This is a genomic window from Thiohalocapsa halophila (assembly GCF_016583825.1).
In the GTDB taxonomy this organism is placed as follows: Bacteria; Pseudomonadota; Gammaproteobacteria; order Chromatiales; family Chromatiaceae; genus Thiohalocapsa; species Thiohalocapsa halophila.
In genome coordinates this window covers 1-56,340 of record NZ_NRRV01000032.1, presented here as the reverse complement: position 1 = coordinate 56,340, position 56,340 = coordinate 1, and the positions used below count along the sequence as shown (strand labels likewise).

General features: G+C 69.0%; 52 protein-coding genes and 1 tRNA gene (1 of these 53 only partly in view). 17 read left to right on the top strand and 36 right to left on the bottom strand.

Annotated features, from left to right (window positions below):
* The 5 genes from phbB to CKO31_RS14130 all read right to left on the bottom strand — a co-directional run.
* Positions 1–145, bottom strand: the start of a protein-coding gene (gene phbB, locus CKO31_RS14150; RefSeq protein ID WP_200238608.1) for an acetoacetyl-CoA reductase. It extends 602 nt beyond the left edge of the window; the window shows 145 of its 747 coding nt (coding positions 1–145); its start codon is at positions 143–145; its stop codon lies beyond the left edge, outside the window.
* A gap of 222 nt (positions 146–367) precedes the next feature.
* Positions 368–739 (bottom strand): phasin family protein, encoded by a 372-nt coding sequence (locus tag CKO31_RS14145; protein WP_200238606.1) that lies wholly within the window; start codon positions 737–739, stop codon positions 368–370.
* Positions 740–1,141: 402 nt separating this feature from the next.
* Entirely contained in the window at positions 1,142–1,912 is a 771-nt protein-coding gene (locus tag CKO31_RS14140; RefSeq protein ID WP_242475374.1) for a PqiC family protein, read from the bottom strand.
* On the bottom strand, positions 1,912–3,654 hold the full coding sequence (locus CKO31_RS14135) for a PqiB family protein (protein WP_200238604.1): 1,743 nt from the start codon (positions 3,652–3,654) through the stop codon (positions 1,912–1,914). The genes CKO31_RS14140 and CKO31_RS14135 overlap by 1 nt, the downstream gene beginning before the upstream one ends.
* Entirely contained in the window at positions 3,590–4,897 is a 1,308-nt protein-coding gene (locus CKO31_RS14130) for a paraquat-inducible protein A (RefSeq protein ID WP_200238602.1), read from the bottom strand. Before CKO31_RS14130 ends, CKO31_RS14135 begins: the two co-directional genes overlap by 65 nt.
* Positions 4,898–5,017: 120 nt before the next feature.
* Here CKO31_RS14130 and hspQ point away from each other — a divergent pair, with 120 nt between their 5' ends.
* Positions 5,018–5,335, top strand: a complete 318-nt coding sequence (gene hspQ / locus CKO31_RS14125; RefSeq protein WP_200238600.1) for a heat shock protein HspQ — start codon at positions 5,018–5,020, stop codon at positions 5,333–5,335.
* A gap of 42 nt (positions 5,336–5,377) precedes the next feature.
* On the opposite strand, the gene pabB is transcribed toward hspQ, so the two are convergent.
* The 9 genes from pabB to CKO31_RS14080 form a co-directional block, all read right to left on the bottom strand.
* Complete coding sequence (gene pabB / locus CKO31_RS14120) at positions 5,378–6,823, bottom strand: aminodeoxychorismate synthase component I (protein WP_200238597.1); 1,446 nt, start codon at positions 6,821–6,823, stop codon at positions 5,378–5,380.
* 186 nt (positions 6,824–7,009) lie between these two features.
* Positions 7,010–8,476, bottom strand: a complete 1,467-nt coding sequence (locus CKO31_RS14115) for a glycogen synthase (RefSeq protein ID WP_200238594.1) — start codon at positions 8,474–8,476, stop codon at positions 7,010–7,012.
* Positions 8,477–8,681: 205 nt separating this feature from the next.
* Positions 8,682–9,881: a YML083C domain-containing protein gene (locus tag CKO31_RS14110; RefSeq protein WP_200238592.1), complete on the bottom strand. Its 1,200-nt coding sequence runs from the start codon at positions 9,879–9,881 to the stop codon at positions 8,682–8,684.
* Positions 9,882–9,920: 39 nt separating this feature from the next.
* Positions 9,921–10,190, bottom strand: coding sequence for a hypothetical protein (locus tag CKO31_RS14105; RefSeq protein ID WP_200238589.1), 270 nt, complete (start codon positions 10,188–10,190; stop codon positions 9,921–9,923).
* A 177-nt stretch (positions 10,191–10,367) separates the two neighbouring features.
* Entirely contained in the window at positions 10,368–11,297 is a 930-nt protein-coding gene (locus CKO31_RS14100) for a GHMP family kinase ATP-binding protein (RefSeq protein WP_200238586.1), read from the bottom strand.
* A gap of 95 nt (positions 11,298–11,392) precedes the next feature.
* Positions 11,393–13,465: a glycogen debranching protein GlgX gene (gene glgX / locus CKO31_RS14095; RefSeq protein ID WP_200238584.1), complete on the bottom strand. Its 2,073-nt coding sequence runs from the start codon at positions 13,463–13,465 to the stop codon at positions 11,393–11,395.
* Between the two features lie 244 nt (positions 13,466–13,709).
* Positions 13,710–14,846 (bottom strand): MFS transporter, encoded by a 1,137-nt coding sequence (locus CKO31_RS14090; RefSeq protein WP_200238581.1) that lies wholly within the window; start codon positions 14,844–14,846, stop codon positions 13,710–13,712.
* Between the two features lie 208 nt (positions 14,847–15,054).
* Positions 15,055–16,170, bottom strand: coding sequence for a chorismate synthase (aroC, locus tag CKO31_RS14085; RefSeq protein ID WP_200238578.1), 1,116 nt, complete (start codon positions 16,168–16,170; stop codon positions 15,055–15,057).
* Between the two features lie 95 nt (positions 16,171–16,265).
* A complete protein-coding gene (locus tag CKO31_RS14080) occupies positions 16,266–17,615 on the bottom strand; it encodes a TolC family outer membrane protein (protein ID WP_242475377.1) in 1,350 nt (449 codons plus the stop codon).
* A 197-nt stretch (positions 17,616–17,812) separates the two neighbouring features.
* Between CKO31_RS14080 and CKO31_RS14075 the strand changes: the two genes are divergently transcribed.
* Both CKO31_RS14075 and CKO31_RS14070 read left to right on the top strand, forming a co-directional pair.
* Entirely contained in the window at positions 17,813–19,621 is a 1,809-nt protein-coding gene (locus CKO31_RS14075) for an ABC transporter ATP-binding protein (RefSeq protein WP_200238573.1), read from the top strand.
* Between the two features lie 305 nt (positions 19,622–19,926).
* A complete protein-coding gene (locus tag CKO31_RS14070) occupies positions 19,927–20,934 on the top strand; it encodes a YheT family hydrolase (protein WP_200238570.1) in 1,008 nt (335 codons plus the stop codon).
* A 371-nt stretch (positions 20,935–21,305) separates the two neighbouring features.
* Here CKO31_RS14070 and CKO31_RS14065 read toward each other — a convergent pair whose 3' ends face one another.
* Together CKO31_RS14065 and CKO31_RS14060 are read right to left on the bottom strand one after the other, a co-directional pair.
* The gene (locus tag CKO31_RS14065) at positions 21,306–22,052 is read right to left on the bottom strand and encodes a ParA family protein (protein ID WP_200238568.1); all 747 of its coding nucleotides are present in this window, start codon (positions 22,050–22,052) and stop codon (positions 21,306–21,308) included.
* Positions 22,049–23,653 carry a CYTH and CHAD domain-containing protein gene (locus tag CKO31_RS14060; RefSeq protein ID WP_200238565.1) on the bottom strand — a complete coding sequence of 535 codons (1,605 nt, stop codon included), beginning with the start codon at positions 23,651–23,653 and terminating at the stop codon, positions 22,049–22,051. Before CKO31_RS14060 ends, CKO31_RS14065 begins: the two co-directional genes overlap by 4 nt.
* 305 nt (positions 23,654–23,958) lie before the next feature.
* Between CKO31_RS14060 and tal the strand changes: the two genes are divergently transcribed.
* A complete protein-coding gene (gene tal / locus CKO31_RS14055) occupies positions 23,959–24,927 on the top strand; it encodes a transaldolase (protein WP_200238562.1) in 969 nt (322 codons plus the stop codon).
* Positions 24,928–24,983: 56 nt separating this feature from the next.
* Here tal and CKO31_RS14050 read toward each other — a convergent pair whose 3' ends face one another.
* From CKO31_RS14050 to leuS, 8 genes are all read right to left on the bottom strand, one after another.
* On the bottom strand, positions 24,984–25,535 hold the full coding sequence (locus CKO31_RS14050) for a dihydrofolate reductase (protein ID WP_200238560.1): 552 nt from the start codon (positions 25,533–25,535) through the stop codon (positions 24,984–24,986).
* A complete protein-coding gene (locus CKO31_RS14045; protein WP_200238557.1) occupies positions 25,525–26,562 on the bottom strand; it encodes a helix-turn-helix transcriptional regulator in 1,038 nt (345 codons plus the stop codon). The genes CKO31_RS14050 and CKO31_RS14045 overlap by 11 nt, the downstream gene beginning before the upstream one ends.
* Before the next feature lie 45 nt (positions 26,563–26,607).
* A complete protein-coding gene (gene rsfS / locus CKO31_RS14040; RefSeq protein WP_200238619.1) occupies positions 26,608–26,982 on the bottom strand; it encodes a ribosome silencing factor in 375 nt (124 codons plus the stop codon).
* The gene (nadD, locus tag CKO31_RS14035; protein WP_200238555.1) at positions 26,972–27,682 is read right to left on the bottom strand and encodes a nicotinate-nucleotide adenylyltransferase; all 711 of its coding nucleotides are present in this window, start codon (positions 27,680–27,682) and stop codon (positions 26,972–26,974) included. Before nadD ends, rsfS begins: the two co-directional genes overlap by 11 nt.
* Positions 27,683–28,066: 384 nt before the next feature.
* Entirely contained in the window at positions 28,067–29,341 is a 1,275-nt protein-coding gene (locus tag CKO31_RS14030; RefSeq protein ID WP_200238552.1) for a glutamate-5-semialdehyde dehydrogenase, read from the bottom strand.
* A 412-nt stretch (positions 29,342–29,753) separates the two neighbouring features.
* Complete coding sequence (holA, locus tag CKO31_RS14025) at positions 29,754–30,776, bottom strand: DNA polymerase III subunit delta (RefSeq protein ID WP_200238550.1); 1,023 nt, start codon at positions 30,774–30,776, stop codon at positions 29,754–29,756.
* Between the two features lie 42 nt (positions 30,777–30,818).
* Positions 30,819–31,313 (bottom strand): LPS-assembly lipoprotein LptE, encoded by a 495-nt coding sequence (locus tag CKO31_RS14020; protein WP_322789146.1) that lies wholly within the window; start codon positions 31,311–31,313, stop codon positions 30,819–30,821.
* Between the two features lie 125 nt (positions 31,314–31,438).
* Positions 31,439–34,012, bottom strand: coding sequence for a leucine--tRNA ligase (leuS, locus tag CKO31_RS14015; RefSeq protein WP_200238545.1), 2,574 nt, complete (start codon positions 34,010–34,012; stop codon positions 31,439–31,441).
* Between the two features lie 322 nt (positions 34,013–34,334).
* Between leuS and CKO31_RS14010 the strand changes: the two genes are divergently transcribed.
* Positions 34,335–35,741 (top strand): L,D-transpeptidase, encoded by a 1,407-nt coding sequence (locus tag CKO31_RS14010; RefSeq protein ID WP_200238542.1) that lies wholly within the window; start codon positions 34,335–34,337, stop codon positions 35,739–35,741.
* A gap of 72 nt (positions 35,742–35,813) precedes the next feature.
* Here CKO31_RS14010 and CKO31_RS14005 read toward each other — a convergent pair whose 3' ends face one another.
* Positions 35,814–36,248 (bottom strand): hypothetical protein, encoded by a 435-nt coding sequence (locus CKO31_RS14005; protein ID WP_200238540.1) that lies wholly within the window; start codon positions 36,246–36,248, stop codon positions 35,814–35,816.
* 20 nt (positions 36,249–36,268) lie between these two features.
* Complete coding sequence (locus tag CKO31_RS14000; protein ID WP_200238537.1) at positions 36,269–36,649, bottom strand: hypothetical protein; 381 nt, start codon at positions 36,647–36,649, stop codon at positions 36,269–36,271.
* A gap of 415 nt (positions 36,650–37,064) precedes the next feature.
* Here CKO31_RS14000 and CKO31_RS13995 point away from each other — a divergent pair, with 415 nt between their 5' ends.
* The 3 genes from CKO31_RS13995 (at position 37,065) to CKO31_RS13985 (ending at position 39,111) form a co-directional block, all read left to right on the top strand.
* Positions 37,065–37,811 carry a TIGR04283 family arsenosugar biosynthesis glycosyltransferase gene (locus tag CKO31_RS13995; protein WP_242475372.1) on the top strand — a complete coding sequence of 249 codons (747 nt, stop codon included), beginning with the start codon at positions 37,065–37,067 and terminating at the stop codon, positions 37,809–37,811.
* A 101-nt stretch (positions 37,812–37,912) separates the two neighbouring features.
* Positions 37,913–38,740, top strand: a complete 828-nt coding sequence (locus tag CKO31_RS13990; RefSeq protein WP_200238534.1) for a sterol desaturase family protein — start codon at positions 37,913–37,915, stop codon at positions 38,738–38,740.
* Positions 38,737–39,111, top strand: a complete 375-nt coding sequence (locus CKO31_RS13985; RefSeq protein WP_200238532.1) for a hypothetical protein — start codon at positions 38,737–38,739, stop codon at positions 39,109–39,111. The genes CKO31_RS13990 and CKO31_RS13985 overlap by 4 nt, the downstream gene beginning before the upstream one ends.
* Before the next feature lie 15 nt (positions 39,112–39,126).
* Here the strand turns inward: CKO31_RS13985 and CKO31_RS13980 are convergent.
* Positions 39,127–39,203 (bottom strand) — tRNA-Arg (locus tag CKO31_RS13980).
* Between the two features lie 34 nt (positions 39,204–39,237).
* Positions 39,238–39,453 (bottom strand): hypothetical protein, encoded by a 216-nt coding sequence (locus tag CKO31_RS13975; protein ID WP_200238529.1) that lies wholly within the window; start codon positions 39,451–39,453, stop codon positions 39,238–39,240.
* A gap of 387 nt (positions 39,454–39,840) precedes the next feature.
* Here CKO31_RS13975 and CKO31_RS13970 point away from each other — a divergent pair, with 387 nt between their 5' ends.
* From CKO31_RS13970 to CKO31_RS13955, 4 genes are all read left to right on the top strand, one after another.
* Entirely contained in the window at positions 39,841–42,741 is a 2,901-nt protein-coding gene (locus CKO31_RS13970; RefSeq protein WP_200238527.1) for a 2-oxoglutarate dehydrogenase E1 component, read from the top strand.
* A 174-nt stretch (positions 42,742–42,915) separates the two neighbouring features.
* Positions 42,916–44,247, top strand: coding sequence for a 2-oxoglutarate dehydrogenase complex dihydrolipoyllysine-residue succinyltransferase (gene odhB / locus CKO31_RS13965; RefSeq protein ID WP_200238524.1), 1,332 nt, complete (start codon positions 42,916–42,918; stop codon positions 44,245–44,247).
* 864 nt (positions 44,248–45,111) lie between these two features.
* A complete protein-coding gene (locus CKO31_RS13960; RefSeq protein WP_200238522.1) occupies positions 45,112–45,519 on the top strand; it encodes a helix-turn-helix domain-containing protein in 408 nt (135 codons plus the stop codon).
* Entirely contained in the window at positions 45,516–45,890 is a 375-nt protein-coding gene (locus CKO31_RS13955; RefSeq protein WP_207148018.1) for a helix-turn-helix domain-containing protein, read from the top strand. The genes CKO31_RS13960 and CKO31_RS13955 overlap by 4 nt, the downstream gene beginning before the upstream one ends.
* A 703-nt stretch (positions 45,891–46,593) precedes the next feature.
* Here CKO31_RS13955 and CKO31_RS13950 read toward each other — a convergent pair.
* The gene (locus CKO31_RS13950) at positions 46,594–47,673 is read right to left on the bottom strand and encodes a hypothetical protein (protein WP_200238519.1); all 1,080 of its coding nucleotides are present in this window, start codon (positions 47,671–47,673) and stop codon (positions 46,594–46,596) included.
* Positions 47,674–48,294: 621 nt separating this feature from the next.
* On the bottom strand, positions 48,295–48,504 hold the full coding sequence (locus CKO31_RS13945; protein WP_242475371.1) for a class I SAM-dependent methyltransferase: 210 nt from the start codon (positions 48,502–48,504) through the stop codon (positions 48,295–48,297).
* A gap of 208 nt (positions 48,505–48,712) precedes the next feature.
* Between CKO31_RS13945 and CKO31_RS13940 the strand changes: the two genes are divergently transcribed.
* Positions 48,713–48,973: a type II toxin-antitoxin system Phd/YefM family antitoxin gene (locus CKO31_RS13940; RefSeq protein ID WP_200238517.1), complete on the top strand. Its 261-nt coding sequence runs from the start codon at positions 48,713–48,715 to the stop codon at positions 48,971–48,973.
* 251 nt (positions 48,974–49,224) lie between these two features.
* On the opposite strand, the gene CKO31_RS13935 is transcribed toward CKO31_RS13940, so the two are convergent.
* Genes CKO31_RS13935 through CKO31_RS13925 form a run of 3 tightly spaced genes read right to left on the bottom strand, consistent with a single transcriptional unit; the run spans position 49,225 to position 50,533 of the window.
* The gene (locus CKO31_RS13935; protein WP_200238514.1) at positions 49,225–49,470 is read right to left on the bottom strand and encodes a toxin-antitoxin system HicB family antitoxin; all 246 of its coding nucleotides are present in this window, start codon (positions 49,468–49,470) and stop codon (positions 49,225–49,227) included.
* Positions 49,467–49,880 carry a PIN domain-containing protein gene (locus tag CKO31_RS13930; protein ID WP_322789145.1) on the bottom strand — a complete coding sequence of 138 codons (414 nt, stop codon included), beginning with the start codon at positions 49,878–49,880 and terminating at the stop codon, positions 49,467–49,469. The genes CKO31_RS13935 and CKO31_RS13930 overlap by 4 nt, the downstream gene beginning before the upstream one ends.
* A gap of 20 nt (positions 49,881–49,900) precedes the next feature.
* On the bottom strand, positions 49,901–50,533 hold the full coding sequence (locus CKO31_RS13925) for a type IV toxin-antitoxin system AbiEi family antitoxin domain-containing protein (RefSeq protein WP_200238511.1): 633 nt from the start codon (positions 50,531–50,533) through the stop codon (positions 49,901–49,903).
* Positions 50,534–50,591: 58 nt separating this feature from the next.
* On the opposite strand from CKO31_RS13925, the gene CKO31_RS13920 reads away from it, so the two are divergent.
* Both CKO31_RS13920 and CKO31_RS13915 read left to right on the top strand, forming a co-directional pair.
* The gene (locus CKO31_RS13920; RefSeq protein ID WP_200238509.1) at positions 50,592–51,095 is read left to right on the top strand and encodes a hypothetical protein; all 504 of its coding nucleotides are present in this window, start codon (positions 50,592–50,594) and stop codon (positions 51,093–51,095) included.
* Between the two features lie 42 nt (positions 51,096–51,137).
* Positions 51,138–53,432: a DEAD/DEAH box helicase family protein gene (locus CKO31_RS13915; RefSeq protein WP_200238506.1), complete on the top strand. Its 2,295-nt coding sequence runs from the start codon at positions 51,138–51,140 to the stop codon at positions 53,430–53,432.
* 137 nt (positions 53,433–53,569) lie between these two features.
* Here the strand turns inward: CKO31_RS13915 and CKO31_RS13910 are convergent, their stop codons facing one another.
* A complete protein-coding gene (locus CKO31_RS13910; RefSeq protein ID WP_322789144.1) occupies positions 53,570–54,175 on the bottom strand; it encodes a class I SAM-dependent methyltransferase in 606 nt (201 codons plus the stop codon).
* Between the two features lie 208 nt (positions 54,176–54,383).
* On the opposite strand from CKO31_RS13910, the gene CKO31_RS13905 reads away from it, so the two are divergent.
* Both CKO31_RS13905 and CKO31_RS13900 read left to right on the top strand, forming a co-directional pair.
* Positions 54,384–54,644 (top strand): type II toxin-antitoxin system Phd/YefM family antitoxin, encoded by a 261-nt coding sequence (locus tag CKO31_RS13905; RefSeq protein WP_200238501.1) that lies wholly within the window; start codon positions 54,384–54,386, stop codon positions 54,642–54,644.
* Positions 54,645–54,664: 20 nt separating this feature from the next.
* On the top strand, positions 54,665–55,057 hold the full coding sequence (locus tag CKO31_RS13900) for a type II toxin-antitoxin system VapC family toxin (protein WP_200238499.1): 393 nt from the start codon (positions 54,665–54,667) through the stop codon (positions 55,055–55,057).
* Positions 55,058–55,472: 415 nt separating this feature from the next.
* Here the strand turns inward: CKO31_RS13900 and CKO31_RS13895 are convergent, their stop codons facing one another.
* Positions 55,473–55,994 (bottom strand): DUF6997 domain-containing protein, encoded by a 522-nt coding sequence (locus CKO31_RS13895; RefSeq protein WP_200238498.1) that lies wholly within the window; start codon positions 55,992–55,994, stop codon positions 55,473–55,475.
* A 108-nt stretch (positions 55,995–56,102) separates the two neighbouring features.
* Positions 56,103–56,340: hypothetical protein (locus CKO31_RS13890; protein ID WP_207148017.1), on the bottom strand; the 238-nt coding region annotated here is incomplete at its 5' end.

Genomic DNA, 56,340 nt, shown 5'->3' with positions numbered 1-56,340 from the left:
CGTTCTTCCAGGCCTCGGCGGCCTCTTGCTCCGACGGGTGGTGATTGGCGACGACGCGGAACCCGTCTCGCGCCAAGCGCTGGCAAATGGCGGTGCCGATGCCGCCGATGCCGCCCGTCACCAGTGCAACGCGCGCTGCTGTCATGGCTGCTTCTCGCTGTTGTTGGTCTGTCTGCTCCTGAGGCGTGCCGGCCCCGGGCAAAGGCAAAACCCCGACATCGGAGCCGCTCGGCTCAGCCGGGGTGGGCAAGCCCGAGGCGGCCGCAGCGAGCGTCCCTGCCGCACCCGCCGCGCCGGTTGCCGGCGGTAGACCGGCGCTCCGACCTGTATCCAGGCCGGGGGCCGTGCCGGCGCGCGGGCTGCTCCTTCAGGCGGTGACGGCGTTACGAACAGCGGTGCTGCCGTCCTTGACGTCGGCCATGGCCGCATCGAGCCAGCCGCGGTAGTCGTCGCGAATCTCGCCGGCCAGGGCCATGTTGGTCTTGGACTCGCCCATGAGCTTCTCGCTCATCTCGCGGGCCATGTCGACCTGTCCCTTGTAGAGCTCGCTGTAGCCCTTGGCCTCGGTGGCCAGCTTCATCATGCGTACGCCCTGCTCCATGAACAGATTCATGACGTCCATCTGGCGGCTGGCCATCTTCTCGGCGACTTTGAGGTTCAGCTCGCCCAGGGCGTTGATGCGGTCGACGTTCTGGTCGGTAAGATCGTTGTAGGTCTTCATGACGTCTTGGCTGCTCATTCTGGTACTCCGGTAACTTGGTGGCTCAAGGGCCGAGGGTGGCTGGTCGACTGCATGTTTGCCGCCGGTACCCCCGCGGCCCGGGTTGCTGCGGTGCAGCAATTGTTGCACTGCACAATAGTCGTCGCACGCGGGGTTGTCAAGGCCGGCCAGGCGGCGGGGGTTGCGGATGAGATGCCCGTCCGGGTCGATCAGAAACAGATAGCTGCGGTCGACGCCGGCGAAGATGCCGATGGACGCTAGGGTCTCATCGATGCCCGCATCGAGCCGGTGCTCACCTCTGGGCCGTGGGCGGCGCCCCACCGGCGGGCGACAGAGGTGCGGCCAGCGTTCCCCCCAGCGTTCCCCAGGGGGCGCCGCGCCCATGCCCGGGCCGCGGCGCGCCGGCCCCGCGCGCGGGCGTCAGCGCCGCGGCTGCGCGGCTGAGCTGACGGCGGCGTCAGCGGCGGGGGGCTGGGGCTCGGGCAGGCCGCCGAGCACCTCCGCCACATCGCGGCTGAAATCGCCGAGGCATTCGCTCAGCGCCGCCACCACTGCGGCGTAGCGGATATCGGCGGTGGCTCGGTCATCGCCTCCGCCGACGCGGTAGGGGCAACGATAGACATTCTCGCGGGCGGCGAAAGTCCGGCGCTGGCGGTCGTCGGTCACCGACCAGCGCACCCGCAGCACGGCGTTGCCGTCGGCGGCCCCCTCGAAGGCCAGCACCTGCGCCAGCACCCGATAGTCCAGCGGCATGCGGGACTCCGACGGAAACAGTGCAACGCGGGAGCCGCCGAGCAGATAGGCCAGATTCTCGCCCCAGACGCGCAGGAAGTCGTCCTGCACGGTGCCGCCCCAGCGGTGGAACTCGTCCACCACCAGGCGGTTGGCGCCGTCCCGGGTGACGATCTGCGGGCGGTCCAGGAATTGCGGGAAGGTGACGGGGCCGAGCCCGACGGCGATGCTGCCCGCGCCCAGGTCGCCGGCACGCCCCGCTGCCTGCGGCAGCGGAGTCAGCGTGTAGAAGGACGACGGCGGCGTCGTCGCACAGCCGGCCAGCAAGAGCATCGCAGTGAATGCCAGGGACCAGCGCAGAAACCGGCGACGCCTGCCGCCCGCCAAGCCATGCGCCGATCCGTCCGCCTCGGACCGATCAAGCCGGCCGGTGAGACCTTTCAACCGCAGCACCAACATCAGCGTCCGCCTCCTTTGCCCTGGATGAGGGCCTCGGGATGTCGTTCCAGATAATCCGCCATCACGCGCAGCGACCGGGCCGCCGCGCTCACCTCGCGCATTGTACGCACTGCCTCCACCGACATTGGCGCATCCGGACCGATCAGCTCATTGGTGTTGTTCAGGGTGCGGCTGGCGTCTTCCAAGGTCCCTTGCAGGCTGCCGAGGACGGCGTCCAGCTTTGGCGCCAGCTCGCTGTTCAGCTGCGCCGTCACGCCCCGGGCCTCGCTCAATACAGCGCTCAGCTCGTCGACGGCGGTGCGCAGCTCGGCGGAGCCCAGCAGCTCGCGTGCATCCCCCACGGCCGCCTGCAGGTCCTCGCCGATGCCCTCGATGGGCAGGGCATTCACTTTGTCAAGGAGGGCGGTGATCTTGTTGGTGGCCGCTTCCAAGGGCGTCGGCAGTGTCGGCACCACCGAGTAGCCCTGGCGCTGGGTGAGCTTGGCCGGTGCCGCATCCGAGTGGAAGTCGAGCTCGATGTACAGCGCGCCCGTGAGCAGGTTGCCGGTTTTGAGCTGGGCGCGCAGACCGCGCTGCACCAACTGACGCAGCACGCGCGCGTCTTTTTGGTCGTCTGCCGACTGCGGCTCCGGGAAGCCAATGCGCTCCGGCTCGACCTCCACCAGCACCGGGATCCGGAAATCCAGCTGCTGCTTGTCGAAATCGAGCTCGATGTCCATCACTTGACCGATCCGGATGCCGCGCAGGGACACGGGCGCCCCCACGTTGAGCCCGCGCACCGAGCCGTTGAAGATCATCAGATACCGCTCCTTATGCAGGTACACCTGCTTGTTGGCAGCGCTGCGATTGGCATAGAGCGGGAAAAACTGATCCGCCGGCGCGACGGTGTCCGTGGCCTCCAGATCCGCCGGTGTGTCGAAAGCGACGCCGCCCACCAACACCGACACCAGCGACTGGGTGTCCAGTCTGACGCCGTTGGCGCTGAGCTCGAGATCGATGCCGCTGGCATTCCAAAAGCGCGTATTGGTGTGCACCAGCTTGTCATGCGGGCTGTTGATGAAGACATCGACGGTGACGGCCCCGCCGTCGTCGTCCAGCGTGTAGTCGATGACCTGCCCCACCTGGATGCGCCGGTAATAGACGGGGGTGCCCGGATTCAGTGAGCCCAGGGTATCCGCGCGCAGCCGAAAACGCCGCCCCGGTGCGTCGGTGGTGATCACCGGCGGCCTCGCGAGCCCCTGGAAGTGCCGGCTCTGCTTGCGGCTGCTGCCGGGATCCAAGGCGACGAAGGCCCCCGACAGCAGTGTCTCCAGCCCGCTGACCTGGCTTGCGGTGATGCGCGGGCGCGATACCCAGAAACGCGTGTCCTCGGCCAGGAACTCCTCGCTGCCTTGGCGCAGATCCGCGGTGACCGTCACATGGTCCAGATCGGTGCTCACATCGATCCGTGTGACAGTGCCGATGTCCACGTCCTTGTATTTGACCTTGGTCTTGCCGGCATTCAGCCCGGCGGCGTTCTCGAAATCGATGCTGACGCTGGGTCCCTGCTCGGCCAGGGTCTTCACCACCAGCCAGCCACCCACCGCCAGCGCGATGACCGGCAGCAGCCATACCAGGGATGGGCGCCCGCGCCGCACCACCCGCGCCTGCGGCAGTGCGCCGCCGCCGGCATGCCCCTCAGCCGCTGACGGCGTCGGAGGCGACGGGCTTGAGGGGGACTCGGGCCGCTGCGGCTCCGTCATGGTCCTGCTCCAAAGCGTCCCAGATGAGCCTGGGGTCGAACGACATGGCCGCGAGCATGGTGAGAATCACCACGGCGCAGAAGAACACGGCGCCGGCCCGCGCTTCGATACTGGCGAGATTCCCGAGCCGCACCAGCGCCACCAGGATGGTCACCACATAGACGTCCACCATGGACCAGCGGCCGATGGCCTCGGTGACGCGGTAGAGCTTGGTGCGCTCCCGCGGGCGCCAGTGCGAGCCGAGCTGCACCGACACCAGCAGGAACATCAGGCTCAACAGCTTCAGCAGCGGCACGAAGATGCTCGCGGTGAAGACAATGATCGCCAGCGGCCACATCCCATGATGCAGCAAAAAGAGCACACCGCTGAGAATGGTGTCCGCCTGGGTCTGGCCCAGGGAGGTGACGGACATCACCGGATACAGATTGGCCGGCAGGTAGAGCACGGCTGCGGCGATCACCAGCGCCCAGGTGCGCTGCAGACTCTGCGGCTTGCGCCGGTGCAGCACGTCGGTGCAGCGCGGGCAGCGCGCGCGCCCGCGGGCGTCCACGTCCGCGGCCGCCGCGGGCACTACCAGCTCGCAGACATCACAGCCGATGGCCGCCTCGCCCGGCGCCGGCGGGCGGCGCACCTGCGGCCGCAGCGGCACTCGCTCCCAGACGGCGTCCGGGTCCAGCGCCGCCTGCGCCGCTGCCAGCACGAAGATCAAGGCCACGAAGGCGAACAGCGACAGCCCCGGCAAGATGTTGGCCATGTCGGTCAGCTTCACCACCGACACCAGGATGCCGATCATGAACACATCCATCATCCCCCAGGGCACCAGGCGCTTGAACCAGCGAAACAGGGTCGGGAAGCCCGGCGGCAGCCGCCCGCCCCATTTGAGCGGCGCCAGCACCAGCAGCAGCAGCACCAGCTGCAGCCCCGGGGCCAGGATGCTGGTGAAGAACACCACCGCGGCCACCTCGCCCTTGCCCTGGGCGGCGAGGTCTCGCACACCCGTCATCAAGGTGGTCTCGGTGATTTGTCCCTGCATCTCGAAGGACAGGAACGGAAAGGCATTGGCGATGGCGAACAGCACCAGGCCCGTGATGGTGAGCGCCAGGGTGCGGTCGATGCTGTTGGGGCGGTCTCGGTGCAGGGTGTGGCCGCAGCGCGCGCAGCGGGACGAACCGCCCGGCGGCAGCGGCGGACTCTGCTGCAGCAGATCGCACTCGGGGCAGAGGGTCAGGGCGCCTGCGGACATGGGCGTGAAGTATACCCGCGCTGCGGCCGGGCGTTGCCCGGCGACAATCTCATGACCCGAGCGGCATGCTGTTGGTATCGTTTGCGCTTGTCATCCCGCGACGCCTAAGAGGAGCCCACAATGACCACCACCGCCGCCCGCTTCCACATCGGCCAGCTCGTGCACCATCGCCTGTTCGATTACCGCGGTGTCATCGTCGACGTGGACCCGGCATTCAGCGGCAGCGATGACTGGTACGACCAGGTGGCCAAATCCCGACCGCCCAAGGACCAGCCCTGGTACCGGGTGCTTGTGGACGGCGCCGAGCACGAGACCTATGTCGCCGAGCGCAACCTGGAGGACGACACCAGCGGCCAGCCCATCCGCCACCCGATGCTCGGCGAGCTCTTCGGCGATCTCGAAGGCGGGCGGTATCAGCCGCGGGCCTTGCGCAACTGACACGGATGCAGCGTGCCTGCGCCGCCTGCAGGCGCCCGGGCATCAGCGAGCGCCGTGGGTTCGTAGGCGCTCTGCAGCCGCGCCGAGCACGGCATGCGCATCGGCGCCGAGCTCGGCCGCCAACGTCAATAGCGCCCGCGCCTTGAGCCCGATCTCGGCCCATTCGGCATCGCACTCGGAGTCCGCCACCAGGCCGCCGCCGGCACGGAAATCGAGGCGGCCGTTGGCGATGCTGGCCGTGCGAATGGCAATGTTGGTGTCCATGGCGCCGTCGTAGCCGATGTAGCCGATGCTGCCGCAATAGACGCCGCGGGGCGCGCCTTCGAGCTCGTCGATGATCTGCATGGCGCGAATCTTCGGCGCGCCGGTGATGGAGCCGCCCGGGAAGCAGGCCCGCAGCAGCGAGGCCGCATCCGCATCCGTGCGCAGGCGCGCGGTGACGCTGCTAACGAGATGATGCACGCCGGCGTAGGACTCCACGGCAAAGAGCTCCGGCACCCGCACGCTGCCGGTCTCGCAGCAGCGTCCCAGGTCGTTGCGCAGCAGGTCCACGATCATCAGGTTCTCGGCCCGGTCCTTCGCGCTCGCCGCAAGCCCTGTCGCCAGCGCCCGGTCGCGCGCCGCCGATGGGGCGCGCGGCGCCGTGCCCTTGATGGGGCGGGTCTCCACCCGTCCGTCGCGCAGCGCCAGGAAGCGCTCCGGGGAGGCCGAGAGCACCTGCATGCCCGGCGTGCTCAGATAGGCGGCGAAGGGCGCCGGGTTGAGCTGCCGCAGCCGGGCATAGGCCGCCCAAGGGTCGCCGGCCACCGGCGCCGACCAGCGCCGCGCCAGATTCACCTGGTAGCAGTCACCGGCATGGATGTAGTCCTGCACCGCGGCGAAGCGCCGGCGGTACGCCGCCTGATCCATATCGCTCCACAGCGGGCCGGTCACACGGAGCCCCCGCACCGCCGCAGCCGGTCCGGCCGCCGGGGCTCGGGCCTCGGCCAGGCGCCGCAGACGCTGGCGCCGCGGGTCGGCGGTGTCGCCGCGGCCCACCAGCCAGCTCGCTTGCGCATGGTGGTCCACCACGAGTGCCCAGTCGTAGATGCCCACCGCCAGCTGCGGCGCACCCGGCGCCAGCGGGCTCGCGAGCCCGAGCCGCTCGAAGCGCCGCGCCAAGTCGTAGCCGAGCCAGCCGATGGCACCGCCGACGAAGGGCAATCCCCGGGCCGCCGGCCGTGCCCGCGGCCCGAGGGCCTCGCGCAGCAACGCCAGGGGGTCCTCGTGGCGATGCCGCAGCCTGTTGCCGGCGCGGACCTCGGTGGCCGCACCCGTGGTGCGCAGCGTCACCCGCGGTGCCAGCGCCACGATATCCCAGCGCCCGCCTGCGGCACGCCCGGCGTTGCTGTCCAGGAAGACCGCCCAGGGCTCCGCGGCCACGGCGGCGAACAGTGCCGCGGTGTCAGCGCGATAGGCCAGCGGCTCGATGTGGATGGGGTCGGTCATGGAATCGGAGAGCGGGGCTGCGGCTCGCATTCCCGTGCCGGGTGGAGCCGCGGCCCGGACTGCGCCAGCGCGGCCGCGCAGCAAAGGGCGCGTCGGGAGCAGATCCGCCGGCGGAGCCCGAGCCGGGGCGGGCATGGGCACCAGCAGGCAACGGGACCTCCCGAGCCCGATGTCGCCTGCGCGCGCTCAGGTGCGGATGTGATTGTAGATATCGAGGTAGTGCTGCGCGGGCCCGTTCCAAGAGTGGTCCTGGCGCATGCCGTTGACCCGCAGCTGGCGGAAGTACTCCGGATAACGCTTCCACAGCCCGATGGCCCGGCCCAGGGCGGACTCCAGCCCGGCATAGGTGAAGTCGTCGAAGACGTAGCCGTTGCGCTCCTCGAACGGCCGGTCCGAGTAGTTGGCGTCGAACACCGTATCCGCGAGCCCGCCGACCCGCCGTGCGATGGGCACGCAGCCGTATTGCATGGCGATCATCTGGGTGAGTCCGCAGGGCTCGTAGACGCTCGGGATCAGGATCATGTCCGCGCCGGCGTAGATCAGGTGCGCAAGGTCCTCGTCGTAGCCGAGCTCCAGATGGCAGTCGGGGCTCGCATCCGTTTCGTCCTTGATGCGCTGGAAATCGGCGTTCACCTCCGGTGACGACGCGCTGCCGAGCAGCACGAACTGGCAGCCCTGCTCCAGGGCGTAGTAGATGCCGTGGCGGATCAGCTCCACGCCCTTTTGCCGATCCAGGCGGGTCACCACCGCCACCAGGGGCTTGAAGTCGTCGGCGAGCCCGGTGCGCGCCCGCAGCGCCGTCTTGCTCTTTGCCTTCTCCGGCAGGGTCTCCGGTCCGTAGCGCACCGGCAGATGGGTATCGCGCTGCGGGCTCCAGGTGTCGTAGTCGATGCCGTTCAGCACGCCGCCGAACTTGTGGTCATGGACTTGCAGCACGTCCTGCAGGCCCATGCCCTGCTCCGTGTGCTGGATCTCCCAGGCATAGCGCGGAGACACCGTGGTGACGAAGTTGGAGAAGACGATTCCGCCTTTCATCAGGTTCACCGCACCCGGATTGCCGGGGTCGCGCAGGCGCTCCGGTGCCATCAGGCGGTCGGCGTCCAGGCCGTTCATGTGCAGCACATGGGGGCCGGTCCAGCCCTGGTGACCCACGTTGTGCAGCGAATAACAGACGCGGGTGCGATCCATGCCGAGCCCGGCGTAGATCTCGTACAGCAGCACCGGCATGAGTCCGGTGTGCCAGTCGTTGCAGTGGATGATGTCCGGGTGCTTGCCGGACTTGTACAAGAGCTCCATCACCGCCCGCGAGAAGAACGCAAAGCGGTCCGGGTCGTCCGCGTCGCCGTAGATCTTGCCGCGATTGAAGAAGCCGTGCTCGGAGTGGGCATCGATGAAGAAGCACTTGATGCCGTCCACCTCGCCGTATTCCACATCGCAGTGGATGGCCCGGTCGTAGAAGGGCACCCAGAGGTCGCCATGGACCTTGTGCAGGTCTTCGATGCGATCGAAGCGCAGGCTGTCGTACTTGGGCAGCACGAGCTCCACGGCATTGCCGCGACTGGCCAGCTCCCGGCAAAGGCCGTGCACGAAGTCCCCGAGGCCCCCGGCCTTGGCGACGGGTGCGCATTCTGGGCTGGCCATGACGATGAACATACGGCGGTCCTTGGCTGGCGCCGGCGGCCGGCCCGCGGCGCGGCCCGCCCGGTTGAGGGTCGCCTTGGGGTCCGGCCGTGTCGGCGGCGGGCGGGTGATTGGTGGCCGGGATCAACGCCGGATTATACGCGCCGTACCGGCGGCTCTGCCGAAGTCTGCGCCGCCGACCTGTCCTACTCAAACCCGGCTCACCACATCAGGGCGCTCAGCCGGCCCCGTCGTCGCGCTGCTCCACCGGCAGCTGCGGCAGTGTCGCAAGCACGCGGCGGATGAGCTGGTGATCGCGAATGGGAATGTGGAGCACGAAGCGCCCGCCGGGCCCGACGCGATAGGGATGCCCCCCCAAATCGAGCAGGCTGTTCGGCGGCGCGCTGCCGTGCACCACAAGGGCTGCGCTCAGGGTCGCGCCGTCTGCCTGGGGGCGCAGCGGGCCGCTGCCCGCCGCCGGCGACGGCGCTGAGAAGGTCTGCGCCGACGGCCCCGGTGACGGCTGCCGGGGCGCCAGCCGCGGCACCACGCCGCCGGGCGGCGGCTCCTGGCCGCGCCCCGCCCCCGGCGGAGCGGACAGGTCTCGGGCCTGCCCACCGGCAGCGAGGTTCGGGTCGCTGCGCCGGGCGAAAGCGGGCTCGCCAGCCGCTCGGTCGAGGCCGTCCTGCGCCGCGGCCACCCCGGCGAGCTTACCCGGCTCGGCGCCGCCCTCGGCCGCCCTGTCTGGCTGGGTCGACACCGCCCGCGCCTGCTCGGAAAGGGGCTGGGGCTGGGGCCCGGAAAGGGGCTCGGACAGGTGCGGCTCCACCAGCGGGAACTCGGGCGCCAGCTGCACAGGCGCCGGCGCATCCGTCTCCCTCCCGGCTGCGGCGGGGCCGGCCGACGCATGGGCCGCGGTGGATGCGGTCTCGTCAACAGGCCCGGCGATAGCGGCCGGCGCTGGGGTTGGATGCAGGAAGTCCACCCCAATCGGCGCCGCCGCGCGCAATTCATTGGAGCGGGCAATCAGCAGCCAGCCGCCGTCGGCGCTGGCGAGCCCGATCTCCGCCTGCAAGAGCCCAGCGGCATCGGCGTTGTCGTAGTGGGCGTGCCCGTGCTCGGCGGCGGCATCGTCGCCGCCGAGATCCGTGTACGCCAGCAGACGGTCATCGCCCGTCGTGCCGATCCGGTGCAGCCTGAGCATCGGGCGCGCCTCGGTGCCGCGGAAGCCGGCGCGGGCATAGGCAATGTCGGCGGGCTCGATCTGCCAGCGCAGGTCGACGCCGCCGCCATCGGTCGGATAGAGCACCATTTGCGTGCCGACGGCCGTGTCCGGGAACTCGCCGCCCGTGATGCGGCCGGGATCGGCCAGCGTCGGGTCCGACCCTATCGTCGCCGATGCCTCGGACGGCTTGCCGCCGGCTTGCGCGTCATCCATGGCGGCGTCCGCGGCGACGGAGGAAGCAGCCGCACACAATCAGCGCCGACTCCCTAGGCCCGGGTCTTGCGCGCCCTCGGCGGCGGCCTCCCCAGCCGCGCCGCCCGCCTCCAGGGCGCCGATGATGGCGTCGGCGGCGTCCGTGAGCGCCGCCAGCCTCGGCAGCCAGTCCTCGCCGACGTGTAGATGCCCCACGTCCGCGTATTGCTGCGCATAACGGGGCGGGCGCCCGTAGCAACGGATGATCTGCTCCGCCTCCCGGACGTTGGCCTCCATCAGCAGGGCCAGGTTGCCCGGCGGCTGATGCATGTGTAAGCCCAGGGCGTGAGAAATGTTCGTCGCGAGCATCACGGCGCCCGATCTTAGGGGTACAAACCCGGAATTGTGCCCGATCTGGCAGGGAATTGGCGAATTGGCCCAGGCACGGCCGCCGCCGGCGCGGCGCGTCGATCGGGCAAGGCGTCCCTGTTTGCCCGCTGATTGGCTTCAGGCCGGCAGCCGCAGCGTGCGGGCATGGAAGGTGGTGCCCAGATGCGCCACCGCCGCGGCGAGGCGCTCCAGCGTGGCATCGTCGGCGTCGCCGGGCAACAAGAGGCCGCCGCAAGTGCCGCTGTGGGTACCCAGCAGGCCGAGCACGTCCATGGCATCGGCCCAGGCCAGCAAGCGCCCGAGGAAGGTATTGCCGGTGCGCTGGACGTGCAGCGCCGTCGAGCGCGTAGCACAGCGGGCAATGGCCGCATCGTCGCGGGCCGCGAAGGCGGCCGCCGCCTCCTGATAGAGCGCGTCGTAGGCGCACAGCAGCTCGGGGCGGAATGTCAGGCCCGCGTTGTAGGTCTGGGTACAGACCCGGCCGCCGGCGTCTACCGCCAGGATGCGATAGTCCGGGGTGTAGCCAAAATGCGCCAACAAATGCCCGCGGCGGTGGTTGTAGGCGACGCTGGTGGGATAGTGCAGCGCGTCGTGCGGCTCGATGCGGGAGAACAAGCGCGAGATGCAGCGCTCGCTCAGCGCGACACCGAACAGCGCCTGGCAGCCCCGCAGCACGGCGAGCATGTCCGCGGTGCTGGAGCTGAGCCCTTTGCCGATGGGGATCTGGCGCGTCAATCGGATACGCAGCCGCACGCCGGTCTCCAGGCCCAGCAGCCGCAGCAGCACCTCGGCGATGCGCCGCGCCTTGACCAGCTCCGCGTCGACCCGCGACGGCCCGTCGCAGGCAGACCAGTGCACCCGACAATGGCTCCAGAGATCCACCGGCATGGTGATCAGAAAATCCTCGCCATCGCGGCGGCGTCCCTGGACAACCTCGCCGAAGCTGGCGAAGGACCGGCCCGCGCGCTGAGATCCGATCGCCGCACGGCGCACGGCGGCGGCAGCCGCCGGGCTGCCGCATGCCGGGTACGGCGGCTGGAGGCTCACGCCGGCAAGCATCGGCTCAGCCCGCGGCCTCGGCGCGTGTCAGGTCGTCGGTAATCACCAGCCTCGGTTTGTCGTCGCCGGCCCAGCGTGCCGGATCAAGGGGCGCTGCGCCCCTCGAGCACCAGCACGCTGTGGGCGCCCAGGCGCCAGCGTCGGGCGGCAATACTGCGCTGCACAGCGGGCTCGAGCAGGTCCCGCGGCGGCGGTGCGCCGGTGTCCACGGCGATGGCCCATGGCCGCTTGTCCGGCGCCCGCGGCAACAGGCAGGTTCTCGATTTGGCACCGAAGTTCATCAGCACATGCAGCGGCGGCTCACCCGTGGCACGGCCTACGAGGGTGAAGGCCAGCTCGCGGCAGCTCGGCGCGTCCCAAGCGGGCGGGCCGCCGTCCAGGGCCTGCCAGGTAATGTCCGCCGCGGTGAGAAAATGCCGCCGACGCAGGCTGCGGTGGCGCTTGCGAAGGGCAATGAGCCCCGCCGTGAAGCGCACCATGTCGGCGTTGGTCTCGGCGAGGGTCCAATCGAGCCAGCCCGTGGGGTTGTCCTGACACCAAGTGTTGTTGTTGCCGCCCGCCGAGCGCAGGAGCTCGTCGCCTGCCGTGAGCATCGGGATGCCTTGGCTCAGCATCAGCACAGTCAGGAAGTTCTTCGCCTGGCGGCGGCGCAGGGCGAGGATGTCGCGGTCGTCCGTCGCCCCCTCGACCCCGCAGCTCCAGCTCAGGTTGTGGTCGCAGCCATCGCGATTACCCTCCTGATTGGCCGCGTTGTGCTTGTGGTCGTGGCTCACCAGATCGGCCAGCGTGAAGCCGTCGTGGCAGGTGACGAAGTTGATGCTGTTGATGGGGTGGCGCAGGTTGCCCTCGTAGAGATCGCTGCTGCCGGCGATGCGGGTCGCCAGCTCCGCCACCTGACCCGGGTCGCCGCGCACGGCGGCCCTGAGGCTGTCCCGATAGCGGCCGTTCCACTCCATCCAGCGGTAGCCCGGGAAGCTGCCGACGTGGTAGAGCCCAGCAGCGTCCCAGGCCTCGGCGATGATCTTGCTGCCGGCCAGCACGTCGGAGAGCTCGATGCCCCAGAGCACCGGCGGGTGCTCCATGGGCTCGCCCTGGGGGTCGCGCGCCAGGGCGCTGGCCAGGTCGAAGCGGAAGCCGTCCACGTGCATCTCCCGCACCCAGTACTCCAGGCAATCGATGATGTAGCGGGCGACGAAGGGATGATTGGCGTTGACGGTGTTGCCGCATCCGGTGAAGTCCAGGTAACGGCTGCGGTCGGTGGCGTCCAGCATATAGAAGGTCTCGTTGCCGAGCCCTTTGAAGTGAATCGCCGGACCGCCCTGGCCGCCCTCGGCGGTGTGGTTGAACACCACATCCAGCAGCACGCCGATACCGGCGCGGTGCAGGGCCTTGACCATGTCCCGGAATTCGCGCCGGTGCTCCGTCGGGTCGCCGGTGCAGAAGTCCGGGTGCGGCGCAAAGAACCCGTGGGTGCTGTAGCCCCAGAAGTTGCTGAGCCCCGCCTCGCCGGTCGCGGGCGGGACATCCTGGGGATCGAAGGCCATCACCGGCATCAGCTCCACGTGGGTGATGCCGAGGCGTTTTAAGTGGTCGATCTTCTCCACCACGCCGGCGAAGCTGCCCGGATGCGCAACACCCGCACTCGGGTGACGGGTAAAGCCGCCGACGTGTAGCTCGTAGATGACCATCTCCTGCGACGGCATCGGCAGCGGCTCATCGCCCTCCCAGTCGTAGGGGTCCGCCAGTACCACGCCGCGGATGCTGTCGCCGAGCCTCGGCCCTTCGCCGCAGCGCCTGGCACGATCCCAGTGGCGCGTATCCAGCGCCCGCGCCCAGGGGTCCAGCAGCTCCACCCGCGCGTCGTAGCGCCAGCCGTGGCCCTTGGGGTCCCAGGGCCCGTCCAGGCGCCAGGCGTAGCGGGTGCCGGGCGGCAGGTCCACCACCTCCACATGCCAGCTGAAGAAGCTGCGGTTCACCGCCGGGTCCAGCTCGAGCGTCTGGATCGGGGCCTCGGCCCCCGGCTCATAGAGCAACAGCATCGCGCCGGTGGCATGCCGGCTGTAGAGGGAAAAGTTGATGCCCTCGTCGCTGATGCTCGCCCCGGGCGGATAACGGCGGCCGGGACGGACGGGATAGGTCTGGGACATGGCGGGCATGGGCTCGGCTCGGAGACAACTGCACCCCGCCGAGCAGGGCGGCGCCGAAGGTGTCCCGGCGCGGGCGGCATTGTAGCGATCGGCCGGAGCCCGAGCAGCAGGGCGCTCCGCTTCGGCGGCACGGGCCCGCGGGCGGGCACAGCGCCTGTGCCGTGACCGACGCGGTCGCTCCTCGCCGGAGGCGTTGCCGATGGGCCCGCCAACCGATAGGCTCGCGGCCACGTCGGCGCGGCTGGCAGCGGCGTCAGTACCGCGCCTGCCGATCCACCCGCAGCCCGGCGAGGAAGCCCGCCCCAGCGAGCAGAGAGGCTACGGCGAAGGTTGCCATGGCCCCCGCGCTATCCCACAGCGATCCGGCGATCAAACTGCCGGCGGCGCCGCCGACACCGAAGCCGACACTGTTGTAGAGCGCCTGGCCGCGGCCTTGAGTGGGCCCCGGAAAATAATGATGCGCCAGGTGGATCGCCGAGGCATGAAAGGCGCCGAAGGTGGCGGCATGCAGGCTCTGCGCGATGAGCTGCACCGCCACCAGCTCCACGAAGGCGCCGATCAGCAGCCACCTCAGCACCGCCAGCGCCAGGCTCGCCAGCAGCAGGCGGCGGGCGCCGAAGCGCACCAACAGCCGGTGCATATTGATGAACACCAGCACCTCGATGGCCACGCCGAGCGCCCAGAGGGCACCGACGGCGGTGTCGCTGTACCCATGAGCCTGCAGGTGGATGGAGTAGAAGGCGTAGTAGGCCCCGTGGCTCGCCTGCATCAGTAGGCACGCGGCGAGAAAGGCCAGGATCTCCGGGCGCGCCAGCAAGGTGCGCAATGACAGGTGCGCTTGCTCGGCCTGCGCCTGGCCGCGATCCGGAATCACCAGGCAGCTCGCCCAAACGCCGATGAAGAGCGCCAGCACCGCCAGCGGCACCACGCCGCTGCCGGCGCGCTCCTGCCACCAGCCGAGCAGCAGCACAGTGACGATGAAGCCGATGCTGCCCCAAACCCGCACGCTGGCATAGCGGCTCGCGCGCGTCCCGAGGTGATTGAAGGTGACGGCCTCCATCAACGGCAGCGGTGCATTCCAGAAAAAACTGAAGACGGCCATGACCGCGGCCATGGCCCAGAAGCCCCCGGCCCAGAACACCGGCAGCAAGCCCAGCACCGCCAGCAGTGCACCCAGGCGCACGCTCGGCATGCGCGCCCCGGCGCGGTCCGCAAGCCAGCCCCAGACGTTCGGCGCGAGGATCTTGGTGCCCATCAGGATCGCCATCAGCGCGCCGATGGCGGTGGGCTCGAAGCCCCGCTCCAGCAGATAGGGCCCCCAATAGGGCACCAGCGCTCCGAGCGCCCCAAAATGGAAGAAGTAGTAGCTGGAGAGCCGCGCGTAGGGCATCGAAAGACTCGGCAGAGGCGACGCGCTGTCGGACCGCTGCCAAAAACGGTGACAGTATATTTAACTAGCCAGGCACCGCCGCGCCGTGTGCACCTGCCGAATCATGCACCGCACCGCGCAAACGACCAACTGCCCAACACCGCTGGGCGTTGCAGCGAGGCTCGCGGGGCTATTCAATATACCGTCCCCGGTTTTAGGGTGTGGCGGGCTAGCCGCGCCCAGACGGGATCGGCGCGAGCGGCGGTGTTACATGGGTGTTCTGACCGCGGTGGCGCAGCAGATGGTCGGCGAGGACGATGGCGAGCATGGCCTCGGCGATGGGCGTGGCGCGGATGCCCACGCAGGGGTCGTGGCGGCCCTTGGTGACCACCTCGGTCGCTGCGCCGTCGAGCCCGACGGTGCGGCCCGGCAGACGGATGCTGCTGGTGGGCTTGAGCGCTAGGCGGGCGACGACGTGCTGGCCGGTGGAGATACCGCCGAGCACGCCGCCGGCACTGTTGGACAGGAAGCCGTCCGGGGTGATCTCGTCACGGTGCTCGGTGCCTTTCTGGGCAACGGCGCCGAAGCCCGCCCCGATTTCCACGCCCTTGACGGCATTGATGCCCATCAGGGCATGGGCGATGTCGGCGTCGAGGCGGTCGAACACCGGCTCGCCGAGCCCAGGCGGAACGCCCTCGGCGATGACCGTGACTTCGGCGCCCACGGAGTCGCCGGACTTGCGCAACGCGTCCATGTAGTCCTCCAGCTCCGGCAGCCGGGAGGCATCGGGGCAGAAGAAGGGATTCTGGTCCACCTGCGCCCAGTCGAAGCCAGCGGCGTCCGGCGCACTGGTGGCGATGGGCCCGAGCCTGGACAGAAAGCCGCGCACGCGCACACCGGCGAGCGCGCGCAGACAGACCTTGGCGATGCCGCCGGCGGCCACCCGCACGGCCGTCTCTCGCGCAGAGGAGCGCCCGCCGCCGCGGTAGTCGCGGAAGCCGTACTTCATGGCGTAGGTGTAGTCCGCGTGGCCGGGGCGGAACTTGGCGGCGATCTCCGAGTAGTCCTTGGAGCGCTGGTCCTGATTCTCGATCAGCAGGCCGATGGGCGCGCCGGTGGTGCGGCCCTCGAAGACACCGGAGAGGATACGCACGGCATCGGCCTCACGGCGCTGGGTGGTGTGGCGGGACTGCCCCGGGCGGCGGCGATCGAGGTCGTGCTGCAGATCCGCCTCCGCCAGCGCCAGCCCCGGCGGGCAGCCGTCGACGACACCGCCGATGGCGGGCCCGTGGCTTTCGCCGAAGCTGGTGAAGACGAAGGATCTGCCTATCGAGTTACCGGACATCTTGAAGTCTCGAGGATCGAGGGACGAGTTGCGAGGGGGGACAGCGACGCGCTATGCCGGGCGCTGCTCGCTACTCGCGCCTCGATACTCGCCACTCAATTGGCCGGCGGCGGCACCACGTCGGCTTCGGTGAGCCACTCGTTGCCCTTGGCCAGCACGTCGCGCGTCAAGGTGCTGGTGGCCTGGTGCAGACGGACACCGTTGATGATGTAGTCGTAGCGCGCGGCGAAGTAGTCGAACCGTGCCTCGAACAATGCCCGGGTGGCATTGAGGACATCCACCTGGGTGCGGGTGCCCACCTCCAGGCCGGCTTCGGTGGACTCGAGCGAGCTCTGGGCGGAGACGATGGCCGCCTGCCGGGCGCGCACGTCACTGATGCTGGACAGCACGCCCCGGAAGGCGTCTTTCACTTGGTTGATGACCGCCCGGCGCTGCTGATCGAGCCGGTCCTGGGCGGCGCGGAACTGATGCCCCGCCTGGCGCGTGCGCGAGGCCACCGCGCCGCCCTGATAGATGGGCACGTTGACGCTGAGCCCCACGAAGCCCGTGTCCGTGTCGGTGTTGAATTGGGCACCGGAGCGGTTGACGTCGTAGCCCGCCTGCAGGTCGACGCTCGGGTAGTAGCCGGAGCGCTCGATCTCGATGTCCTTGCGCGCGGCCTCCGCCGCCTCTTTGGCGGCGATGATGGCATAGTTGTTGGCGAGCGCCGTTTCCGCCCAGACGTTGATGTCGTTGGGCGACGGCGGCGCCAAGGGCAGTCGGTCGCCGAGCCGCGCCAGGGGCATCGACACCGGGCCGATGATACGGCGCAGGGCCTCCCAGGCGTTGTTCAGCCCGTTCTCGGCCGTGATGAGCTGCGCCCGTGAGCGGTCGAAAGCCGCCTGGCTGTCGTTGACGTCGGTGATGGCCACCAGGCCCACCTCGAAGCGCTGCTTGGACTGCTCCAGCTGGCGCTCGTCGGCGGCCACCAGGGCCTCACGCACGCGCACCAGGTCGGCTGCCTCCAGCACCGCGAAATAGGCCTCCGTGGTGCGTACCATGAGGTCGATCTGGGCGTTGCGGTACTCGGCCTCGGCCTGGGCGATGGTGTCGTCCGCCTGGTCCAGCCGGATCCAATCGGCGCGGTTGTAGACCGACTGGTTCACCACGGCGGAGGCGCGCTGGGTGTCGAAGCTGTCGCTGCGGCTGAAGCTGCCGGTGATGCCCGTGCCCGAGGAATCGACGCTCTGATATTCCACCTCGCCGTTGAGCCCGAAGTTGGGCAGGAGCAGGGCCCGGGCCTGGGGCTTGACCTCGCGCGTGGCAAAGAGCGTCTGCTCGGCCTCGCGCAGACCCGGGTCGCTGTCCACCGCGAGATCGTAGACGGCGAGCAGGTCTTCGGCGGGACTGGCGAAGGGCATCAGCGCGATGACGCAGGCGGCGAGCAACGGCGCCGGTCGGTGCATGATCATAGTCTCTCGCAGGGCAGGATGGCGTGGGATGGGGGCACCACATGCAGAGTATAGGTGACGATGTACCTGCGCCACAAACACCGCATCCGGCCCCGAATGCCCCAACTCAAGGGAAACCATCTTGGGGTCAAGATGCTACCGCCTTCTTCCAAAAAGATCGTCAAGAGGTCAACACCATTCCTGTTGCAGAAATGATCCAAGACGCCGACGCCCCGGAGGCAAGCGGCGGCTACCGCTGGTCGCACGTACTGGCGATGGCGGCGGCGCACAAGCGCGAGCTGGTGCTGGCCAACGTCATCGCCGTCTTGGCCACGCTGGCAGCGGTGCCGGTGCCGCTGCTGATGCCGGTGCTGGTGGACGAGGTACTGCTGGAGCAGCCGGGGCCCGCCGTCGCCTTCATGGACGGGCTGTTCCCGGCCGCGTGGCACGGGCCCGTGCTCTATGTACTGGCGGTGCTGGGGGCGTCCGTTGCGCTGCGCGCGCTGGCCCTGGGGCTTGCGGTGCTGCAGAGCCGGCAATTCACCATCATCTCCAAGGACATCGTCTTTCGCGTGCGCAGCGCCCTGCTCCGGCGCCTGCAACGGGTGTCCATGGCGGAGTACGAGACCCTGGGCAGCGGCACCGTGGCCTCGCACCTGGTCACGGACGTGGACGCGGTGGACGACTTCATCGGCAGCGCCGTGGCCAAGCTCATCGTCGCCGTGCTGAGCATCCTGGGCACCGCGGTGGTGCTGCTGTGGATGCACTGGCAGCTCGGCCTGTTCATCCTGCTGCTGAATCCAGTGGTGGTCTACGCCACCCTCGTGTTCGGCCGCCGGGTCAAGGAAATGAAGCGGCGCGAGAACAGCGCCTACGAGGCCTTCACCCAAAGCCTGACCGAGACGCTGGACGCCATCCAGCAGATCCGCGCCGGCAACCGCGAGCGCTTCTTCATCGGCCGCGGCATCGACACCGCCGACGCCATCCGCCGCTGGTCCTGCGCCTTCACCTGGAAGAGCGATGCCGCCAACCGGCTGTCGTTCACGGTGTTCCTGTTCGGCTTCGACCTGTTCCGCGCAGTGAGCATGCTGATGGTGGTGTTCTCGGACCTCACCATCGGCGAGATGCTGGCGGTGTTCGCCTATCTCTGGTTCATGATGGGCCCGGTGCAGGAGGTGCTGAACGTGCAGTACGCCTACCAGGCGGCGGATGCCGCGCTGAAGCGCATCAACCAGCTGCTGGCCCTGCACCGGGAGCCGGACTGGCCCCATGCCGACAATCCCTTCACGGGCAAGCGCGCCGTGTCCGTGGCGGTCTCGAGCCTCACCTTCGCCTATGGCGACGGACCCAAGGTGCTCAATGGCATTTCCTTCGACGTCGCCGCCGGCGAGAAAGTGGCCATCGTCGGGGCCAGCGGCGGCGGCAAGACCACGCTGGTGCAGGTGTTGCTCGGGCTCTACGCACCCAGCGGCGGACAGGTGCGCTTCGACGGCGTGCCGGTGCAGCGCATCGGCATGGACGTGGTGCGCGACAACGTCGCCACGGTGCTCCAGCATCCGGCGCTCTTCAACGACAGCCTGCGCCTCAACCTGACCCAGGGCCGGGACATCCCGGACGCACGGCTGTGGGAGGCCCTGCGCGTGGCCCAGCTCGCCGACGTCGCCGCCGACCTGCCGGACGGGCTGGACACCGCCGTCGGGCGCAACGGCGTGCGCCTCTCCGGCGGACAGCGCCAGCGCCTGGCGGTGGCGCGCATGGTGCTGGCCGACCCCAAGGTGGTCATCCTGGACGAGGCCACCTCGGCGCTGGACACCACCACCGAGGCGCGGCTGCATGCGGCGCTGTCGCGCTTCCTTGCCGGGCGCACGACCCTGATCATCGCCCACCGTTTGAGCGCCGTACGCCAGGCCGATCGCGTGCTGGTACTGGAGCACGGTCGCGTCATCGAAGAGGGCAGCCACGCCGAGCTGATGGACGAAGACGGCGCCTATGCGGCGCTGTATGCGCGCCAGGCCGGATAGCGCGGCGTCCACAGCAACCCGAATCACTGGTGGGCCGATCGAAATCGGCCTCGGTATCCGAGACGCCAGAACAAGAGCAAGAGCAAGAGCAAGAGCAAGAGCAAGAGCAAGAGCCGCCGAGCCCAAATGTCCCAAAAGGCCGCGGCAGCATCCACCAGCAACACCGACGCAACCATGACAAGGTTGATCCTGCCGACAACATTCAACACGACCTTGGCCGACACGGGCTCGGCGATGGCTATGGGCCGAGCCGACCCGCCGGCGAGCTCCCGGCGCCGGGTCCCGCAGCATGCCGAGGGCTATGCATGAGCGCCGACGCCGCCGCCGACACCACCGCCGGCCAGATCGTCCCAAGCGACTTCCGCCCGGCCTGGTGGCTGGCCGGGCCCCATGCGCAGACCCTTTGGGGCAGTCTGGCCCGGCGGGCACCGGCGGTGGACGGCCTGGCGTTGCAGCGCCGGCGTATCGAGCTCGCTGACGGCGACTTCATCGACCTTGCAGTGGGCCCGGGTGACGGGCCCGCGGTGCTCATCATTCACGGGCTCGAGGGCGATCTGCGCTCGCACTACGCCGGCGCGCTGGTGGCGCGGCTCGCCCGTGAGGGCTTCAAGCCAATATTCATGCACCTGCGCGGGGCAGGCGAGACGCCGAACCGGCTGGACCGCTCCTATCACTCCGGCGCCAGCGACGATCTTGCCGAGGTGCTGAGCGTGCTCGCCGCCGACGCCGAGGGCCCCCCGCGGGCCGCCGTCGGCTTCTCCCTGGGCGGCAACCTGCTGCTGAAGTATCTGGGTGAAGGGCGCCGCGAGCACCACCTCGCCCAGGCCATCGCCGTCTCCGTCCCCTTCGTGCTGCGCGACGCCATGCTGCGCCTGGAGCTCGGCTTCTCAAGGGTCTATCGCCGGCACCTGGTGACGCGGCTCAAGCGGACCTTCAAGCGCAAGCTCGAGTCACGCCCCTGGCCAGCCGCCCTCGACCCGGACCTGAAGCTGGATGCGATCCGCGACTTCAACACCTTCGACGACCGTATCACCGCCCCGCTGAACGGCTTCCAAGGCGTCTTCGACTACTACCAGCGCGCCAGCAGCCGGCAGTACCTCCCGAACATCCACACCCCGACGCTCATCATCCAGGCCGCCGACGACCCCTTCCTGTTCGAGGCGAGCCTCCCCTTCGCCCACGAGCTGGGCCCGGGCGTCACCCTGGAGCTGAGCCCCAAAGGCGGCCATGTCGGCTTCATCGCCGGGCGCTGGCCTTGGCGACCAAAGTACTGGCTCGAAGAACGGATCATCCGCGCGCTCCGCGGGACATAACCCCGGCCACCCCCAAAAACGGTGACAGTATACTGAATACAATCCCAGCAACCGGCAGTATTTGGCATCCTGATCACTGTTTTGGGGTAGCGCTGGGCTTGCTCCGGACGAAATCAGGTCACCACAGGGGACGTCGCGTTCGCGGCAAGCGCGGTCGTTGGACGGGAAATCCGGGACGGTATACTGAATATTGAGCCACGAGAAGCATACGATCAGTATACTGTCACCGAAAATATTCGGTGACAGTATACTAAATATGGCGCCGGCACTGCTGCCAAGATACATATACTGTCCCTGCTTTTATGTCGTAACCGCGAGCCGCTTCCCGCCCGGATCCTGTCGCCGAGCCGTCGGGGCGCGACGGCGGATGCTCAAAGCGCCGTGGCGAGCTCGTCCCACAGAGCGCGATAGGCACCGGCGGCAGCATTGGACGGGGCATAGGCCGGCAGCGGCATGCGGTGCAGGCCCATACGCTCCACCTCCGGTGCCAGCGGAATGACGGCCGGCAGGATCTCCGGATGCTCGGCGCTGAGGCGCTCGATGGTCTCGGTGTGCAAGGCGCGCTCGGCGTCCACCATGGAGAAGAAGGGCAGCACCCGCAGCGCACCGAAGCCGTCTTCGGTCTTCAGGAAGTCCAGCAGCTGCGCCAAGGTGCGGGCGGACAGGGTGCTCGGGATCAGCGGCACCAGCAGCGCATCGGCGGCGCGGAAGATGTTCTCGGACATCAACGAGATGCTGGGCGGGCAGTCGAAGAGGACCAGGTCGTATTCCTTCACGAAGGGCTTCAGCAGACGCCGCAGTTGCTCCCCGGGCTTCTTCTTGGCGCCCTCCAGCAGGATGTCCATGTTGCGGTAGGAGAAGTCCGCCGGCAGCAGGTCGAGGCCCTCGAAGTCGGTGCCCTTGATGGCGTCGTCGGGGCTGCGCTTGCCGCGCAGCAGGCCACGGCCGCCGCCCTTGACCCTGGGCTTGATGCGGAAGAAATAGCTCGCCGCGCCCTGGGGGTCCAGGTCCCAGACCAGGGTGCGGTGACCGGCCTCGGCGGCGAGGTAGGCGAGGTTGACGGTGGTGGCGGTCTTGCCGACGCCGCCCTTAATGCTGTAGACCCCGATGATGTTCACGCGCCCGCCTCCGCTGGTGCCGCGCGCCTTTTCTTGGCGGCGAGCAGGCGCTCGAACCCGGCGATGTTATCGGCGCTGTCGAAGCCCGCGAAGATGCGCGCGAACTCCCGGCGCGCGCGCTGCTGACCCTCCAGCATCCGGCTGACGAGGGCGCCCATGGCGAGTAGGGTATCCAGCGGCGCTGCGCCCTCCCGCTGCATGGCTGCCGCTGTCTCGCGCAGGTGCTCGGCCTGCACGGCGAGGTCCTGGAAGCGGCCCAGGTTGTCCAGCAGCACCTTGGTCTGCTTGATGAGCCCCTTGATGTCGTCGGCGGGGTACAGGCTCTGGAAGAACTCCATCAAGTACCTGAGCTTCTTGCAGCTCTTGCGCAGCTCATGGAGGTCCTCCGGCGGCGAGGCGTCGGTGATGGCGCGGCCTTCCTCGCGCACCCGCTTGACCATGCGCCTGATGCGCTTGTCGGCGACGGCCTTGATGGGGGTCTGCGCGTCCGTGGCGCCGTTGCGCTCGGGCGCCTCCAGGAAGGCCCGCCAGTCCCGCAGCAGGGTCTTGAAGCGCTCACCCTCCAGCGCCCGGGCAAGGGCCTGCTGCTCGGCGTCATAGTGGGCGGCGAGCCAGTCCCGCAGCGGATCCAGGTCGTCGCGCAGGCTCGGCGGCAGCTCGGCCTTCAGCTGCGGGAAGTCCAGCAGATAGACATCCAGATCCCGCACCGGCCCCGTGACCTGCTGCAGCCAGGCGAAGCGTGCCTTGAAATCATCCACGACAGCCTGGGGCAGGACGCCCTTGATCTGGCTCAGGGCCGAGCGCGTGCGCCGGGTGGCGACGCGCAGGTCGTGCAGGAACTCCGGGTCCAGATTGCGGCGGGTGCCGTCGATATTCGCCTCGAGCGTGCTCAGCAGGTCCAGCAGGATGGTGCGGGTGGCCGCTTCGGCGGGCTGCGCGGGGTCGAGCCGGTAGTCGAGCTTGGACGAATAGCCGCCGGGCCGGCGCCCGGCGGCAGCGAACGCCTCCAGGTACAAGGGCGCATGGGCGGGCTCCAGGCCCAACACGGTTTTGAGGCGGTGGGCGGCCGTCTCGGTCTCGTGGGTGTAGCCGCGCACGCCGGCGAGGCGCAGGCGCGCCGGCAGGGGCACGGAACTGCGGCCGCCGTCGGCCTCGACCCGCATCTCCTCCAGCCAAATGCGCGCGACAGTCTTGTCATCGTCGTTCAGCACGCGCAGCGTTTGCCGGCTGCCGCTCAGCACCGCCATGGGTAGCAGCCGGCGCACGCCGAGCAGCGGTGCCACACGCTCTTGCACGGGTCCCGGTGGCAGGTCGTCGATCAGGCCGGGCTCCGCTGCCGTCGCCTGGCGCGCCAGGATGGCCCCGTAGTTGCTGAGGTCCTGCCAGAGCAGCTCCCGGTGCTGGTCGGTGACGACCTCTTCCAGCGCTGCCCCTGCCCGGTACAGGCTCCACTCGAAGCTGTCGAAGAAGCGCCGGCGCAGCCTGACAGGGGGCTCCGGCTCGCAGCGCAGGTGGGCGCGGATGGCGGCGGCGGCCGCGTCCGTGTCCTGCGCCGCGCCGGCTGCGCCGGGCAGCAAGTAGTCCATGGCCAAGAGATTCATCGCGTGCGGCTCATCGAGTGGGCGTTATCGGGTCGGGCTCAGCGGGATTGCATGCGACCTGCGGCGGACCGCGAAGGACGGCAGGCGGCGGTACGTGCCGAGCGCTGCCGGCCGACGCGCACCACAGCGCCAGGATATTACAGATTGGTGACAATTCGCGGAAGTCTTTGTGACGCCAGCCTAAGCCGCGAAAGCGGAGCTACGGGATATCCCGAACTATCAAAGCTTGGACGGCGCCCGGACAATCCCGTTTCGGCGCGAGCGCCTGTCCGACAGACAGCGCGGAACCCCCTGCGGAGCCCGTTATGAGCAAGCTCGACCAACTCAAGACCATGACCACCGTGGTGGCCGACACCGGCGACTTCGACAGCATCGCCGAATACAAGCCCCAGGATGCCACCACCAATCCGTCGCTCCTCTACAAGGCGGCGCAGCTGCCCCAGTACCGGCATCTGGTGGAGGACGCGGTCGCGTTCGGGCAGGAGCGCGGCGGCAGCACCCTGGAGCAGGCGCGCTGGACCATGGACAAGCTGGCAGTGAACTTCGGCGCCGAGATCCTGAAGATCGTGCCCGGCCGGGTCTCCACCGAGATCGATGCCCGACTCTCCTTCGACACCGAAGGCACCATCGCCCGCTGCGAAGGGCTCATCGAGCTTTACCAAGACATCGGCGTGGACCCGCGCGAGCGGGTACTGTTCAAGATCGCCTCCACCTGGGAGGGCATCCGCGCCGCCGAGCAGCTCCAGAACCGCGGCATCCACTGCAACCTGACGCTGTTGTTCAGCTTTCCGCAGGCGCTGGCCTGCGCCGATGCCGGCGTGACCCTGATCTCGCCCTTCGTCGGACGTATCCTGGACTGGTACAAGAACGCCGAGAACGTCTCCGGCTACCCGGCGGACGAGGACCCGGGCGTCAAGTCCGTCACCGAGATCTTCAACTACTACAAGCGCCACGGCTACGGCACCATCGTCATGGGCGCGAGCTTCCGCAACGTGGACGAAATCCTGGAGCTCGCCGGCTGCGACTACTTGACCATCGCGCCCAAGCTGCTGGCGGAGCTGGCTGAGTCCGACGGTGACGTACCGCGCAAGCTCGACCCGGACGCTGCCGCAGCTATGGACATCCCCGAGCAGCACTTCGACGAGCGGGCCTTCCGCTGGGGCCTGAATGAAGACGCCATGGCCACCGAGAAGCTCGCCGAGGGCATCCGGCTCTTCGCCGGCGACACCCGCAAGCTGGAGGCCTTCGCCCACGAGATCTGCCGCAACTGCTGAGGCGCCCGCATCGCAGCGCCGCAACCCGCGGGCGTGCCCGGCCTGGAGCCCGGCGCTCAATCGGCAGCTCGGCGCTCCAGCACGACGAAGTCCAGCGCATGAGCATTGCGCGCATCGGCGGGACGGTGCTCCCGGCCGATCTCCCGCCAGGCCGACGGCGACCAAGCGGGAAAGTGCACGTCCCCGGTGCTGTCTGCATGCACCAGTGTCAGCGCCATATGCGTGGCCTGCGGCAGCAGCGCTGCGTAGACCGTAGCACCGCCCACCACCATGACCTCGGGCACCTCCCCGGCGGCGGCGAGCGCCGCGGCCGGCGAGGCGACGACCTCACAGCCCTGGGCGCGATAGCGCGGGTCCGCGGAGATGACGATATGCCGGCGCCGCGGCAGCAGACCGGGCAGAGACTCCCAGGTGCGCCGGCCCATGACGATGGGCTTGTCGAGTGTCAGGCGCTTGAAGTGCGCCAGATCCGCGGGCAGGTGCCAGGGCAGGCGATTGCCGTGGCCGATGACGCCGTTGCGGGCGACGGCGGCAACCAAGGTGATGCGCCGCGCGGCAGCTCCCTGAGCCTGAGCCGGCAGACCCCCGGGACGGGGCTCAGACGGCATGGTCGGTGAGCTTCACGGCCAGCGCGGCAGGCGGCGCTGACGCGGCGGCGTCGGCATAGAGCCCAAGCGCCTCGCGCAGGCGCTCGGCGACGGCCTCCCGCAGGGCCAGCGGCGCGACCACTTCCACCTCCGGGCCGAACTTCAGGATGTCCATGATGAGCTCCGCCGGATTGCTGTAGGGCACCCGCAGCTCGTAGCGGCCGTCGTCGAGCACGCGCCCCTGCTGGTCGCGGTGCCAGCGCTCGTTGGCCACATAGCGGGCGCGGGTGGCACTGAAGCGCAGCACCGCCTCGTGCTCCGGGGTGCCGGCGAAGATGCCGTAGGAGCTGGCAAAGTGGCTGTCCAGCGCCGCCGCATCCACGTCCGTGGCGGGCGTCTCCAGGGTCTCGGCGCCCTCGATGGCGTCGACGGCGAAGGTGCGCAGCCCCTCGCGCAGGTGGCACCAGCCGTCCAGGTACCAGTTGTCCCGGTAGTGCACCAGGCGCTGAGGGGAAACGTCCCGCTCGGCGCGCGACTCCCGCCAGCGGCTGAAGTAGCGGATGCGCAGGCGCCGGCGCTGGGCCAGGGCGCCGGCGACGGTTTGGAAAATGGCCCCGCCCTGCTCGGCGTTGTAGCGCGCGGCCATCTGCAGCATGCGGATGCGCCCCTGCAGCCCCTCGGAGCCGGCATGCTGGAGCTCCAACAGCCCGTCGATGCGCTGCTGCAGGGGCTTCAGCATGGGCTCCAGCAGGCCCGGCTGCACATCGGCGAGGAGCTGCTGCACCGTCAGCAGCGCATGCAGCTCCGAGGCGTTGAACCACAGTCCCGGCAGCTCGTACATGCCGCCCTCGGCCTGATCGTAGCAATAGCCGTTGTAGTCGCGGTCGTAGACGATGGGCGCGTTCAGGTACAGGCGCATGTCCTCGATGATGCGCTTCACCGTCGCCCGGGAGCACTCCAGCTCCGCCTCCAGGCGCTTGCGGGGCACCGGCCGCCGCGCCCCCTGGAGGATACGGTTCAGCTCGAAGATGCGATCGAATCTGTCCATAACGTCGCCTGCGGGCCCCGGCGGCTGCGCGCGACGCGGACCGGCTCAGAGGCGCCCGGCCGCCGCACTCTGCCGCGGCAGGCTCTCGGAGACCAGGGCCGGTGCGGACCAGAGCCGCTCTAGATTGTAGAAATCGCGCACCTTGGGCAACATCACATGCAGGACGACACCGTTCAGGTCCACCAGGGCCCACTCTCCGGCCTCCACGCCCTCGGCCCCCAACGGCTGCTCGCCGGCCTCTTTGGCCCGATAGGCCACGGTCTCGGCGATGGCCTTCACATGGCGGTCGGAGGTGCCGGAGGCGACGATCATGTAATCCGTCACCGTGGTCTTGCCGCGCACATCCATCACGGCGATGTCGCGGGCCTTCATGTCGTCCAGGGTCTCGGCGACCAGGTCTTTCAGTTGCTCAAGCTGCATCATGTCCCCTCTGGGCTGAAGAATTGGATTCGGTGTCGGCGCTGTCGGGCGCTGTGGTCTTGGCCGATGGAGCCGCATAACAGCCGGCGGCGAGTGCCATGTCCAACACCGGATCCGGCAGCAGGAAGCGCGCGCTGCGGCCGCCGGCGATGGCGCGGCGGATGCGGGTGGAGGAGATGTCCAACTGCGTCACCGATTGCAGCCAGATGCGCCCAGCGGGCGCGGCTTGCAAATCCGCCGCGACCTGGGTGCGGCGGCGCTCCAGCTCCTCGCGCAGCGCGGCGTCGCGCGGCAGCAGGCTCCCCGGCCGGCGCATGACGGCCAGGTGCGCGAGCCCCAGGATGTCCCGCGGGCGGTGCCACTCGAAGAAGGCGTTGAAGGCGTCACCGCCCACCAGCAGACACAGCGGTAGGTCCGGGCCCAGCTCCGCGCGGAGCTGGGTCAGGGTGTCGACGGTGTAGGAGCCGCCCGGGCGCTTGAGCTCCCGGTCGTCGGCCACCAAGCCCGGGGTGTGGGCGACGGCCGCCTGAAGCATGCTAAGCCGCAGCGCGCCGTCGGCGGCGGGCTGCTCGCGATGCACGGCGACGTTGAGCGGGAGCAGCCGGACCTCCCGCAGCCCGAGCGCTTCCTGGACTTCCAGCGCGGTGCGTAGGTGCCCGAAGTGGATCGGGTCGAAGGCGCCGCCGAAGAGGCCGATCATCGCGAGGCCGCTGCCGCCGCAGGTGGGGGCACCGACAGGCGGGCCGGCGCGGCGGCTGGAGTGCGCTCGCTAACAGGCATGCCGCCGATGGAGGTGGAGGTCCCCGGCCCGTGCGTGTAGCGCTGCGGCACCGGCGGATGGCCAACGCGGCTGCATGGCCGGGCGCTGCCGAGACGCCTGCGACTGCGCGACGAGCGCGAGCCTAGCGTGGAGATCGGGTTGGGTCCGGACTAGCTCTAGCTGCACGATGCGCGTGCGCTCAGTGGGTTGCCCAAGTGTTGCGCTGATGACTTGACCATAGCAGAAAACCGGCGCTGTTGGCAGCATCGGGCAACGGCGCAAGCAGGGCTGCGGATGGCGGCGGGACTGTCGGCGCCCGCCGCGTCAACGCCGCACATGGCCGTCTCCGAGCACGATGAATTTCTGGGACGTCAGCCCCTCCAGCCCCACTGGCCCGCGGGCATGGAATTTGTCGGTGCTGATGCCGATCTCGGCGCCCAGGCCATACTCGAAGCCGTCGGCGAAGCGCGTGGAGGCATTCACCATCACGGAGCTGGAGTCCACCTCGCGCAGGAAGCGCCGCGCTCGGCCGTAGTCCTCGGTGATGATGCTGTCGGTGTGCCGGGAGCCGTGGCGCTCGATGTGGTCCATGGCCGCATCCAGGTCGTCGACGACGCGAATGGCGAGAATGGGCCCCAGGTACTCCGTGTCCCAATCCTCGTCACTCGCGGGCCGTGCATCCCCCAGCACGGCGCGGGTGCGCTCGCAGCCGCGCAGCTCCACGCCGGCGCCGGCCAGCTCAGCCCCCACCCGCGGCAGGAAATCGCCGGCGACGGGGGCCGCCACCAGCAGCGTCTCCAGCGTATTGCAGGTGCCAAAGCGCTGGGTCTTGGCGTTGACGGCCACCGCCAGCGCCTTGTCCAGGTCCGCCCGATCGTCCACATAGACATGGCAGATCCCGTCCAGGTGCTTGATGACGGGCACCCGGGCATCGCGGCTGATGCGCTCGATGAGCCCCTTGCCGCCGCGGGGGATGATGACGTCGATGTGCTCCGGGCTCGAGATCATGGCGCCGACGGCGGCGCGGTCCGTCGTGGCCACCACCTGCACGGCGTCCTCGGGCAGCCCGGCAGCGGCGAGGCCGCGCTGGATGCACTCGGCGATGGCGCGGTTGGAGTGGAAGGCCTCGGAGCCCCCGCGCAGCACCGCCGCATTGCCGGACTTCAGGCACAGGGCGGCGGCATCGGCGGTCACATTGGGCCGGGACTCGTAGACGATACCCACGACCCCCAGCGGCACCCGCATCCGCCCCACCTGGATGCCCGACGGCCGGTAGTTGAGCTCGGAGATGGCGCCCACCAGGTCCGGCAGGCCAGCGATTTGGTGCAGGCCCTCGATCATCGCGTCGATGCGCCCGGGCGTCAGCTCCAGGCGGTCCAGCAGCGCCGCGTCCAGCCCCTTGGCCGCGCCCGCCTCCAGGTCGGCGGCATTGGCCTGGCCCAGGGCGTCACGGGCGGCATCCAGCTCCGCGGCCACGGCGGTGAGCGCCGCGTCCTTGGCGGCGGTCTCAGCGCGCGCCATGGCGCGGGCAGCGGCGCGGGCGCGCTCGCCCACCTCCGCCATATAGGCGGCGACGTCGGTGATCTGGGTCTCGGGCATGGTCGGAATCTCTTTCAGCGCATTGCTTCGACGCGCGCATTGTTCCACGAGGTCCGCGTTGGGCGGAAGTCTGGGCAAGTCCACTGACGAGACAAGGCAAAAAAACCGCACGACGGCGCAACGACGCATTGAGCGGCGATCAGCGTCGAGGCCCTTAGGAAAGGCCAACGCTCACAAGAGGTCCGCCATCGGGCGTCAGGCGCCACCGAGAGCAGCGGCGCACCAATTAAGTATACCGTCACCATATTGTTATCCCTGCGATAAGGGGACGGTATATTTAACTTAGCGATCTGGGCTGTCGATTATTCAGTATACCGTCACGCTATTGCGGGGTGTTCGGATCGTCTTCGGTTTGGGTGAGGGGCCGGCTTGCGTAGCCCCGCTGCGGCGTCGCGGGGCTGCGCGAGCGGCTTCATGACCGGGGCCGGGACGCAGCGTCGGCGAGACCGTCGGCGATCTCCACGAAAACCGCCCAAGGGTCGGCGCTGCTGCGGCCCTTGATGGCCAGGTCGGCGTCGGCGCAACGGGCCAACAGCTCCCAGAGGGTGGTCAGCGAGAGTCGGCGGGCAGTGGCTAGGGTGGCGCTGCGTCGGGAGTCCGGCACCTTGTACTCGCGCAGTACGGCGCCGGTGTCGCCGCGGTTGGCGAGCGCGTAGCCGAGCGCCGCGAGCTTGCGCAGCTCCCGGGCGAGCACCCACAGCACCAGGGGCGGCGCCATGTCTTCGGCTTGCAGGCCATGCAGCACCCTGTGCACCCGGGCGCGGTCGCCGGCCACGGCGGCGTTGGTGAGATCGAAGAGATCATAGCGGGCGCTGTCGTAGACGCTGGCCAGCAGCGCCTCGGCGCTGAGCGGCCCCGGCTCGCGCAGCAGACCGAGCTTCTCGATCTCCTGCGCAGCGGCCAGGAGATTGCCCTCGACGCGCTCGGCGAGCAGCGCCAGGGCCTCGTCGCTGGGCTGAAAGCCCGCCCGGGTGAGCCGGCCGCGCAGCCAATCCTGGAGCCTGCGGCCCTGGGGCTGGCGCACCTGCACGATGACGCCGGCAGCATCCAGCGCCTGCGCCCACTTGGAGGACAGGGTCTTCCAGTCCAGCCGCGGGGCGATGATGAGCAGCAGGACGTCGTCGGCGCCCCGGTCGCAGTAGCGCCGAAGGGCCTTGGCGCCCTCGTTGCCGACGCCTTCGCCGGCGAGTCTGACCTCCACCAGCCGCCGGTCGGCGAACAGCGACAGCGACGCGGCGGCATGGTCCAGCGCCGACCAATCCGCGTTGGCGTCCGCGTCCAGGCAGGTACGCTCGCCGAAGCCATGGGCGCGGGCCGCGGCGCGCACCGCATCGGCGGCCTCGCCCAGCTGCAGGGGCTCGTCGCCGAAGAGCAGATAGACCGGCGCCGGCGGACCGTTCAGGGCCGCCGCGAGCTGAGTGGGGTCGAGTCGCATAGCCTGGTGGATGGCCGCAGCGGCAGCAACGGCGATCAGGATTCAGCCCGGGGCGCCCGCGGACTGCCGCAGTGCGGCGCGCAGCCGCAACATCACCTGATCCGCGGCATCGTCTGCCATGTCGTTATAGATGATGTCCGTCTCCAACTCCTTGCCGAGCACCGCCACGTCCGGGTTGTCGTCGAAGGTGCGCTCCAGCGCCAGTGTCTGCGGCTCGATGAGGGCCGCACCTGTCCCGTCGGTGACGCGGAAGCGCGCCCGATAGGTCAGCATGTAAGCCAAGGCCTTGCCGTCGCGGTCAACGGCGACCACCCGGGAGGATCTCTCCTCGGACAGGACGTCGATAATGAGACCGGCCTCCGAGGCCTGCCGGGTACTCGGCACGCCGCTGCCGACGAGGCGGCCCTCGATACTGCGTCCGACCAGACCGCCCCCGCGCACGTACACCGGACTCAGGGCGGGCGGAATATCCACGGCGCCGCGCAAATGGAAGCCGCAGCCACCGAGCTGCACGCCCGCCAGGACCGCGAGTAGCACGAGCGCCGGCGCAAGCCAGGAGCGAGAACCCGCGATTGGGTCGGCGGCAGCAGCAAATGCCGTGAATTGCATATACCGTCCCCTTTTCTCGGTGGGACGAATCGCGGCGGGGCGGGGGACGCGGCTCACTTGGCCACCACGTTGACCAGCTTGTTCGGCACCACGATGACCTTGCGCACCGGCGCATCGCCGATGAAGCGCTGGACGTTGTCATCGGCCAGCGCGGCGGCCTCGATGGCCTCTCGGGATGCGTCCGTCGCCACCTGCACCTTGCCCCGCACCTTGCCGTTCACCTGCACTACGTACTGGATGCTGTCCTGGGCCAGAGCATCTTCGTCCACCACGGGCCAGCCCGCCGCAAGCACGTCGTCGCCGAGGCCGAGCGCCTGCCACAAGTGATGCGCCACATGGGGTGCGATGGGGGCGATCAGCCGCAGCACGATGCCGAGCCCCTCGCGCAGCACCGCCGCCTGAGCAGGCTGAGCCGCGTCCAGCTTGTACAGCACGTTGACGATGGTCATGCAGCCGGAGACCACGGTGTTGAACTGGTGGCGCTGGTAGTCGAACAGCGCCTTCTTGAGCGCGGCATGGATCTCCCGGCGGGCATCCGCTACGGCCTCGTCGTCCGCGGTCGCCGGCGATGCCGCGCGCACCGCCTCGGCGCTTGCGGCCGCCAGCGACCAGAGCCGGCGCAGGAAGCGCGCGGCGCCCTCCACGCCCTCGTCCGACCACTCCAACGACTGGTCTGGCGGGGCGGTGAACATGGTGTAGAGGCGCACGGTGTCGGCGCCGTAGCGCTCGATGAGCGTCTCCGGGTCGACGCCGTTGTTCTTGGACTTGGACATCTTCTCGACGCCGCCGAAGGTCACGGGCTCGCCGTCCGCCTTCAGCACGCCGCCGACGAGCTTGCCCTTGTCGTCGCGCGTGACCTCCACGTCCGCCGGGTTGTACCAGGTGCGCTTGCCGTCGGCGTCCTCGCGGTACCAGGTCTCGGCGACGACCATGCCCTGGGTCAGCAGGTTCGCGAAGGGCTCGTCGCAATCCACCAGCCCTGCGTCGCGCATCAGCTTGTGGAAAAAGCGCGCGTAGAGCAGGTGCAGCACCGCGTGCTCGACGCCGCCGACGTATTGGTCCACGGGCAGCCAGTAGTTGGCGCGGGCGTCCAGCATGGCCGTATCGCAGTCCGCCGAGCAGTAGCGGGCGTAGTACCAGCTGGACTCGAAGAAGGTATCGAAGGTGTCGGTCTCCCGCACCTCGCCGTTAGCGAGCTGCGAGAACGAATCCATCTTCTTGAGCGGCGAGCCGGAGCCGTCCACCACCACGTCCTCCGGCAGCTTCACGGGCAAATCCGTTTCCGGACGCACGCCGCCGTCGGCGGTGTGGACCACCGGGATCGGGCAGCCCCAGTAGCGCTGGCGCGACACGCCCCAGTCCCGCAGCCGGAAGTTCACGCGCTTCTCGCCCTTGCCGCGCTCGGCGAGCCAGGCGGCGATGGCGTCGAAGGCCTGCTCGGACGTGAGCCCGTCGAAGGGGCCGGAGTTGGTGAGCACGCCCTTGTCCACGTAGGCGCCCTGCGCGATGCCGCAGTCGCTGCCGTCGGCGCTCACCACCACCTGCTGCTTCGGGATGCCGTAGCGCTCGGCGAATTCCCAGTCGCGCTGATCGTGGGCGGGCACGGCCATGACGGCGCCGGTGCCGTAGCCCATGAGCACGAAGTTGGCCGCGAAGATGGGCACGGGCTCGCCCGTGATGGGGTGGACGGCGTCCAGGCCGAGCCGATACCCCTGCTTGTCCATGGTCTCCAGCTCCGCCTCCGTGGTGCCGCCCCGGCGGCACTCCTCGATGAAGGCGGCGAGGTCCGGGTCCTGCTCGGCGCGGCCGCGGGCCAGCGGGTGCTCGGCGGCCACGGCGACATAGGTCACGCCCATGACCGTGTCCGGGCGAGTGGTGTAGATGCCGAGGGTGTCATGCTCGCTCACACCGGGGCCGGCGATGCCGAATTCCATGTAGACGCCCTCGGAGCGCCCGATCCAGTTGCGCTGCATGGTGCGCACCTGCTCGGGCCAGCCCTCGAGGCCGTCGATGGCATCCAGCAGCTCCTGGGCGTAGTCGGTGATGCGCACGGACCATTGCTCGATTTCGCGCTTCTCCACCAGCGCACCGGAGCGCCAGCCCCTGCCGTCGATGACCTGCTCGTTGGCGAGCACGGTCTGGTCCACCGGGTCCCAGTTGACGGCGGCCTTGGCACGGTAGGCTAGGCCCTGCTCCATCAGCCGGGTGAACAGCCACTGCTCCCAGCGGTAGTAGTCCGGGTCGCAGGTGGCGAGCTCCCGCTCCCAGTCGTAGCCGAAGCCGAGGCGCTTCAGCTGCGCCTTCATGGCCTCGATGTTGGAGCGCGTCCACTGCGACGGCGGGATGCCCTGCTTGATGGCCGCGTTCTCGGCGGGCAGGCCGAAGGCGTCCCAGCCCATGGGCTGCAGCACGTTCTTGCCGCGCATCCGCTCGTAGCGGGCGATGACGTCGCCGATGGTGTAGTTGCGCACATGGCCCATGTGCAGCCGCCCGGACGGATACGGGAACATGGACAGGCAATAGAACTTCTCGCGCGCCGGGTCCTCCACAGCGCGGAAGGTCTGGTTGGCGTCCCAATACTGTTGTGCCGCTGCCTCGACGGCGGCGGGGTCGTACTCGCTCTGCATGAGTGTCGGGCGTCTCGTGTGGCTACTGCGACGCGGCCAACCGGGTGCAGCGCCAGAGCGCGGCAGGCCCGGGCCCGCATTTTGTTGCCGTGCAGGATACCGTATCGCCGCGCGCCGCTGGCACCCGCCGACCGGCCCGCTGGCACAGCGGCGGATGGCGCCAAAGCCGGCGAGCGCGCTTGCAGGTGACACGCCCGGAAACGGCGCTGCCTTTGCTCCACTTGCGTCAATCGGTTAACGTTTCCACATCGCACCCTCTGCTCTGTCAGTCCCCGCCGGACCCATCCCGCCGCCGGACCCATCCCGCCGCCGGATTCACCGCATGATCAACCGACAACTCACACCGGGCCTGCACCGCAGCGCGCTGCTCGCACTACTGGCTGCCTGGCTCCTTAACGCCGGCGGTTGCGCCCAAATGGGCTTCCCGGAATGGCCGCAGACGGTCCAAGACCCGCCGGCTGCCACTGATACCGAAGAGGGGGACTCGGCCGAGGGTGACTCGCCAGACGCCGACTCGGCGGTGGCCGAAGCCAGCGAGCCGGAGCCAGAGCGCGAGCCGGGCCAGCTCTACGATTGGACCGGCGACGGCCGCGAAGTCACGCGCATTGTCATCGACACCAACACCCAGCTGGCCAACTTCTATGCCGGCAATGAGCGCGTGGGCTGGACCACCATCGCCACGGGCGTCTCCACCCATCCCACACCGCGGGGACAGTTCTCCATCCTCGAGAAGGTGCGCGACAAGCGCTCCAACCTCTACGGCAAGCTGGTGCGCAACGGCAAGGTCATCCGCAGCAGTGCCCATGGCCGCGACCCGGTGCCGCAGGGTGCGCGCTTCGTCGGTGCCAGCATGCCCCACTTCATGCGCCTGACCTACGACGGTATCGGCATGCACGCGGGCCCCATTCCCAATCCGGGCCAGCCCGCCTCCCACGGCTGCATTCGCATGCCGCCGCAGATGGCCGAAGCCGTCTTCGCCCATGTGGGTCCGAGCACGGCGGTCACGGTGGTGGGCAACGGCCCTGACTACGGCAACTACGCCGAGCGCATCGCCCGTCAGCGGGAGGAAGCGCGTGCACGCCGGCAGGCCGAGGAACGTGCGCGCCGGCAGGCGGAGCAGCGCGCCCGCCGCGCCGCCGAGGCGGAGGCCGCCGCGAGCACGCCGCGGCAGGCATCGGCTGCACAGACCGCAACCGCCGATACGGCATCGCCCGGCGCCGGCGATGGCGCAGCCGATGCCAGCGAGGCGCCGGCGGAGACGGCGTCGGCAACCGCCGCAGCGCAGCCCGAGCCGGAAGCGGACGCCGCGGTCAGCGCGGACACTGAGTCCAACCCTGCCAGCGGGAGCCAAGCAGCAACCGAGGCGCACAGCACCAGGGGCGCCAACGACGGCAGTCGCGACAGCAACGCCGGGGCCGCGGACGCCGAGACATCTACGCGCCGCAGCGGTTCAGAGTCCGGGTCCGGGTCCGGCGCCGCCGCCAGCGGCGAGACAAGCGCAGAAGCCGCCCCCGAGGCCACTCCCACGCGCCAGTCCGGTGAGGACCAGCCGCAGCAACGCGCCAGACCGGAAACACCGCCACCGCCGGCGCCCCAGCCTTCTGACGCCCAGCCTTCTGACCCCCAGCCTTCTGACACAGAGCCGGCACAGCCCGCGGCGCCGCGCACGCCATCGCCGCCCACCATCCGCGCCGCAGGCGACGAGCCGGTGCCCGCGCCGCAGATCTGAGCCGGAGCCTGAGTCAGGAGCCCGAGCTGAGCCTGACTGGGGCGCGACGCTCGCCGCAGCAGGGGTCCGGGCTCAGCCTAGGGTGTACTCGTAGACCAGCCGCAGCAGCGCCAGCTCCGGCGTCGGCAAGCCGCGGGCCTCGGTCAAGTCAATGAATGCCGCGCCCGCGGCCTCGGCTGCGGCCATGGGCGGGTCGAGGTCGACGAAATAGGCGAGCTGTACGTCCGCACAGCCACCGGCGGCGCGTACCTGCCCCTGAAAACCGCCGTCCGCCTCGATGCGGCCGCGCTGCAGGCCGAGCTCGGCCTCGGCGGCCCGCAGCGCCATGCCGGGATGGGTGTGCAGACGGCCGCTGCCGGCGCCCGCGGCACAAGGCCCCGGATGCACGGTCGCATCCGCCGCCAAAGGCCCGAGCGTGCAGACCCCGCCATGCGCATGCCGCAGGAAGCGCAGCCGCGCACTGCTGCGTTGCTTGTGATACAGGACCAGCCGGGTGACGGCGGACATGACTGGGTCTTGCCTCGGTGTCAGGGCGCGGCCAGCAGCCGCAGGTCCGCACACACGGCATCGTTACCGTGCGCCGCCGCCCCCGCCCAGGCCTCCACCGCCTCGACGAACCAGCCCGGCTTGTGAGGGTGCATGCGCACGAGGTCGAATTCCCCGAAGCAGCCGCCGTCTGGATGGAGCACCAACATGCCGATGCGGTGGCCGTGCTCGTCTTGCCATTCGCCGACGAGGCTGTCCGCCCCGGAAGCGGGGTCGCGCTCGAGGCGAAAGACCGCTGTCTTCGGCGTACAGCCGAGGGCAGTCTCGGCGCCGAAGACGCGCTCGGCTTCGCTGCGCAGGGCGGCACAGAGGGCCTCGGCGCGCGGGTGCAGCGCCTGGATACGGTGTTGCAAAGCGTCCATGCCCCAGGGAGCAAGCAGATGACGTGCCAGCTGATCGTCCCCACGTCCGGAGGGTCAAGAAGCGGGCGCGCGCCGGACTTCGGCCCCACCGCCGAGCATCCGCCACCCCGAGCAGCCTGCGACAGATCCGCCAAATTGTCGCAAAGGCCACGACGACGCCGCGCCCGGCTCAAGCCGCTGGGGCCTTTCCGCAAGCCCACCGCACCCGCGCACCAAAGTCTCGGCCAGGCGCAGTGCGAGCGCGTCGCGGCGGCCTCGGCGGCGCTCGAACCGATGCTAGGAGGCCCGACAATCACGCGGTTACCGCCACCGCGGCGTCGGGATTCATGGCTCAGCCCGAGCGACACGAGATTCTTCTCCGTTCTCCACGGCCTCGGGGCCTAAGACCGAAATAGCCGCTCGACAGATACAGCGCATGCAGGCGACACCCGAATCCCATCCACCCCGCCCCTTGCCGACGGCGCCCGCGGCGGGCGAGACCGCACCGCTGGCGGTGATCATGCCGACACGCGGCCTGGACGCCGCTGTGTCCGCCCGCCTCGAGCAGGTGCACACCGCGCTGCGTCCGCGCGAGCTGGTTGTCGTGGAGCCGGAAGGTGCGGCGCCCGTCGCCCCCACGCCGTTGCCTTGCCGGCGCATCCGAGCCCCCCGCGGGCGCGGCACCCAATGCAATGCCGGCGCCCGCGCCACCACGGCACCCGTGCTGCTCTTTCTGCATGACGACACCCAGCTGCCGCCGGACGCCGACCGCGCCATCGCGTCGGCCCTTGCCGATCAGGCCCTGGGCATGGCCTGCTTTCGGCTGCGCTTCGACCACCGCCACCCGGTGCTGGCACTCTATGCCTGGTGCTCGCGCTTCGACTCTGTGTGGACCACCTTCGGCGACCAGGGCTACCTCATCCGCCGCGCCCTGTTCGACGCCGTCGGCGGCTTCCCGGACTGGCCGCTGTTCGAAGACGTGGAGCTGGCGCGGCGCGTCCGCCGTCAGCCCGGACCCTGGCGGCGCATCCGCAAACTGAGCGCAGCGGTAACCACCTCTGCGGTGCGTTTTCAGCGCGGCGGCGTGCTGCGCCAACAGCTGCGCAATGCCACCGCGATGCTGCGCTTCTTCGCGGGCGTCTCGCCGGCGCGCCTGGCCGAGGAGTACGAGCGCCGGCACTGACACAGGCCCGCGGCCGCGCCGGGCGGAAACATTCACCCCCGACCAGGGGTCTCAGCTCCCGGGGCGCTCGGCGCCGCTGCAAGCAAGACCGACACCACGACATGAGCACGGACACCATCATCGGCCTCATCGCCCTGACAGCGCTCTTCGCCGCCGAGGGCTGGCTGCCGGCCTACGCTGGCCGCGGGCAGCGGCTGCGCCACGGCGCCAACAACCTCGGCCTCGCCGCGGTCAGCGCTGCCGTCGGCGCCCTCACCGCACCTTTGCTGGTGCTGTCGGTGGAAACGGCCGCGGCGCATGGCATCGGCCTCTGCCACACGCTCGCCCTCGGCTGGCCCGCCTGCGCAGCGCTGACCTTCGTGCTGTTCGACGGTTGGATGTACGCCTGGCACCGCGCCAACCATCGCATCCCCTTGCTGTGGCGCTTCCACCGCGTCCACCACACCGACCCGGCCATGGACAGCACCACGGCGCTGCGTTTCCACCCCGTGGAGATCCTGCTCTCGGCCCTGGCCAACTGCCTGGTGCTCATGGCGCTCGGCATGTCTCTAGGCATGCTGGTGCTCTACAAATCGGCGATGGTGCTGGTGATCCTGTTCCACCACAGCAACCTCGCCGTCCCCGCGCGGCTGGATGCGCGCCTGCGCCGGGTGATCGTGCCGCCGTCCATGCACCGGGTGCACCACTCGGTGGTGCGCGCCGAGACGGACTCCAACTATGGCACCGTCTTCTCGTTCTGGGACCGGCTCTTCGGCTCCTTCCGGCTGCGCGACGACCCCGAGGCCATCCGCTTCGGCATCGGCGCCTACGACGATGCCGCCTGGCAGCGCCCGCTGCGCCTGTTGCGCCTGCCTTTGGAGCCGAGCCCCAGCCGGAGCCGGGACCGGGGTCAGGCCGATCTCAGCCCCGCCGCGGAGGCAAAGCCATGAGCGCTCCAGCCCCAAGCGAGCTGGTATTCGTCTACAACGCCGACAGCGGCCTCTTCAACACCATGGCCGATGCGGCACACAAGGTCTTTGCGCCCGACACCTACAGCTGCAACCTGTGCAAAGTGACCTACGGCTGGCTCACGGAGCGGCGCGCTTGGCGGGACTTCATCGCCGCGCTGGACGTACCCTGCACCTTTCTGCACCGCGATGAGATGCGCCGGCGGTGGCCGACGCTGGACATCGGCCTGCCGGCGGTACTGCGCGTCGACGGCGACACGCCCGAGGTCTGTATCAATGCCGAGCTGCTCAACGCCTGCGCGGATATCGACGCCCTGACGTCCCTCGTGCGCAGCCGCTGCCTCGGCGGGTGATTGTGGCGGGGAGAATGGCGCCCTCGGCAGGATTCGAACCTGCGACCTACCGCTTAGGAGGCGGTTGCTCTATCCGACTGAGCTACGAGGGCCGTGTCCTTGGGAGACGCCGATGTATCGGCGCCTTCAGCTGCCGGGCTCGACGTTGACCATGCGCTCGCCGATGGCCTTGAGCAGCAGCTTGAAGGTGCGTTGCTGCGCGACCTGATTCAACGTTTTGGGCTCGCCGAGCAGACTCAGGCGCGCCTGGAAGTAGGCCATGTCCGCCTGGGACTTGGCCACCCGCAGCCGGCGGCGGTTGCGCGCTTCCGGGGTCTCGACCTGAGCGTGCGGATCGGGCACGGTGTGTCTCCGTGGCAAAGCTTTGTGATCGGGCTCGGCCGCGCGGGCAGCGGCTAGCGCCCGCGCCGCCGGGGGCACGCGCCAGAAGCAGACTCCGGCGGCGCGCGACGTGCGCGCACGCCGCCGGTTGTCGCCGGCGGCGGCTGCCCCCAACGCTAGAAAAAAGGATACGCGAAAAGCCCAATACATGACATTGCCCGCCCGCCGACCAGCGTCCGGCGCCGGTGCGCTACACTCGGCGTCGAGCTCACCGAGGTCCGCACAGAACGGGCCGGCGGCACCCCGAGGCGTCAGCGCAGCCCATGCGGAGCCTGTGCCCGGCCACAGGCGCTGGTGCACGTCGCCCGCCGTCCGCCGAAACACACCCAAGCGATCGAAGCCAGACACATGAGCGCGCTGCTGCAGCTGTTCCGATCCTCTTCCGCTTTCTACGGCGGCAATGCCGCCTTCATCGAAGACCTCTACGAGCGCTACCTCAAGGACCCCGAGAGCATCGACCTCGCCTGGCGGCGGCGCTTCGACGCCATCCATGCCGAGGCCGCCAACGAGGTCCCGCACGGCCCGGTGCGCGAGAACTTCGAGCGCCTGGCCAGCGAAAGCCGCACCCGCGCCCAGGCCCGCTCCGTGCAGCGCCTGGAGCCCGCGGCGGCGGAGCGCCAGGCAGCGGTGCTGCGGCTCATCAACACCTACCGCTACCGCGGCCACCAGATGGCGGACCTGGACCCGCTCAAGCTCCGCCAGACGCCCAAGGTGGCGGACCTCGCGCCGAGCTATCACAACCTCGAGGACAGCGACCTCGACCAGATCTTCCATACCGGCTCGCTCTACGCCCCAGACCGGATGCCGCTCAAGGACATCCTGGCGCTGCTCCAGCGCATCTACTGCGGGCCGGTGGGCTCGGAGTACATGCACATCACCACCACCGCCGAGAAGCGCTGGGTGCAGAAGCGCTTGGAGGGCTACCAGGCGCGCCCGGAGCTGGAGCCGGCGGACCGGCGCTGGCTGCTGACCCTGCTCACCGCCGCCGAGGGGTTGGAGAAGTACCTGCACACCAAGTACGTCGGCCAGAAGCGCTTCTCGCTGGAGGGCGCCGAGGCCCTGATCCCGATGCTGGACGAGCTCATCCAGCGCTGCGGGCGCAAGGGCGGCAAGGAGATCGTCATCGGCATGGCCCACCGCGGGCGGCTCAATGTGCTGGTAAACATCCTCGGCAAGCCGCCGCAGGAGATCTTCGCGGAGTTCGAGGGCAAGGTGCCGATGAACCCGCGCCAGCTCGCCGGCGACGTGAAATACCACCTGGGCTTCGCCTCCGACGTCGAGACCCCCGGCGGCATCGTACACCTGGCGCTGGGCTTCAATCCCTCGCACCTGGAGATCATCAACCCCGTCATCGAAGGCTCGGTGCGCGCCCGCCAGCGCCGCCGCGGCGACCGCACCGGCGAGCAGGTGCTACCGGTGCTGATCCACGGCGATGCCGCCTTCGCCGGCCAGGGCGTGGTGGCCGAGACCTTGCAGCTCAGCCAGACCCGCAGCTACGGCACCGGCGGCACGGTGCATATCGTCATCAACAACCAAATCGGCTTCACCACCAGCAACCCGCTGGACACCCGCAGCACGCTCTACTGCACCGACGTGGCCAAGATGGTGCAGGCACCGGTGTTCCACGTGAACGGCGACGACCCGGAGGCCGTCATCTTCGTCACCCGCATGGCGCTCGACTACCGCAACCAGTTCGGCAAAGACGTGGTCATCGACCTGGTTTGCTACCGCCGCCTCGGCCACAACGAGGCCGACGAGCCGGCCGTGACCCAGCCCATGATGTACAAAAAGATCCGCGAGCGGCCCACCGCCAGGGCCATCTACGCGGACCGGCTCATCGACGACGGCGTGCTGACCCGCGACGACGCCGTGCGCATGATCGAGGAATACCGCGGTGCCATCGAGCAGGGCGTGGTGGTGGCCCGCCCCGTGCTGTGCGGGCTGGAGAAGAGCTACCGTGCCGACTGGCACCGCTGCCACGGCAACGACTGGCGCGCCGCCGCCGACACCACCATCCCGCGCGAGCAGCTCGCGGGCCAGGCCGAGCGCATGCTGCGCCTGCCGGAAGACTTCGAGCTGCACTCCCGCGTGGCCAAAATCTGGGCAGAGCGGCGCAAGATGGCCCAGGGCGATCAGCTCGCCAACTGGGGCTTCGCGGAGAACCTGGCCTATGCGACCCTGCTGGACGCCGGCTTCCCGGTGCGCCTGTCCGGTCAGGACGCCGCCCGCGGCACCTTCTTCCACCGTCACGCCAAGGTGCACTGCCAGCAGACCGGCCGCGAGCACACGCCGCTCCAGCACCTGCGCAGCGACGCTGACGCGCCCCAAGGCCCCTTCGTCGCCATCGACTCCATCCTGTCCGAGGCGGCTGTGCTCGGCTACGAATACGGCTTCGCCACCGCCGAGCCCAATGCGCTGACAGTCTGGGAGGCACAGTTCGGCGACTTCGCCAACGGCGCCCAAGTGGTCATCGACCAGTTCATCACCTCCGCCGGCACCAAGTGGGGCCTGGACTGCGGGCTCACGATGCTCCTGCCCCACGGCCTGGAGGGCCAGGGCGCCGAGCACTCCTCGGCCCGGATGGAGCGCTTTCTTCAGCTCTGCGCCGAGCACAACATCCAGGTCTGCGTGCCCACCACGCCGGCGCAGATGTTCCACCTGCTGCGCCGGCAGATGCTGCGGGACTTCCGCCGCCCGCTGGTGGTCATGACGCCGAAGAGTCTGCTGCGCCACCGCCTGGCGGTGTCCTCGCTGGAAGAGCTCGCCGACGGCGGCTTCCAGGTGGTCATCCCGGAGACCGACCCCATCGACCCCGCCGGCGTCGAGCGGGTGGTGTTCTGCTCCGGCAAGGTCTACTACGACCTCATCGAGGCGCGCCACGCCCGCGGGCTGACCAATGTCGCCATCATCCGCATCGAGCAGCTCTACCCCTTCCCAAAGGATGCCTTCCTTGCGGCCATCGCGCGCTATCAGGACACCGAAGAGGTCATCTGGTGCCAGGAAGAGCCGCAGAACCAGGGCGCCTGGGACCAGATCAAGCATCGCTTCCACCATCTCATCGAGCAGGGCAAGCAGCCCTACTACGTCGGCCGTAGCGCCTCTGCCGCGCCAGCCGTCGGCCACCGCTCGGTGCACGTAGCCCAACAGGAGCAGCTAGTGGACGAGGCCCTCACCGGGCGCATCAACCCGAAGATGAACCGCCGCATCCCGCCCCAGCAGCCCATCGACGAGCCGGTGGCGGAGGACTGAGGCAAGCGACGCCCGACAGGCGCAATGGTAGGTCGGCGCTGAGCGACAGCGAAGCCCGACACGAGCCACCGCAAGCCGGCCCGGAGCACCGGCAAAGCCCGACAGCGAACACCCCCAAGCCCAACCGAGCCCGAGCCCGAGCCCACCCACAGCACCCCGAGGGAATCACCACCAATGAGCACCGAAGTGCGCGTCCCCGCATTGCCCGAGTCCGTCGCCGACGCGACGGTACTGACCTGGTACAAGCAGCCCGGCGACGCCGTCGAGAAGGACGAAAACCTGGTGGACCTGGAAACGGACAAGGTGGTGCTGGAGGTGCCGGCACCGGCGGCCGGCCGGGTCGCCGAGCACAAGGTCAAAGAGGGCGACGTGGTGGACGCGGACGCCGTGCTCGCCCTAATCGAAGCCGGCGCCGCTGCGGCTGCGGATCAGGCACCAGCCGAGCCCGCCGCGACAGCCCAGGCCGAGCGCACAGCGGCGCCCGCCGAGGCCGCGGCGCCGAGCACCCCCGAGCCGGCCCAAGCCGCAGCCAACGACACCGCCGGCGCCGAACAGCCCCAGCTCGCCCCCGCCGCCCGCCGACTGGTCAAAGAGCTGGGCCTGAACGCCGGCGACATCCCCGGCAGCGGACGCGACGGGCGCATCCACAAGGCCGACGTCATCGCTTGGCTCGACCAGCAGGAAGTGGCAGCCCCGGAGCGCGACCCCGAAGCCGGCCACACCGCGCCCGCCCCGGCGTCACCGGACGACACCACGCCGGCCCTGGAGCTCGACCCCTCGCTGCCCGGACTTTCCGGCGACCCCGGCCGCCCCGAGCAGCGCGTGCCCATGACCCGGCTGCGCGCACGCATTGCCCAGCGCCTGGTGGAGGCGCAGCAAAACTCCGCCATGCTCACCACCTTCAACGAGGTGGACATGAGCGCCGTCCTGGCCCTGCGCAGCCAATACAAAGACCGCTTCGAGTCCACCCACGGCGTGCGCTTAGGCTTTATGTCCTTCTTCGTCAAGGCGAGCGTCGAAGCCCTGCAGCGCTTCCCGGTGGTCAACGCCTCCGTGGATGAGGGCGACATCATCTACCACGGCTACTACGACATCGGCATCGCCGTCACCTCCCCGCGCGGACTGGTGGTGCCCATCCTGCGCAACTGCGACCAGCTGTCCATGGCCGACATCGAGCGCGGCATCGGCGACTTCGGCACCAAGGCCAAAGACGGCACGCTGAGCTTCGAAGAGCTCACCGGCGGCACCTTCTCCATCACTAATGGCGGCGTCTTCGGCTCGCTGCTCTCCACGCCCATCCTCAACCCGCCCCAGAGCGCCATCCTCGGCATGCACAAGATCGAGGAGCGCCCCGTCGCCCGCGACGGCCAAGTGGTTATCCGCCCGATGATGTACCTGGCCTTGAGCTACGACCACCGCATCATCGACGGTCGCGAGGCGGTGCAATTCCTCGTCGCCATCAAAGAGACGCTGGAAGACCCGGCGCGGTTGTTGTTGCGGATTTGAGGTGGACTGCGCTTCGCTTGTCCACCCTACGCCTTACGCCCTGCGCCTGCCGGCGCCGGAATTCCCGTTTCTCGACATCGACAGCACCGCCCAGTGCCTCGACTTTGCGCTGCGCGCCGCGGACCGCAAGATCGCCTTCGATCTTCTGGAGCGACGAGGACGAGGGCTACATCGCGACCGTGCCGGACCTTCCCGGATGCAGCGCTTGGGGCAGGACGCGCCTAGATGCGGCAAAAGAGATTGAGGCTGCTCAAGCAGCCTGGCAACCCTGGCGTGCGCAATCCCAGGGTGACAGCTTCGAGGAGTTGCCGGCCAATCTTTATGATGCCGTAGACGGGCTGCCTCTGCGTCGACGTTGAAGAGATTGCAATTCGAGACAAGAATCAAGTCTTGGAAATCGCCGTGTGAAAGCCGGCAGTAGCCACCACGCAACAGCAGATGGCTTTGCCCATAACTCCGACCACTCGGATAGGCACAGGGTGGACAAGCGAAGCGCAGTCCACCGTATTCCGCGATGCTCGGTGGACTTCGCTATCGCTCGTCCACCCTACGGGCCGTGCTTACCATCAAGGCTCCATGCGTAGCCAGGGCTTCCAGCCCTGGTGCCGTCAGGCCAGCATGGCCTGACTGCGCAGGCGAGCGCTGCTGTGGTCGGAGTTATGATCAAGACTCAGCGATCCGTGAGCGAAGAAGCACCCGATGCCGTTCTTCGATCCAGCAACACAGAAGACGCCCGACCCCACCTCCGATCCAGACCCCGCTCAAGGCAGCGCCCATCACTTCTCGCGGCTGTCACGTGTACGACTCCGCGTGATCAGGTAAGATGCAAGCAAGAGCCAATCCCGGAGAGATCCTGAGACCACCATGACCGACTCAGAGCACGAGCTGACCCGCGAGATCGGTCAGCGGCTGCGTGCCGCGCGCCACGAGCGGGGCTTGAGCCTCTCCGAGCTGGCGGCGCTCACCGATGGGCTCTACAGCAAGTCGCGGATCAGCAACTACGAGCAGGGCCTCCGGCGGCCGAGCATCGAGGCGGCGCAGGTGCTCGCCGAGGCGCTAGTCATTGTCAGCGCCGCCCAGCTGCTGGGTGTCGAGGGCGGTGAGGGCAACGCCCTGTCCGCGGAGGAAATGCGTCTCCTTGACGCCTTTCGCCGGGTCGATGCCGACTGGCGCCGCCGCTTGCTCGACATCGCCGAAGCCGTGCAGCTGGACCCGCCGCCCGGGAAGGGCCGGCGCCGGCGCAAAACCGGCGGCAGCGGCGGCGCGGGATGAGCGTGACCGCCCGCGCGCTGAACCGGGTCATCGGCCGGCGGCTGCGGGCTGCGCGTTCGGCGCGCAGTCTGAGTCTGACCCGCCTAGCCGCGCTGACCGGCGGCAGCATCAGCGTCTCGCGGCTCAGCCACTACGAGCTGGGGCAGCGCCGGCTCAGCATTGAGGCCGCGCGAACCCTGGCCACGGTGCTCGGGGACGTGTCGGTGGCTCATTTGCTGTGTGTGGACGAGGACGGTGCGGCCGGGGCCGATCCTGACGAGGCGCGGCTGCTCGCCGCATTCCGGGCTACGGATGCCGAGGGCCGGCGCCGGTTGCTCGCGGTGGCGGTATCGGGGGCAGATTGCGGCGCGTCCGGGTCGGGCAGCGATTGAGGTCGATACCGCCGACCTGGCGATGATCCTGTGGAGCCTGCGCCGGCGGCGGTGAACTGTTCAGCGCCAAATGGGGGCTTGCATCGCGTCAACGTGGTGATCGTAGGTCCACACCGGCAGGTTCAGCCGTGACCCTCATACCTGACCCTCATACCCACGTTTGCGGCCATCGAGCGCTACTTCGGTCCCGGGGCCTGATCAGCGCAGTGGATAGACGTCCGCACTGATGCTCTGCCCAGCACAACCCGTAGGCGACCCGGTTGCGCCGCCGACCTGCCGAACCTATGCTGCAAACAACGCGCATCTTGCTGGATCCGTCATGTCGAATCTTCACAGGATCACCGTCGATTCGGACGTTTGCCACGGCAATCCTTGCGTGCGCCACACGAGCAAGCCTTGGAGATCGCCGTGTGAAAGCCGTCAGTAGCCGGCACGCAACAGCAGACCATGCACACTCAGATAGCCAACAAGGCTTCGGCCATCACCGACCTCTGCCGCCGTCACGGCGTTTCTCGCAAGGATGGCGACTTCCGCGACTCGCACTTCCTCACGGGCACGCCCGCCGCGGAACTGTATGCGTCCCCGGCGGTTCCGGGCGTCACCATGGTCGCCGGCCGCAGATGGTTTCACGGACACGCTCCTGCCGCCCGCTGGTGCCCCCGCGGTGTCGGAGTCCTTGCCAGTTTGCAGCGGTGGGCACGGCTCAGGCCCCCGGCAGGCGGACCGAGGCGAACATCGCGTCCAGCGCATGCTGCATCTCGGCATCGTCGAGCCGGGCCATGCCGACCATCTCTACATGCAGGTGCTCGGCCCCAAGCCAGAGCTGCCGCGTGGCGGCATCCGCGCCGACCTTGCCGAAGACGGGGGTGGAGCCGCCCGCGGGGATGCGCCGGGCGATGGAAAACCCTCTCATCCCGCCCATCTCGACCGCTTCGGTGGTCTTGAGCACTTCGATGCCCCACTGCTTGGACCAGGGGTCATTGAGCGTGTCTTCCAGCGTGCGCCGCAGGGGGCCGTCGTGGATTTGCAGGGTCAGCCCGGCATCCTCGGCGCCGGTGGCCACAAGGCGGCTCCAGTCCTCGCCATCTCCGGGCGCGCGGGGCTTGCCCGGACGGTCGACCCGATTCAGGAGGCGGATGCCGAAAATCTCCAGCGGGCCGCTCGTATCGAGGCTGACCGAGGCGGCCCAATCCTCGGGAATGTCCAGGCTCAGGCCCGTGGCCGGCTGGCGGATACGGGTGACGCCGTCGGGCACATCCGCGTCCCCCGCCGACGCGGCATCCTCGGTGAAGCGCGTTGCGGCCTCGCGCCAGCGCTCGCCAAAGGCCGCTTTCAGCCAATCGTTGAGCAGGTCCTTCTCTCGCTCGAATTTGCCCGAGGTGTAGAGCCGGGAAAACGGTGTGCGCTCATGCCCCGTCACCAGGACCAATCGCCGCGAGGGCCTGCCCGTCGAATCGATACTGCTGCGAGTCTCGACCTCGACCCGGCTGACCGGCTTCAGAGGTGCCGAGCGCCGCAGCCGGCCGAGCAAGCGCAGCTGATCGAAGCGGATTTCGGCGGCGTCCCGGTCCAGCTCGATCCGTTCCCAGAGCACCATGCGAGGGACGAGCGAGAGGCAGATCAGCAGCAGGAAGGCATTGGCCCAGAGCGTGTAGGGCTCCTCCGTGACGATTAGGAAATAGAAAGCCACCGGCAGCGCGAGCAGCAGCATGGCCAGCGCGATGCTGCCCGCGCGCCAGCCGCCCAGGACCAGGCGTTCGGGACTGTTTTCAACGGTTTTCATACGCGCCACGCCTCGCGACCGCCTAGTCCAGCGCCTGGAAGGTGAATGTCCCCGAGATGGTCCGGGGCCGCCGGGGGTCGGCCTGCATCTAGACTTGTTTGTCGCGGCGGCGCCGAGCCGCGGGCAGACGGGTTTGCCCACGCGGTTCAGCTCATGCGCCGCGTGCTGGTCCCGCTTGGGATCGATCAGCCAAGCCACTTGCGCTCATCAAACTCGTCGATCTGCTGTCGCGCAGGGCCTGGTAGTCCGTGGCCGGCCCCTTGCCCTGGAGCCGGACCAAGAAGTCGATGATGGCCAGATCGTAGTTAGCGAAGCAGCCGGGCGGCAGCGCGAGCTTGCCGTCGCGACGTATTGCTCGCGTGTGGTCATCGCATCGGTCTCCAGTGCGACACGCCTGTCTGTCCAATTGCCCGAGTCCAAGATTACACGAGCGGGCCCGACCAACGACGCTCGACCTCGTCCGTGTCGTGACACCGCCCCGGAGACCGGGCAAGCGGGCAAGCGGGCAAGCGGGCAAGCGGGCAAGCGGGCAAGACCAGTAGGGTGGACGAGCGACAGCGAAGTCCACCCTGGGGCCGCCCGTAAGCTGGTGGACTGCGCTTCGCTTGTCCACCCTACGCCCTACGCCCTACGCCCTACGCCCTGCGCCAGCCCGAGTGGTCGGAACGCCAGGGCATCGCGACCCGAGCCGCAGCCGGCGTCGAGGACCTGCGCCGCCTCCGGCAACAGCAACAGGAAGCGCCAATACAGCGGGGTCATGTCGACGCCGACGGTGTCGGCAAAGAACGTCCCCGCGTTGTGCTGGTAGTAGTCGTTGTTCAGATCGGACACCGAGGCACCTCGTCGGCGGCAGACCGGGAGCGCCGGCCTTCCAGCCGGCCCGCAACGAGCGGAGCGTTGTTGCGTGTTGAACTGAGCCATAGCCTGCGCGAAAGCCGGATGTTTCAGCATCCTGGAACGTCGTTGACGAATGCTTCCCGCCTTCCCAGACTCCTGGCTAACAGTTGACCAAGTCACGAACCCAGTCACGAAACAAGTCATGATCCAGCTCAACCTGCACGAGGCCAAGGCCAAGCTCTCCGAGTGCATCGCGGCCGCGCTGCGCGGCGAGCGGGTGGTCATCGCCCGCCGCAACGTGCCGGCGGTGGAACTGACACCCATTCCGCAGCATGCCTCGGCACCGCGCAAGCTCGGGCAGGGGCCGAAGCAATCCGGCTATGCGCTGCCCCAAAGCTTCTGGGACCCGCTGCCCGATGACGTGCTCGCGGCCTTCAACGCCGGCCCCGAGGACCAGCCCTGATCCACCCCGGCTCCAACTCAGCCCCGCCTCGGCTCCAGACCCATGAAGGTCATCGCCGACACCTGCATCTTTCTCCGGCTCGCCAGTGCCGAGGAAATGCTCTCGACCCAACCGTTGGCGCCGCTTGCAGCGCCGGCTCAGGAAACGCCGAAGCAGGTCTTAGGACGTCGGCCCGCAGGAATGCCCCTCTCCCCGAAGCCACTAGCCCGTTGTTCGGGTCGAGCCGATGGCCGAGTCGGCCGGCAGCCGCCTCAGGGCGCCGAGCGTGGATCGGCATCATGGTCCCGAGACGCCTTGCCCAGAAGCTCCAGACCACGCGACTCCTTACCGGCTCCCCGTTGCGCACGCAACTGGAAGCGGGTCTCGGCATCGGCCTCAGCCAGCATGACGCTGGACATCTCCTCGAAGAGCCGTGCGACGCTGGTGCCACGGGCTCGGGCGACAACCTCCAGTCGTCGGAGTTTTTCGTCTGGGAGATCCAGAGTGAGCGCGGTCATGTTCGTACCTCCCGCAACAGGTCCTCGGGTGTCATCAATTTGAGCGCCGGAAACCTCAGGTCCATCCCTTGGAGATCCCGCAGGTTCCGGGTCACGATCGCCTGGGCTCCCCCGGCGACGGCCAACTCGACGAGGTGGTTATCGCCTTCATCCGGGACGTTGGGGCGCCATCCGAAGTAGATTCTGGTCCAACGGCAACGCGCCAGGAAGATGTCGAGCAGTTCCTCGCGCTCGGCGGCATCCAACCGGCTCCGCTCGAACAAGGCCCCGCGGCCCAGCACGTCCTCGTACTCGGCGAGCAACGCGGTCCCCATGAGCGGCACGACCTCGCCGCGCAGGCACAGGGCGAACACCTCGTTGGGAGCGCCCGCGCCGAGACATGCGCCGACGAAGATGTTGGTGTCGATCACGACAATGGGTGGTGTCCCGGTCACGCCAGGGCCTCCAGGTAAGGACACATGACGTTCGCGACCCGATCGAGCAGCGCATGGTGCCACAGCTCGACGATGCTCACCCGTCGTCCCCGACCGCCCTGCCCCTGCTCTTGCAGCGCCTCCTTGAGTGCGGCCTTGAGCGCATCGAGGGCCACGTCCAGACCGATCTTGTTGCGGGACTTGAAGCGGTCCGCGACGGTCCGGGCGATGCCGGTGATGCGTACCGGCACCCCGTCGATCTTGTGCTCCTCGACGCCCTCGGTAAGGCCGGCCTCGGAGAAGCGGACAATCCGCAGCGGAGGATAGCCCAGCCGCGGCGCACGGGCCTTCGTTGGGATCGCCAGCCAGACATCGAACGGTGACTGCGTCGTCAGCTCATGAAAGCGCAGGGCCGAGAGAAGACAGACAACGGCGCCCGGATGCCGTCGCGCGACCTCGGCCAGCGCCGAGTGCTCCGAGACTGGCCGGTCCGGCAGCGCGTAAAGGCCCCGACCGGCTCGCGCGAGCCGGCCTTGGCGCACCAGACGGGTCAGGGGGACGCGCGGCAGACCGCGGACATCCAGGTCCAGGGGTCTGACAAGCCCCCGGTCACAGGCAAGCGCCAGGATGGAATCTTGCGTTGTCGACATCCGCGAAGCATGTCGCGAAAAGCTAGGCGCCGTCTACAGATACCGACATTACGGCACCATGGAGACGGACATCTGGAACCAGCTGCCGCTCACCGAGTTGCCCCAAGGCGTGGCCCTGCGCCAGGCGTTGCTGGAGCGGCTCGTCAAGGCCGGCGGCCACATCAACGCCGCCGAGCGCAAGCTCTGGCACGATACGGATCGCAGCCCGTGGTCCGCGCGCCAGGCCACGGCGCGGATCGCGGAGGTCTGGCTTTGGCTGGGCGAACACGATGAAGCGGCACCCGACGTCGGCCGCTACCTGGATCGCGAAACGACCAGCCCATGTCGACGCCGGGCGTATCGGCGAAGCAGGCCCCGGGGTGCTGCCGGCAGCAGTCAGTGCCCGCGCTCGGCCGCGTGGGCCTGCGCGAACGACCGGGCCTTGGGCATCACTCCAGCCCGAGGGCCGACGCTGGCTCGCGCGCTCCAGCGTGACCGCAAGGGCGGATGCTCTGTGCTCGGGTCCATGCTCGCGAGAAAGCCGGCAGCCCAAGTCAGCCGCGCACCGCCAGCACCGCGGTAATCTCGGTTGCACCACGCCTGACAAGCAAGACGACCGCACGAATTGAGCCAAGAGCGCCACTCCAAAGAGGACCCGCCCGGCCGCCCCGACGCGGCCGGCAGCCACCACCGCGCGAGCCAGCCGGAGGACGACTTCGTCGAGCTGTTCGCCCAGGTCTTCGGCATCGAGAAGACGCGGCTGCTGGCGCCGGAATTCCCGTTTCTGGATATCGACGGCACCGCCCGTTTCATCGACTTCGCCCTGCGCGCCGCGGACCGCAAGATCGCCTTCGAGGTGGACGGCCCGACCCACTATCAGCCGCCGGACTTCGACCGCACCAAGTACGAAGACGACCTCCTGCGCCAGAACAGCCTCATTCACCGCGGCTGGCAGGTCTACCGCTGGACCGACCACGAGCTGGACCGCCATCCGGAGCGGGTCAAGGAGCAGCTCGCGTTGTTCCTGGAGCGGGTGCCGGGCCTGCTGGAGCTGGACGACTTCCTGCCCAAGCAGGGCGGCGCCCAGGCCAAGTTCAACCTGCGCGCCCACCAGCAGGACGCCCTGGACTGGCTCGCGCTGATCCGCAACGAGGGCCGGACCATCGCCCTGTTGGAGCACGCCACCGGCTCCGGCAAGACCGTCACCGCCATCGAGGACGCCAAGCGCGTCGGCGGTCCGGTGCTGTACGTCGCCCATCGCAGGACCCTGGTCCACCAGACCGGCCGCGAATTCACCAGGCTGTGGCCCGAGGTCGACCACGGCCGGATCGAAGGCGGCCAATGGCAGCCCGAGCACCACGTCGTTTGCGCCTCGGTGCAGGCCCTGACCAACCGGCTCGCCGAGATCCCGCCGGAGCACTTTCGCTATCTCATCATCGACGAGGCCCACCACGCCGCCGCCGACAGCTACCGCGCGCTGCTCGGCCACTTCACGCCCGCCTTCACCCTTGGCCTCACGGCGACGCCCGAGCGCCCGGACGGCAAGCCCGTGCTAGAGCTGTTCCGCGACGCCGCCCATCGGCTGTCGCTGAAGGACGCAATCGAGCGCGGTGAGCTGGTGCCCATCCGCTGCATCCGCGTCAAAACCAACGTCGATCTCAGCCGGGTGCGCTTCAACGAGATCCAGTACAACCGCCAGGACCTGGAGACGACCATCACCATCCCGGCGCGCAACGAGCTGGTCGTCGACACCTACCTGGAGCACGTGCGCGGGCGCAAGGGCGTCACCTTCTGCGTCAACGTCCGCCACGGCGAGGCTGTCGCCGAGCTGTTCCGGGCCCGCGGCGTGCCGGCGCGCTCCGTCTCCGGCGCCATGCCCGCCCGCGAGCGCGAGGCAGCGCTGGCCGCCTTCGCCCGCGGCGAGCTGCACATGCTCTGCGCCTGCGACCTGCTCAATGAGGGCTGGGACTGCCCGGACGTGGAAGTGCTGCTGATGGCCCGCCCGACGCTGTCCAAGATCATCTACATGCAGCAGCTCGGCCGCGGCACCCGCAAGGCGCCCGGCAAAGAGTCCCTGCTGGTATTCGACTTCGTCGACAACGCAGGCCGCTACAACCAGAGCTGGAACCTGCACCGCCTCACCGCAACGCGCACCTACCGGCCCGGCCGTCTCGTGCTCGCCCCCGAGGACCGCATCGCCGACGAGGATGCCAACGGCCCCAACGAGCCCATCGTGCTGAACCTCGGCATCTGGACCGAGCGCCTGGAAGAAGTGGACGTCTTCGACTGGCAGAGCACCGTCAAGGACATGCTCACCGTCGCCGAGCTGGAGCTGGCCCTGGCCGCCACCGAGAACTACCTGCGCGGCAAGGTGCTCGCCGGCGATCTGGCGCCGGACCACGACGTCACCATCGGCAGCCGCCGCTGCCTGTACTTCCGCAAAGACCGCAAGCAGGAGATCGCCGAGCGCTACGGCCTCAAGCCCGTCACCGCCGCTAACATCCGCGAGCGCTTCCTCGCCTTCTGCGAGGAGATGGACATGGCCGCCAGCTACAAGCCGGCCCTACTGCTCTGCCTGTTGGATACCGTCGACGACGACGGCAGCGTCCGCCTGAGCCTGCTCACCCTTGCCTTCCGCGACTTCTACCTCGCCCGCAAGGCCGCCGGCCTGCCCATCGAAAAGCCCTGCGCGCGCATGGCCCGCGTGGACGAGCTCACCGAGGCGGACATCCAGCGGCTGCTGCTGGAGATGCCGTTCAAGAAGTTCGCGCAGAAGAGATTCCTGCGCCACGACAAGGATCTGGCGAAGGTGCGGTTCACCCCGGCCCTGTGGAGCCGGCTCAGCGCTGAAGACCGCGAGCGCGTGCGCAACGCCGCGCTTGCGGCTATCGAGCGTTACTTCGGCGCAGGAGGCCAATAAGCCGACGGGATGCCCGCCGCACCGATGCGTTGTCCTCCACGGCCCGTACCTCACCCGGGTGCGCCGCGAACCTTCCGCACCTGTCGTCCTTGACGCCCCGCCTGTTGCTGGAGCCGTCATGTTGGAGCCACACCGGATCACCGCCGATCAAGACAGCTCCTGCGCAACAGCGTATTCAGCCACCGCTCCGCCTCGCGGCCGGGGCGCTGGTCGCCGGTGGTCCAGGTCTCCACCTCCTCCAGGCCCGACACCTGACCCAACAGCGCCGCCAGCCCCGGCTCGTCCAGATCGGTGAAGCGCCGGCCGTGGTGCTCGCGCTCACCGCTGCCGTACTTGAACGAGGCGTAGAGCACGCCGCCCGGCTTCAGCGCCCGGCACAGACGCTGCATCGCCTCCGGCAGCTCGTCGGCCGGCACATGCAGCAGGCTGGCGCAGGCCCAGATGCCGTCGAACGCGTCCCGCCAGGCGACCTCCTGGAAGCACAGGCACTGCACCGGTCGGCCGAGGTGCGATTCCGCCAGCGCGACCAGGGCGGGGGACGCATCGAAGGCGGTGACCCGATGGCCGCGCTTGGCGAACGCCAGGGCATCGCGACCCGAGCCGCAGCCGGCATCGAGGACGTGCGCCGCCGCCGGCAACAGCGGCAGGAAGCGCCGATAGAGCGGGGTCATGTCGACGGCGACGGTGTCGGCAAAGAAGGTCCCCGCATTGTGCTCGTAGTAGTCGTTGTTCAAATCGGACACCGAGGCGCCTCGTCGGCGGCAGACTGGGAGCGCCGGCTTTCGAGCCGGCCCGCAACGCGCGCAGCGATGTTGCGTGTTGAACTGAGCCATAGTCTGCGCGAAAGCCGGAGGTTCGGCATCCTGAAACATCGTTGACCAATGCGTCTCGCCTTCCTAAACTCCTGGCTCAACACTTGACCAAGTCACGAACCCAGTCACCAACCCGGTCATGATCCAGCTCAACCTGCACGAGGCCAAGGCGAAGCTCTCCGAGTGCATCGAGGCCGCGCTGCGCGGCGAGCGTGTCGTCATCGCCCGCCGCAACGTGCCCGCGGTGGAGCTGGCACCGATTCCGCAGCATGCCTCGGAACCGCGCAAGCTCGGGCAGGGGCCGAAACAATCCGGCTATGCGCTGCCCCAAAGCTTCTGGGACCCGCTGCCCGATGACGTGCTCGCGGCCTTCAACGCCGGCCCCGACGACCAGCCCTAATCCACCCCGGGTCCAGACCCATGAAGGTGATCGCCGACACCTGCACCTTTCTCTGGCTCGCCAGTGCCGAGGAGATGCTCTCGATCAACGCGAGGGCACTGATGGAGGACAGCGGCAACATGCTGCTGCTCTCGGCCGCTTCCGTCTGGGAAATCGGCGTCAAGCACGCACTGGGGCGGCTGCGGCTGCCAAACGACCTGCCACCCGCGGAGTTTATCCCCGAGGCGCGCTCGCGCAACGGCATGGACACGCTGCCGATCACCGAGGCCGACGCCCTGCAACTCCCGAAGCTCCCCCGGATTCACCAGGATCCGTTCGACCGGATACTCATCTGCCAGGCCATTGCCAATCAAGCCGTGATTGTCACGCCCGACCCGCTCATCGCGCGCTATCCGGTATCGGTCCAATGGTGACCACAGACGCGGCATTGCGTGTGCCCCTATGTCAGCCTGTTCGCCGAGAAGGCGCGCTCATGTCGACGCCGGGGGTGTCGGCGCGGCAAGCGTGGGCTGCGGTGACATGCACGCTTGCCAATTGTCGCCGGCTGGCAGCTAAGGTGCACCCCTGGGGTCGTGCCTGCGCGTCCACCTCGTGCGAGACCCTGAGCCTGTAACTTCGCCGCTAGCCGCGCCGGTAGTGGAGCGTGTGCTTGGTTGCCGGGCCTCCCTCCTTCATGTGCCCTCCGCCTTCGTCTGTGGGCAGTGTGAGACTTGACCCCGCTCTTCTCGTGACCCCGCTCTTCTCGGCAAGGCGGGCTTCGGGGCCTGGATCAAGTCCGCGGTGCGTCCGGGTGCCGGCACGAACGACCTGACCCGCGGCGCCGCCCGCTCAGCCACCCGGACTCCGCAACCGCAGCCGCCGATGCCGGGCCACCTCCACCGAGTGCAGACTCGGCAACCCCTCCCGCCCGTCGTCGATGGCGCACTCGGCGACGTTGAATTCGAGCCCGTGCGGCGTTTCCGTCACCCGCATGTAGACGGCGATGATCGGGAGGTCGTCCGGGATGTTGCTGCGCACTGCCCAGACGGCATAGGCGAGCTTGTGCCTGGCGATGCTGTCGAAGGGGCCGCGCTTTGCTTCCGTGACGATGACGTGGTTGCGCCCGTCGCGGATGCCGATGCAGACGGAGTCGATCTCCACCTGGCCGTCGCGGTGCTCCAGGGCGTGCGGGCTGGCTTGGCCGACGGTGAAGGCGAAGCTGTAGGTCCCTTGGCCGGTCGCCGGGATCATGTGGATGCTGCTGTCGTCGCATCCGAGGGCTTCGGCCATCAGGCCGGAGGCGTGGGCGAGGGTGAGCAGCGAGGTCTCGGAGAGCTTGGGCAGCAGGCCGAAGGGGAAGAGCGCGCGCATGGAGCGGTCCGGTATGAAGGTCTCCGTGCGACCGGCGAAGATCTGTTCGTCGATGAGGAAGAAGGGGTCCAGCGAGCCGCTTTCGTGCCGGACCAGGGCGAAGGCAGTCTAGCCGCGGGCGTCGTCGCTGCCGTGGCCGGTGCCGAGGCGTAGGACCATGGTGTAGGCGTCGCGCAGCTCCTTCGACAGGGTTTTGATGTGGTCGACGGAGATGGTGCTGGCTGTATCCGCGCGCAGGTTGTGGCGGCGGTAGTAGGTCTTGAAGATCTCGGGGCCGTAGAGCCAGAAGCCGGTGCCGGGCTGCCGCGCGAGGGCGGGGGTGAAGGTGGGCATGGTCCGTTGCGGG

Excerpts from the sequence above, each read along its gene's own strand:
- CKO31_RS13985 (WP_200238532.1), top strand. The coding sequence starts at position 38,737 with ATGAGCGCTCCAGCCCCAAGCGAGCTGGTATTCGTCTACAACGCCGAC.
- CKO31_RS13895 (WP_200238498.1), bottom strand. The coding sequence starts at position 55,994 with ATGCGCGCGCTCTTCCCCTTCGGCCTGCTGCCCAAGCTCTCCGAGACC.
- tal (WP_200238562.1), top strand. The coding sequence starts at position 23,959 with ATGAGCAAGCTCGACCAACTCAAGACCATGACCACCGTGGTGGCCGAC.
- CKO31_RS14050 (WP_200238560.1), bottom strand. The coding sequence starts at position 25,535 with ATGCCGTCTGAGCCCCGTCCCGGGGGTCTGCCGGCTCAGGCTCAGGGA.
- CKO31_RS13920 (WP_200238509.1), top strand. The coding sequence starts at position 50,592 with ATGGAGACGGACATCTGGAACCAGCTGCCGCTCACCGAGTTGCCCCAA.
- CKO31_RS13995 (WP_242475372.1), top strand. The coding sequence starts at position 37,065 with ATGCAGGCGACACCCGAATCCCATCCACCCCGCCCCTTGCCGACGGCG.
- aroC (WP_200238578.1), bottom strand. The coding sequence starts at position 16,170 with ATGTCCGGTAACTCGATAGGCAGATCCTTCGTCTTCACCAGCTTCGGC.
- CKO31_RS13950 (WP_200238519.1), bottom strand. The coding sequence starts at position 47,673 with ATGAAAACCGTTGAAAACAGTCCCGAACGCCTGGTCCTGGGCGGCTGG.
- CKO31_RS14005 (WP_200238540.1), bottom strand. The coding sequence starts at position 36,248 with ATGTCCGCCGTCACCCGGCTGGTCCTGTATCACAAGCAACGCAGCAGT.
- CKO31_RS13970 (WP_200238527.1), top strand. The coding sequence starts at position 39,841 with ATGAGCGCGCTGCTGCAGCTGTTCCGATCCTCTTCCGCTTTCTACGGC.
- CKO31_RS14080 (WP_242475377.1), bottom strand. The coding sequence starts at position 17,615 with ATGCACCGACCGGCGCCGTTGCTCGCCGCCTGCGTCATCGCGCTGATG.
- CKO31_RS14010 (WP_200238542.1), top strand. The coding sequence starts at position 34,335 with ATGATCAACCGACAACTCACACCGGGCCTGCACCGCAGCGCGCTGCTC.
- CKO31_RS14115 (WP_200238594.1), bottom strand. The coding sequence starts at position 8,476 with ATGTTCATCGTCATGGCCAGCCCAGAATGCGCACCCGTCGCCAAGGCC.
- CKO31_RS14130 (WP_200238602.1), bottom strand. The coding sequence starts at position 4,897 with ATGTCCGCAGGCGCCCTGACCCTCTGCCCCGAGTGCGATCTGCTGCAG.
- CKO31_RS14105 (WP_200238589.1), bottom strand. The coding sequence starts at position 10,190 with ATGCATCAGCCGCCGGGCAACCTGGCCCTGCTGATGGAGGCCAACGTC.
- CKO31_RS14000 (WP_200238537.1), bottom strand. The coding sequence starts at position 36,649 with ATGGACGCTTTGCAACACCGTATCCAGGCGCTGCACCCGCGCGCCGAG.
- leuS (WP_200238545.1), bottom strand. The coding sequence starts at position 34,012 with ATGCAGAGCGAGTACGACCCCGCCGCCGTCGAGGCAGCGGCACAACAG.
- CKO31_RS14090 (WP_200238581.1), bottom strand. The coding sequence starts at position 14,846 with ATGCCCTACGCGCGGCTCTCCAGCTACTACTTCTTCCATTTTGGGGCG.
- glgX (WP_200238584.1), bottom strand. The coding sequence starts at position 13,465 with ATGCCCGCCATGTCCCAGACCTATCCCGTCCGTCCCGGCCGCCGTTAT.
- pabB (WP_200238597.1), bottom strand. The coding sequence starts at position 6,823 with ATGACCGACCCCATCCACATCGAGCCGCTGGCCTATCGCGCTGACACC.
- CKO31_RS14070 (WP_200238570.1), top strand. The coding sequence starts at position 19,927 with ATGAGCGCCGACGCCGCCGCCGACACCACCGCCGGCCAGATCGTCCCA.
- CKO31_RS14030 (WP_200238552.1), bottom strand. The coding sequence starts at position 29,341 with ATGCCCGAGACCCAGATCACCGACGTCGCCGCCTATATGGCGGAGGTG.
- CKO31_RS13905 (WP_200238501.1), top strand. The coding sequence starts at position 54,384 with ATGATCCAGCTCAACCTGCACGAGGCCAAGGCGAAGCTCTCCGAGTGC.
- CKO31_RS14110 (WP_200238592.1), bottom strand. The coding sequence starts at position 9,881 with ATGGATGACGCGCAAGCCGGCGGCAAGCCGTCCGAGGCATCGGCGACG.
- odhB (WP_200238524.1), top strand. The coding sequence starts at position 42,916 with ATGAGCACCGAAGTGCGCGTCCCCGCATTGCCCGAGTCCGTCGCCGAC.
- CKO31_RS13955 (WP_207148018.1), top strand. The coding sequence starts at position 45,516 with ATGAGCGTGACCGCCCGCGCGCTGAACCGGGTCATCGGCCGGCGGCTG.
- CKO31_RS14060 (WP_200238565.1), bottom strand. The coding sequence starts at position 23,653 with ATGAATCTCTTGGCCATGGACTACTTGCTGCCCGGCGCAGCCGGCGCG.
- CKO31_RS14045 (WP_200238557.1), bottom strand. The coding sequence starts at position 26,562 with ATGGACAGATTCGATCGCATCTTCGAGCTGAACCGTATCCTCCAGGGG.
- CKO31_RS13925 (WP_200238511.1), bottom strand. The coding sequence starts at position 50,533 with ATGTCGACAACGCAAGATTCCATCCTGGCGCTTGCCTGTGACCGGGGG.
- CKO31_RS13990 (WP_200238534.1), top strand. The coding sequence starts at position 37,913 with ATGAGCACGGACACCATCATCGGCCTCATCGCCCTGACAGCGCTCTTC.
- hspQ (WP_200238600.1), top strand. The coding sequence starts at position 5,018 with ATGACCACCACCGCCGCCCGCTTCCACATCGGCCAGCTCGTGCACCAT.
- CKO31_RS14140 (WP_242475374.1), bottom strand. The coding sequence starts at position 1,912 with ATGTTGGTGCTGCGGTTGAAAGGTCTCACCGGCCGGCTTGATCGGTCC.
- CKO31_RS13935 (WP_200238514.1), bottom strand. The coding sequence starts at position 49,470 with ATGACCGCGCTCACTCTGGATCTCCCAGACGAAAAACTCCGACGACTG.
- CKO31_RS14135 (WP_200238604.1), bottom strand. The coding sequence starts at position 3,654 with ATGACGGAGCCGCAGCGGCCCGAGTCCCCCTCAAGCCCGTCGCCTCCG.
- rsfS (WP_200238619.1), bottom strand. The coding sequence starts at position 26,982 with ATGCAGCTTGAGCAACTGAAAGACCTGGTCGCCGAGACCCTGGACGAC.
- CKO31_RS13960 (WP_200238522.1), top strand. The coding sequence starts at position 45,112 with ATGACCGACTCAGAGCACGAGCTGACCCGCGAGATCGGTCAGCGGCTG.
- CKO31_RS13900 (WP_200238499.1), top strand. The coding sequence starts at position 54,665 with ATGAAGGTGATCGCCGACACCTGCACCTTTCTCTGGCTCGCCAGTGCC.
- CKO31_RS13940 (WP_200238517.1), top strand. The coding sequence starts at position 48,713 with ATGATCCAGCTCAACCTGCACGAGGCCAAGGCCAAGCTCTCCGAGTGC.
- CKO31_RS14075 (WP_200238573.1), top strand. The coding sequence starts at position 17,813 with ATGATCCAAGACGCCGACGCCCCGGAGGCAAGCGGCGGCTACCGCTGG.
- CKO31_RS14145 (WP_200238606.1), bottom strand. The coding sequence starts at position 739 with ATGAGCAGCCAAGACGTCATGAAGACCTACAACGATCTTACCGACCAG.
- nadD (WP_200238555.1), bottom strand. The coding sequence starts at position 27,682 with ATGATCGGCCTCTTCGGCGGCGCCTTCGACCCGATCCACTTCGGGCAC.
- holA (WP_200238550.1), bottom strand. The coding sequence starts at position 30,776 with ATGCGACTCGACCCCACTCAGCTCGCGGCGGCCCTGAACGGTCCGCCG.